Raw genomic sequence first — 43,053 nt, 5'->3', positions numbered from 1 at the left:
GATGTCACCGAGAGAGTACCGAGCTCTTAAAGTGGCGAGTTAAACTGTCCGTTTTAGTGGGGGCAACTACAGGTTTATACTCTTTTCTCGTTGAAGTTGCGGGGTTGTTTGGGTATGTAGCCAAATAACCTCAAGATGCAGGATTCAGCGCGCATGAAGTAGCATAGTGTTATCTATCGGGATAAACGTATCGCAAGCCTCTATCAGTGCTTGTGCGGTTAAGCCCGGCACGCCGTACACATCGACCCGGGTGCCAAAGCGCTGCTGAACGCGGCGCACCAAAGGTTCAAAGTCACCATCGCCAGACAACAAAATAATCTGTGACACACCGTTTGCTGCGGCCTCGTAAACATCCAATGCGATGCCCACATCCCAATCCCCTTTAGCACTGCCATCAGCCCGCTGAATAAAGGGCTTTAGCTGCACCTCAAACCCAATGCCACGTAAAATATGGTGGAATTGACGCTGCTTTGGATCATTTGACGCAATCGCATACGCGTTCGCTTGTGCAATCGTCTGTGACGCGCATGCCAGATACCAAAATTGGTTATAATCAAAATGTGCGCGATATTTCTCACGAGTGGTGTAATAGATGTTTTGCACATCAGCGAAGACAGCCGTTGTTGCCATGATCCTTTCTCTTCATTGACAGAAAAGCCGCAGTATATACCGATCTCCCCTGCCATTCTCGCCGAACCACGCATCTTGACCATAAGCTGGCTATCTGATGAAGTTTGTTCGCGCCAACCAACACGCCTACAGCGTTTAACTAGCAAAGATACACACACTATTTTTATTTGGGATAATGCACCGTAAACCGCTATGATGCCGCCCACAATGGCTCTTGTGAGGACTTACCATGATTCAAACTCAACACCGTGCAGATAGCGTCATTGTGCTCGATTTCGAGACGACAGGGCTCTCGCCAAATATGGGCGACCGTGCAATTGAAATTGGCGCCGTCAAGCTAACCAATGGCGAAGTGGTAGCCACATATCAACAGCTCATGAACCCCGGTTTTCGCATCAGTGGTTTTATTGAAAGCTACACTGGGATCACCAACCAGATGCTTGCGCACGCGCCAAGTAATGATGAAGTGATGGCTGATTTTGCCCATTTTATTGCCGATACTCCGCTGGTCGCGCACAACGCGTCGTTTGATAAGCGTTTTCTCGATGCCGAATTTGAGCGCATTGGCGTCAATTATCCGCAAAACTTTGCATGTTCTCTCTTAGTTGCGCGTCGCCTGATCCAAGAGGCGCCGTCACACAAACTGGGTGAGTTAGTGCGGTATAAAAACATTGAGCACGACGGCACGTTTCACCGCGCATTGGCCGACTCGCAGATGACAGCCAAACTATGGTTATTACTGGTTGAAGACTTACGGGCTAAAGGGATTGCTCAACCTAACTTTCACTTGATGCAAACCATCGGGAAAACCAGCAAACACGCCGTGGACAAATTACTTCGTCAGCATCACGCCACCATTTAGACAAACCTGCGGGTGAACCGCAAATAATCGGTAAGGATATCAGTGACATTTCACGCCTCATTGCGCTAGGATCAAGGTCTGACTTGCGATGAGGTGTTGTCATGTTTCAGCGTTTTGAACGATTTACCAACCCATTCCCCGAAAGGCCTACAGATCAGCCCCCCCGCGGCTTATACGCCTTTTGCCGTTATTACACTCGAGGATTTGAAAAACCTCTGCTACTAATGGCGTTCCTTTCGACCATTGTGGCGATTGTTGAGGTTTCTCTATTTGGCGTGATGGGCCAACTCGTGGACTGGCTATCAAGTAGCGATCCGCGTACCTTTTTGACCGACAATCAAAATGAGCTGCTCTTATACGGCGGCTTACTCTTGGTCGTGATGCCCATTTTGGTGGTGGTCTATTCACTTCTTATTCATCAAACGCTGTTGGGCAATTACCCAATGTCGATCCGTTGGCTGGCGCACCGCTACTTATTGAATCAGAGTTTGCACTTCTACCAAGACGATTTTGCTGGTCGTGTGGCCACAAAAGTGATGCAAACCGCGCTCGCGGTACGTGAGTCGGTAATGAAGGCGATGGACGTATTTGTCTACGTTTCGGTCTATTTCACGAGTATGATTGTGATGCTTGCGGCTGCAGATTGGCGACTGATGATGCCGATGTTAGTTTGGCTCATGTGCTACATCGCGATTCAAATTTATTTTGTCCCACGACTTAAACAGATCGCAACCGAACAGGCCGATGCGCGCTCAACAATGACTGGGCGCATTGTCGATAGCTACACCAACATTCAGACGGTCAAACTGTTCTCTCACAGCCAGCGCGAAATTACTTATGCAAAAGAAGGTATGGAAGGCTTTCTCGACACCGTTTATCGCCAAATGCGTTTAGTCACTGGCTTTAATATCGCGGTCGAAATTACCAACTACCTCTTGGTTTTTACCATTGGCGCATTATCGATTTATCTGTGGCTATGCAGTGCCATCAGTGTCGGAGCCATCGCCATCGCAGTGAGTCTCGCTCTACGAATCAGCGGCATGTCCAAATGGATCATGTGGGAAGTGGGCGCGCTGTTTGAAAACATGGGTACCGTCGTCGATGGCATGGAAACACTGTCAAAACCGATTACGATTCAAGATAAACCGAACGCTCCCGATCTGAAAATTCATCAAGGTGGCATCGTGTTCGACAATGTTTCGTTTCACTACGGTGAGAACAAAGGGGTAATCAATCATCTTAATCTCAGCATTAAACCAGGAGAAAAAGTGGGTTTGGTGGGGCGCTCGGGCGCGGGGAAATCAACCTTGGTTAACCTGTTACTGAGATTTCATGACGTAGAAGCGGGAAGAATTTTCATTGACGGTCAAGCCATTGATGATGTCACCCAAGACTCGCTACGCGCGCAAATTGGCATGGTGACTCAAGATACATCGCTGCTGCACCGCTCCATTCGTGACAATATTCTTTATGGTAATCCCGACGCCACCGAGGCCGATCTGCTGCGCGCAACCCGCCAAGCTCACGCCCATGAGTTTATTGAAACGCTGACCGATCCCTTTGGTAACATCGGTTACGACGCTCAGGTGGGCGAGCGCGGAGTGAAGCTCTCTGGCGGGCAACGTCAACGTATCGCGATTTCACGCGTGTTACTCAAAGATGCACCGCTATTGGTGCTTGATGAAGCCACTTCAGCGCTGGACTCAGAAGTTGAAGCCGCGATTCAAGAGAGCCTGGATGAATTAATGCAAGGGAAAACGGTGATCGCGATTGCTCATCGTCTTTCAACCATAGCAGCAATGGACCGTCTGATTGTGCTGGATAAAGGCGTTATCGTCGAGCAAGGCTCTCATCAAGAACTTTTGGCAAACAACGGCATTTATGCTCAACTGTGGGCCCATCAAACAGGTGGCTTTCTTGCCGACGAATAGTTTTATTGCTATCTCTCGCGGCGCAACCTACGTAACATAATACATTTATACCCAAACAACTTGGAGATGCAGGTAGGCGGCAAACGAACAAAGCCTCTGAGCACTTTGTGAACATAGACAAACTATGTGATGAGGTTTGCGAGAGCCAGCCCCTTAATTTTTTAAAGAAAAGCACTTCAGCTTCAAGTAGGACGGAGATACCCCATCGAGGCTTTCGCTTAACCACCGTCAGCCTCGATTGGGTCGATATGAACAACACATAAAATGAACAAAAGCTTACTAACAAACACAATCGCGCTTGCTGCGCTTGGCGCTGGCCATCTCATCGACAATTCTGTGGTGCAAAATGCAGGATTATTCGCTTTTTCTGGTGCCGTAACCAACTGGCTTGCCATTCACATGTTATTTGAAAAAGTGCCGGGACTTTACGGCTCTGGCGTGATCCCAGCACGATTTGAACAATTTAAGCTCGCCATTAAGACACTAATGATGGAGCAATTTTTTACCGTTGAAAATATTGATAAATTTTTGAACAAAGAGTTCCATGGCGGAAACATGCTCAACCTTGAGCCGATTATCGAACAAGTGGATTTCAACCCCAGTTTTGATTCATTAGTTGAAGTCATTGAAGCGTCGCAATTTGGTGCCATGCTTGCCATGTTTGGTGGCCGCGAAGCGTTAGAGCCGCTAAAACAACCTTTCGTGGAAAAAATGCAATCAGCTCTTATCGAAATGAGTCAAAACGATGACGTTAAAGAGGCGTTGAAAGGTCAGTTAGAATCTCCCACCATGATGGCGGAAATCAGCCAAAATATCGAAAACATCATCGATCAACGGCTCAATGAACTCACCCCTAAAATGGTCAAAGAGATGGTTCAGCGCATGATAAAAGAGCATTTGGGCTGGCTTGTTGTCTGGGGCGGCGTTTTCGGCGGTGTTATCGGCATTGCTGCCGCACTGCTTAGTTAATAACAAACACCATTGATTACGATAACCAAACAACTTGAAGATGCAGGTAGGCGACCAACGAGCAAAGCCTCTGAGCATAGGTAGACTATGTGATGAGGTTTGTGAGTGCCCGTCAACACAGCTGCAACTTCAAGTAGGACGGGTATAAAACCGTTAATCGACCCGTCCCAGTTGATGTTGCCACCTAATGGCATTTTCGAGTGAGACGGGGCTGAGTTCGTGAAGGCAACGCGATTTAACCGATATTTCGCGCAATCATAAACACTTCGTCAGCAGAATAAAGATCGCTTATCGTCGCTGCTATTTCCGCACCTAAAGCATCACGGTAAAGCTGCTGGGCAAAGTTATCGACGCGAGTATTCACTATCACATGTTTTAAGCTTGCCTCACGCTTAGCAAGCTGCACTTTAATCAAAGGCAAAGAGGCGGTAATGAGCTGCCTCGCGACGCCTTGTCGCTGATATTCTTGAGCAACCGCCAACTGCTCCAGTTCAAGCACCACCTCTTGGCGAAAACCGCTTCTCTGACTCCAAACAATAAACCCCATAAGCGCATTCTCACGCTCTGCCACGTAAATTAGGTGGTGTGGAAACCCATTAAATAAACACTCAATCCACTCTTGTGAGTGCCCCTGCCGTACAAACGCTTGTGCGTGAATTTGTGCTACCTTGGTCAAATCCGCTGCCGCCATCAATCGAATATTCACGCCCTTTCCTCAATTCAAACTCAGTGTTGATAATATTATTGTTAAGGTATTTTATACCCAAATAACTTGGCGTTGAAGGTAGGAGGCAAACAACGCTTCTATACCCAAACAACTTGAAGATGCAGGTGGCGACCAACGAGCAAAGCCTCTGAGCATAGGTAGACTATGTGATGAGGTTTGTGAGAGCTAACCAACAGCCCTGCAGCTTCCAGTGGAATGGGGATAGCACAACCTTAATATTAAATGCAAAATCACGCCACATCAGTGAAATCATGAACTTGAATGCGATTTGCGCAAATTCATCGACTTGTCTACGTTTATAGATAATTCAACTCAGCGTATCATCACCAAAGGAGTGGTATGTTACTTGAGCATTATCTTAAAACGCGCCATTACACGGAAGCTTTGTGTGCGCCATTAAGCACCGAAGATTACGTCCCACAGGCCGAAGCGTTCACCAGCCCACCAAAATGGCATCTTGCACACACAACCTGGTTTTTTGAGTGCTTTGTTCTCAAACCTTACGCCAAGGGATATTGTGAATTTGACCCGACGTTTGATTTTCTGTTTAACAGTTACTATCGCGCCCTTGGTGAGCGAGCTATCCGTGCGCAGCGCGGCATCATCACGCGCCCAACCGTCGCTGAAGTGTACCGATATCGTCAGCATGTTGACCGCGCGATAATTCAGCTTTTAAATGACACACCCTCGATTGAAAGCGCGTTAGAGGATCTTATTACACTTGGCATTCATCATGAGCAGCAGCACCAAGAGCTGTTACTCTCCGATCTCAAATACACCTTTTCGTTAAACCCCACACACCCTGTTTATCACGATGGCGCAGTCCAAGTGGCGGATACAAACTCATGCTCTGGTTGGCTTTCCATTGCTGAAGGGCTGTATGAGATTGGCCATAACGACGCGTCCTTTTGTTATGACAACGAGCTTGGGCACCACAAAGTCTGGCTAGCCCCTTTTTCCATCGCAAAAGATCTGGTCACTAACGGTGAATACATCGCTTTTATTGAAGATGGGGGTTATGAACACTTTCAATATTGGCTTGATGACGGCTGGAGTTGGGTCGAGCAAAATCACATCCGCTCGCCACTGTATTGGCAAAAAATCAACCATCAATGGCACTACTACACCCTTGCGGGACTCAAGCCATTAGATCCTAACGCAATTTTAACCCACATTTCATTTTATGAGGCCAGTGCTTTTGCCCATTGGAAAGGGCTGCGTCTGCCAACCGAATTTGAATGGGAGGTCGCTTCGCAACAGCTCGATTGGGGAAAGCGTTGGGAGTGGACATCGTCGGCGTATTTACCCTACCCCGGCTTTCGCATCAGTGCCGGAGCTGTTGGTGAGTATAACGGCAAATTTATGATCAATCAGATGGTACTTCGCGGGGCCTCAGTTGCAACCTCTGACGGACACCAACGCTACACGTATCGCAACTTCTTTCATCCACATTTTCAGTGGCAATTCACCGGAATCCGTTTGGTAAAAGAGAATGAATAAGAATTTTATTGATGATGTCGACAGTGGTCTTAGCCAACTGAATAAAAAGTTACCGTCAAAATATTTCTATGACGAGAAAGGCGACGCGCTGTTTGTTGAGATCATGGGCCTTGAAGAGTATTACCTTACGCGATCAGAAATGGCGATTTTTGATACTCAAATCGAGGAAATTATTGCGGGGTTTCAACTCGACAAAACACGCTATTTTGATCTGATTGAACTGGGCGCTGGCGATGGCAGTAAAACTCAAAAACTGCTGAGCGCTCTATCGCAAAACGGCTACCACTATGATTACGTGCCTATCGATATCTCACGCAATGCGTTAACACAACTTGAACAGTCGCTTCAGCAAAAGATGCCTCAGGTCAATGTTAAACCGCAGCACGGTGATTACTTCGAAATCCTTGAAACACTGAAATATGATCATCGGCCTAAAGTGTTGCTCTTTTTAGGTTCCAATTTAGGCAACATGTCAGACGAACTGGCCACAGAGTTCATTCATAGCTTGGGCGTTAACCTCAATTTGGGCGACAAAATTTTACTCGGCGTTGATATCATCAAACCCGCCAGTGTGGTACTTCCTGCGTACAACGACGCTCAAGGCGTCACACGGGCATTTAATCTGAACCTACTGCATCGCATTAATACGGAATTGGGCGCCAATTTTGACCTGTCGTGTTTTGAACACACGCCTGAATACTCTGAAGACGAAGGCATTGCCAAAAGTTATCTCACCAGTCTCGTTTCGCAAACGGTGTCGATTAAAGCCATTGGCAAAGATTACCACTTTGAATCAGGTGAAAAAATTCACACTGAAATCTCAAGAAAATACGACGATAAGATTTTAAGCCATATTCTAAAAACCACCCGCTTTTCAATAACGGATAAATTTACTGACAGTAAGGGCTATTTTTGTGATTACATTTTGACACGATTGAACGATGCTAATCCGTGACCTCGTGATTATACCCAAACCACTTGAAGATGCAGGTAGGCAACAAGCGAGCAAAGGCGCTGCAACTTCAAGTGGGGCAGGTATATTACACTTTAAACTGTCGCATTAACGCCTGCTGAGTGGTTGAGTGACGGTCTATATCTTGCACCATCCGCTCTGCATCAGTGGCTTGGTCCAGTATTGAACTGCTTAATTCTCGAATATTTGTAACGTTCTGGTTCACTTCTGAAGAGACCGATTGTTGTTCTTGAGCCGCTTTAACAATCTGCATATTCATATCAGTGATTGAGGCGATAGACTCAAATACTTTACTTAAGGACGCCACGGCTTGCTGCACATGATTGGCCGTTGAATCGGCCAAATTAGAGCTTTGTCCTATCGCGCTAACCACATCTTGTGTGCCTTTCTCTAGCTGCTGAATAACCTGTTGGATCTCTTCGATAGAGTCGTGAGTACGACTGGCTAGCTTTCTCACTTCATCCGCAACCACCGCAAAACCACGACCCTGTTCACCCGCGCGAGCTGCTTCTATGGCCGCATTTAATGCCAGTAAATTAGTTTGCTCAGAAATGCCTTCAATAACGCCAAGGATTTCGGTGATATTACTGTTGTTCTTAGCTAACTCTTCCACAACAGGGACGGTGGATTTCATCTGTTGAACCAGCATGATCATTTCTGCCGCAGACGTCTCTATCACTTCCTGCCCTTGAGACGCTGACTGATTGGCCTGTTCAGCAGCTTGCACCGCGATTTGCGCATTTTGTACGACCAATGCCGCGGTTTGCGTCATCTCTTCTGACGCGGTTGATACCATATCCACTTCTCGAAATTGAGCTTCACTGCTTTTTCTTGTCGTCATCGCATTGGTATTCGATTTCGCAGCGGTAGACGCAATCTGCGCGGTATTCTCTACGACCTGTGTAATCGTCTGCTGTAACTTGGATAAAAAGGCATTAAACTGTTGAGCTAATTGACCTATTTCATCTTCAGAGCGCACTTCTAAGCGCTGGGTCAAATCACCTTCACCCGAAGCAATATCTTCAAGTCGGCGAACCACTAATCGAATCGGTTTAACAATGCGGGCAGACATCAATGCGATGATCAACAATCCTGCTATGACAAAAACGCTACCTGTCATCACTTCGACAATCGCGCCTTGGCGCAACTGGTTAGTAATGACATTATCAAGAGCAATGGCATCATCTAATACTGCCTGTCTTGGCATATCGAAAAATATACCCCAAGTCTGATCGGCAATAATCACCGGGCTAAAGACACTTAACCATTTCCCATCAACACTCCACTTTGCTTGCGCTTGTTCACTCACAATTAAATCACTGATTGTAGCGCGGCTCAGCACTGGACTGACAAAGCGTTCGCCCGCGGCAACGTTAATATCATCAGAGGCAATCACGGTCTCATTACGGCTGATAATATTGACGTGTCCTCGACCATTAAATAAATTGGCATCAGACTCAGCAACGGTAAAACTTAAATCGGTCAGACGTAAATCTAGCCCTAGAAAACCAATAACGGTTTCATCATTCACAATTGGCAGTGTTAATGATGACATCAACTGCGGCTTACCATCGACAGAATAAAGTTTTGGCGTGCTAACACATGCCTCGCCCTGAGTAATAGGGCAAATAAATTTTTCTGCGTTAGCGGTATCTTCAAGTTCCGCTCTCGATAAAATAAACTGTTCGATAGCATTACTGTCATGACTGACACGCCAATAGGTTGCAAACTGACCCACATCATTCGATCCAACATAATCTGCACCAATATAATTACCATCTTCACTATCAAGTGCATTAGGTTGAAACACCAAATACGCACCTTGTATTGATGGAAAATCAGACACCGTTTTATATATCATTTGATCAAGAGCCGCTCGCAATTCCTCACTGGAGCCAAAGTTGTCTTCGGTATTCTTTTTTTGGAACAATGAATTAGCAATAAGCATCTCAGCGCGATAGATGGCTTCGTCAAAATAATCTTTAACATCGCGCGCATTCATTTCTGCGCGCGTCTCAAGCAGCTGTTGCGACTTTTCTGTGACCGACTGTGTGCTGAGTTGTCTAATGGAATTTTGATTGCTGATGGCGTTGTATAGTGAAAAGCCAATTAACGCCAATGAAGTAAAAACAAGACAGCATCCTGCCAATACCGTGATCTTCCATTGCACGGAAAGTGTTCGCATATTACATCCCTTTAGCAAACATTCTAGAATTCAGTTTTTCTCAACGGGTTATACCCCACACATATACCCAAACAACTTGGAGATCCAGATAGGTGACAAGCGAGCTAAGGCGCTGCAACTTCAAGTGGGACGTGTGTCGGTATAAATAAACACATTGATAGGGATTATTAATAGCACCTTTATCTTTTCATCTCAACAAGATAGTGACCATCGTCACAGTACACTCAAACCACTTAAAGATGCGGGTAGGCAGCAAAACGATAAACGACACCGATGCGCCTCACCGCATCGGCTGTGAAAAGTCCAAGTTAAGGTTGGTGGAAGAGTCGTGATTTACTGAAGGCTCGCTTTGGTTGAATTCCACAGTAACCGATTCACTGTCATCAACATTTGAGACATTCAGATTAACATTTTCGGTGGGTGCTTGAGGCTCATTCACAAGGCCACTTTCAACATGCTGTTCATCCAAGGTTGGCGCCGCACTTTCTGCAACTTTAGCTGCCGAATTTTCCTCTTGGTTGGGAAAATAATGAGGTCGTTTATACAGCTTATTGAGCGCTTTAATAATGGCGTGGCGATTGACTGACCCAAGTTCCAGTTTCTTTTGAATCGGCTTAGCTATCGCTTGCAGCCCGACCACCACATCCACGCCAATCGCACTGGCGGCAGCATCGCGTGCCTGGCGTGCTTGATTAAAGCCAAAATGGGCGGCCATAAACAACCAGATATAAGCCAACGCATCACCCGCTTTACCGCACCCACGCCACGCTTCGCCGGCGTAGTACATGCCTTCAGGATGGCCTTGTTCAGCGGCGCGTTCATACCAATAACAAGCTTTAAGCTGTGAACTGCGAGTGCCGATACCATTCAAATAGCAGTGGCCCAACTCAATTTGAGCCGCAGCACTGTTATGTTTTGCCGCTCGAGTAAACCAACGAAAGGCTTCTTTGTTATTACTGTTGAGGTTCTCATGAGAATTTGACCAGCGTCCCATGTAATGCATTGCCTCAAGGTTCCCCTCATTGGCGGTTTTTTCCACCAGCTTAGTGCCTTTTTCTGCATCCCGTTCAACGCCACGTCCCTGAATCAACGCCTGGCCGACTTCAAAGCGAGCGTCGTTGTCACCATTGCACGCCGCAATCGCCGCGCGCCAAAAGTTAGCTTGCTCCCTAAGCACCTTGTCCTCGCCCATTTTTTCCATAATGCGCAAAATGCCGTACATCGCGGTCACATTATCCAATAATGCGGCTTGTTTATACCAATGCAGTGCTTCGCGCGGGCTGCTTCGCTCAGCTTCTTTGGCTAAATAGAGTAATGTAGGGATATCGCCAGATTCGGCTTTCAGTAAACGCTCTTGCCGCTCTTGTTCACGCGCGCGAGCAACGGCACTGCGATAAGCCGCATCACGGGCTTTTTTTTCATTTTCTAACCGCTGTTTGCGCAATGATAAAGAGACCATCCAGATCAATACCATTAGCAGCGCCAAGCTTGTGGCGCCAATCGCCAACACTGTCATTGTCATAATGTGTTTTATTTCCGTTTTAACTTATGGCTGCGGTTATTAACCTCAAGGTGCGCAGCGTAACGAACAAGCTCTGAGTTCGACGTTTTGTCGCCACTTTAGTACAAAATATCTTGCGCGATTCATCACGAAACTGCCAGTTGAAGTTGAATCAATATCTCAATTGGTGAGCTTGATTCCTTTATTGCGCTCAACTTATCACCACTGCGTGACGCATTAGGCAATTTTTTCACCGGTTGTGCGCGACCAATCTTCAATTTCAAGCGGTTGGTCACGCCTCATGACTTGACCGCGTGGCGCCAAAGGCTTTTACTTAAAGCTCATGGACATATACCTAAGTAACTTCAAAGTAGAAGCGTTAAAGCGCTTATCGATACGCTGAATTCAAGAGACACAATGCAATGAAAGGGTGAATCGATACCCAAATAGATTGGCGTTTTCACGTAGGCAAAAGAGAAGGCTATCGAGCAAAGCGCTTCTCGAATTGTATTGAGGTTTCATGATCCTAAGGTTACTTAGGTATATCATGCCAACGAATAATGATAAATGAACACAGTAATTTCCAGCCCTTACCCACTTGGGGCAACACTAGATGAACGTGGGTGTAATTTTTCGGTACATGCCCCGGATGCGCGCGATGTTTGCCTTGCGCTATTTAATGATAAAAATGAATTTAAAACATTCAAGCTAGACAATTTTTATGGTGGCATTCGCCACACCTACGTTGAGGGAGTCCAAGAAGGCCAACGTTACGGTTATATTGCTTACACGGATAAAGGTCCAATACTGTTATCAGACCCTTATGCCAAAGCTCTTGATGGCCCACTCACCTACACGCCACCATTTCAATTCGAAACTAGTTTCTTAATGGCCAAAAGTGTGGTTCGCAGCGGCGAGTTTGATTGGCAAGGGGTTAAAAAACCCAATATTCCGCGTGAAGAAACTGTCCTATTTGAAACCCACGTTAAAGGGGTCACTCAACGCCATCCTGAACTCAATGAAGCGGAGCAAGGGCGTTATTTGGGTCTGGTGAGCCCTGCTATGCTTAATTTTTACCGTGAGCAGCACATCACCACAGTTCAATTATTACCTGTTGCAGCTTGTATGCATGAGCCTCATCTGCTCAATATGGGTAAAGTTAATTATTGGGGCTATAACCCTTACCTCTTTATGGCACCCGATCCTCGTTATGCGGATGTTGATGCGGTCAATGAGTTAAAAACCGCCGTACGAGAGCTGCACCGTCACGGCATCGAAGTCATTTTAGACGTGGTCTATAACCACACGGCAGAAGGGGGTGAAGGTAGCACCGTCTTTAACCTCAAAGGGCTCGATGGCCGCTACTACATCAAGCACAGTGGCCACTTTGCCAACTATACCGGTTGCGGAAATACCGTCGACTTGCGTTACCAACCGGCACTTAACTTGGTGATGGATACGCTGCGCTACTGGGTCACTGAGTACCAAATTGATGGATTTCGCTTTGACTTGGCCGCAACGTTGGGCCGTGAAGGTGAAAATTTCAATCCTGGAGCGGCTTTTTTCAAAGCCCTAGCGCAAGATCCGATCCTAAAAACCATCAAGCTGATTGCTGAACCTTGGGACATCGGTCCGAATGGCTATCAAGTGGGGAATTTTCCCTTTGGTTGGAACGAGTGTAACGACAAACTGCGCGATATTTCTCGCAGCTTTTGGCGCGGTGATACCGGCTATTTGAAAGAGTTTGCCACTCGTCTGATGGGTTCTCGCGACATCTACAGCGCCGCCTACTGGCCGTTTAAGATGACGGTTAACTACATCACCTACCACGACGGCTTTACCTTGCAAGACTTGGTGTCGTACAAGCAAAAACACAACGACGCGAATGGTGAAAACAATCGCGATGGGCATGGTGATAACCGTTCAGCCAATTACGGCGTGGAAGGGGACACGGCTGATTTTCTTATTCGCGCCACGCGAGAGAAGCAAAAGCGCAATTTTATCAGCACACTGCTCTTTTCATTTGGGATTCCGCACATCCTGACCGCCGATCTTTTATCTCACTCGCAGCAGGGTAATAACAATGCCTACTGCCAAGATAATGACTTGAGCTGGCTCGATTGGACACCTTCTGTGGAGCGTGATGGCTTTCGTCGCTGGGTGGCCGATATGGTGCGCCATCGCCAACGCTATATGGTGCCTTTTATTCGTGCCTTTTCCGGCCGTTGTCGTCATCGCAACCGTATTCATTGGCGCAAAGCCAGTGGCGCGATGATGGAGCATCACGATTGGAACCAACAAATGGCGTTGCAGTTGCAAATCGGCATCGGCAAGCAAGGGGGGCAGGAGCTGCTCTACCTGATTAACCCAACCGATTTGCCCGTGTCGTTTCACTTGCCCAACAAGCAAAAACAGTCTTGGAAAGTGTTATGTAATACCAACTTACGCATGATTCGTCATGACCAATGGAAGACACGCGAAATGTCACTGTCACCCATGTCGATGGCTATTTTGCACTGTGAGCATGAGCCTGAACTGACTGCAAGCCACGACGCAGAGAGCCAAACCGCGTGAAGGTATCGGCCAAGTAAGTTGAGGGAAATATCAACGCTAGGGATGTTTTTAGTACCAAAGCAGCCTATTTAAAATGGGATTGATAAATCATATAGCAACCGTATTCAAAAAATGAATGCGGTTATTTCCCTTCTAATTGACTAACATGAAAATTAACGAGCAATTTAAATCGTATTTTACTGTCAAAATTATATCTTAGAGACAAAAAAGCCCTCCACTACAGAGGGCTTGGTCTTAGTTTCTAAAGGTTAGTTAGAAAGTGTATTGAACACCTGCACCGCCCGACACTTCGCTGTAAGAACCAGTGGTAACGTTAAGAGTCATCGATGCCGATAATTGATCGCTGAATGCATGCGCCGCACCTACTGCAACTGCGCTTGATGAACCAGCATAACCAATGCCAACGCCCACTGCAGTCTCACCTTCTGATGATAGGAAAGGACGTGCGTTATTTACCGCGTGGACACCCGCCATAACTCCATCGATTTTCTCATCCAAGCGCGCAACTTCGCCAAATAAATTATCGATGTCTTGTGCATTTTGAGCGATTGCACTGTCTTGACCTGCATCATACAGCTCTTGCTCAGTGAAGTATTCTTGCGCCGTTTCACCGTTATAAGTCGCTTTAAGCTCTGCCACTTTTTCTTGCAGTTCGTCAGTCACGTTCTTACCGTCTTCACGGGCGGTTTCTTTGGCTTCTTCAAGTGCTTCACGCGCTTTTTCGCCTTTTTCGCCATCAAACGGGTTTTCGCCGTCATGAATTGGCATTTCTGGCTCAAGAGTGCGGCGCTCTTCAATGTTTTTCGCAATCTCTTCAGCCTTGTCTTTCAATTCGGCTTTCTTGTCTTCCGCCCAATCAGGCGCACCAATTGGAGTTGGGAAGTCTTCGATTGGCGCTTCTGGATCGCCGTAATCAGGCACACAAGCGTCTGCTGAGGCATCATCACATGGTTGTGCCGGAAGTTCTGGAGTTGGGTCAACTGGAACTAAATCAGGATTGTTAGCCAGTACGTGATTGCGCACAGTATCACGTGCTTCAACTGCCATTTCTTCCATCTGTTCGATGCTGTACGCTTGACCAGTTGCAGTATCAATTACTTTAACTGTTCCATCTGCTGATTCTTGAAGAACCAAACGATCTTCACCATTCACACCTTCACCAGCAAGTTCATTGATAAGACCTAGCTTTTGTTCGTTGGTAAGATTGTATTCAGCACCATTTTTGTATGCATATTCCGCAATCGCTTCATAGTTATCACGAACCGTTTTGTAACCGTTTTGATCCATTGCATGTTTAACAATGGCGATTTCGTTTTCATTCAAGCCGGACAGGTCACGACGTAGTTCACGAGTATCGTGGCGATCTTCCATTCGCTCGGCAACATCATCACGAGATATCGGATTGGTTGGGCGCATTTCTTGGCGCTGTGTTTGACGTTTACTTGCACGTTCAGCAGATACCGCAGCAAGTTCTTTCTTCGCTTTACCTAATGCAATTTCATTGATATTGCCGTCAGCATCGCGAAGTAGCACTTTGTTATCGCCATTGATAAGGGTAAGTGAGCCATCTTCCGCCAGCACCATCGAAATGTCAGTGCCTTCTAGCTGCGTATTGAATCGAGCAACAATATCTGAGCCGCTGTTTGGTTTAGATACGATTGGGTCGATGCCGAAGCCAGGGTCGATAGGTTCGATGATAATATCTTCAACAGGTGGCAAATCACCGTCATTAATTGGTGGGATACCGACATCGCCATTGTTTTCTTCGATGTAGTCGCGAATAAATGATTCGTCATTTTCGACGCGCTCGATGAAACGCTCAATGATGCGATCGCGTTGGAACTCGCCAGTATTGCCAATAACAATCTGCTTTCCACTGTCAAGTGTAATCACTGCGCCTTTATTTTCGCCCGTTTCGTCGCTTCCAAGAACGAAATTGATTGTCTTTGTTTCACCATTGCGATTGAACGTATATGAGCCTTTAGCTAGGGATTGACCATTTTCATCAGTGATTAAACCACCCTGAGCACCTTCGCCATGTTCAAAGTCAGAATACTTACCAAGAACCAGCTTACCGCCATTTTCCAAATCACCGTTGATAGTGCAAACCGTTTCACCTGCTTTAATTTCATTACAGATTGGTTGAACCACGTCTGCCGCATTAGCACCAAAAGAAGTAGCTGCTACTACAGCCATTGCTAAGATAGTCTTCTTCATTTCTATAACCTTTAGATTGAGATCTATGCGCTCAGTGAAAGCGCGCTTCTTTGTGTAACTCATTTAAGTACGAGGACGCATTATAATAATACGTACGAGCATATCAATGGCCATTTTTGACCTCATAATTAGAAACAAACCTCAATTAACAAAGGATTAACCAAGATAACGTACTAGAACCCATTATGTAATCGATTTCTTATTTTTATCAAAATTTAAGCGAGTGTGCGTGTGGATTGAGATAAGGAATTAGAGGCAATAAAAAAGCCTCGTAATCGAGGCTTTTTATGTTTTACAAAGATGTTAAATTTATTTAGGCCAATAATTGCGATACACGTCACAGATTGCAATCACTTGAATGACTTCCTATACACGGTTGTTCCGATAACTTCGCATGTGATGGGGCTTTCCTTATTTTGTTACGATAAGCACCGCAACACTAAGTGGAGCAAGTCTCAAACGTTATGCCACCACAACCGTTTGCGGCGCATCAGCGACGAGATTTGATGAACTGCGTACGTTATCTGCCGATGCTTGTCCGAACCTTAATGCTTGTTCAAGCGATTGACCGTTTAACCTCGCCGCAAGGTAAGCAGCATTAAAGGCCTCTGCCATACCAAGCTCATTACCATGTTCATCGATGCCAAGTGTCTCACTCGACGCCGGAGAAGTATCACTCTGCCCTGCCAGACACGCCCAACTTTGAGCGCCATCCATCAGCGCGACTTCCGTGACGCCCTGATTCAAAACACGTGTCATTACTGCTTGCGACGATGGGTCACCAAACAGGCGTGCATTATCTTCAAACGTCATCAAAGCGATGTCGGTCAGTGCGAGCATTCGCTGGTACGCCTTTTGCGCGCTGCTGGTGCACGGCCATAAATCATCATGGTAGTGAGATGCAAAACAGATAGTGCAACCCGCGCGGCGCAATTGCGCAATCAGTGCCAGCAGCCTATCAAGGTTATCACTGGTTTGGATCCCCAAAGTCACGCCCGTAAGATAAACAAGCGAATAATCTTTTAAAATGTCAAAAATCTGCTCATCTTCGAGATGATCAAACCAAAAACGCGCGGCGGAATTGTCACGCCAATAGCTGCAATAACGCGCGCCATTGGCATCAGATTCAATGAGATAAAGCCCTGCGTGTTTATCCTCAATACGCAGCGTGTGGCTCATATCAACGCCTTGTAGAGCGCACTGTTCCACTATGTGACTGCTTTTTTCTTCTGTGCCAAACGCACTAAAAAAGCTGATTTCCATCGAAGAGAAATTCGGCATTTGGCCCAAATGTGCCAAAGCGATCGCCGTGTTGATCGCATCGCCACCATAACCTATTTTCAGGCCATGTGCCGCGCCTTGCACTTCCACCAAACCTTCGCCTAACACAGCGATTCTTTTCATTTGTTATCTCCGCGACATACTGATCTTGCGAAAATATAATCCAATCTGACAAGCGGCGTTATAGGCGAAAAATAAAGATTGATGATTTGTGATCGCAACCGTTTTTCTGCTTGGTTAGCAACGCGGTTTTTCACAACGCACAAACAAAAAATTAGGATTGTGGCTAAGGCGTGCATACACCTGCGCATCCAGCGTTTGTGCCTGTGGGTCGATCACCCCTTCGTTCATTCCTGAGATCACTAATCCTTGCGAGGTTGCAGCGCTCATCAGCTCAGTCAGTGAACGCCGAAAAAATCGCACCGTCACCGGAGTGCCGATGGTATTCCACTGCTCTTCAACGCACTCACGAGCAAAATAATTACCGCTCGTCGAGCACTCAAAATCAGCAAAAGGATGATGGGTGGAAAAAACCAAATAACCGCCTGGTTTAAGCACCCGCTGCACATCGGCAAAAAACGGCGTCAAATCCTCCACATAGTGAAGCACTAAGGGGCAGATCATCACATCAATGCTGTCATCGGCTTCACAAGGAAAACCAACACTTAAATCCTGCACATAGGCAGTCACTTGCGCATCCAATGATTCTTTTACTAGGGCGATCATCTCGTGCGAGGCATCCAAGCAGGTCACCGAGGCCGCGCCTCGCTCAAGCAGCCACTGGGCATAAACCCCAGAGCCGCAGCCCAAATCAAGAACGCGTTTTCCCTTAACATCTCCCAATAGAGCTTGTGTCGAAGGACGCTCAAGAAGCGCATTATAAATATTATTTTTTACCACTTCGCCATATTGGCGCGCATGCTCGGTATACATCAATGACATAAAGAAAGTGCCTTTTAACAAGCTGTGTTTAAAACCATACTCAGCCTCAACATATCGTGATGCTGAATGCCGTTTTCCAAAATTGGCTCGGGATAATGGCGGGTAAAATGATCTTTCCAAATCGCATCCACGCGAAAACCCAATCGCTGATAATAGGTCAACTGATGACCAAACGTTCCAGTGCCAAGCTCGACGCGTTGCACTCCGTAATGCGGCAATTGATCAAGTACATAGCGCAGTAGTGTTGTGCCTATGCCTTGCTGCTGCCATTGCGGCCACACTGAAACATTGAGGATCTCCGCAACCCCCTTGTGGCTTTGTGATACTGGCTTGAGATCAGTGCCATTCAACGTAACAACACAGGCGGCGACGATCTGCTGCTGAGCCCAAGCGGCAAAACAGACACTCTCTTTGAGATAAGCCAAAACCGTCTGTTCATTCGGATCCGCTTCCAATAGCAGTGCCATCGGCAGTTGGGCAGAATCAATGACATCACAATGGATCGTCTCTAAGGCATTGTTTACATTCGACTGAGGCGTTGTCATGAAAGTCTTCGTTCAATAAAACACGTGGCGAGTTTAACCCCATAATGACGGCAGTAACATCGGCAAATTAGCAAAAGAGTGAGAAAGTGCTAGAATCGCACGTTTCCTTTGAAAAAGACGAGAATTGCAATGTCATTTGCCACCCTTGGCCTCAACGACGCCCTTTTGCAAGCGCTAAACGCGCGTGGTTATTCAGCGCCGACCAACATTCAACGCCAAGCCATTCCGGTGATTTTACAAGGCCGCGATTTGCTTGCTGCGGCGCAAACAGGGACAGGCAAAACTGCCAGCTTCGTTCTTCCGATGCTTGAGCGGTTAGCACAAGGTGAAACCGTGCGTAAAAAGCGCATGCGTGGACTGATTTTGGTGCCAACACGAGAGTTAGCTTTGCAAGTACACCAAATGATTGGTGAATACGGCGCCCACACTCATCTGCGCTCAATGGCAATGTTTGGCGGCGTTGATGATAAGGCGCAAAAACAGCAATTGATCGAAGGCGTTGACATTGTTGTTGCCACGCCGGGCCGCCTACTGGATTTATACGCCCAGCGCGCACTTCATTTTGATGAAGTCAGCATGTTGGTGCTCGATGAAGCCGACCGCATGCTTGACTTAGGTTTTATTGAAACCATTAACCAAATTTTGGCTAAACTGCCGGAAAATATTCAGCATCTACTCTTTTCGGCGACACTTTCACCACGAGTACGAGATTTGGCGAAATCGGCCATTCATGATCCTGAAGAAATCACGATTGCAGCAAAAGAGGCCTCAAAAGCCAATATTCATCAATGGCTTATCCCTGTCGACAAAGATATGAAATCATCATTGCTCAGCCATTTGATTCAAACCGAAGGCTGGAAGCAAACGCTGATTTTCATTGAAACAAAACATGGCGCGGCTAAGTTGGTTGCTCAGCTTGAAAAACGCGGTATTCGTGCCGAAGCCTTTCACAGTGGTCGTAGCCAAGCGGTGCGTGAACAAGTTTTAGCGGATTTCAAAGCCGGTCGTGTTGACTTTTTGGTTGCAACTGGCGTTGGCGCGCGAGGCATTGATATTCATGAACTGCCACGTGTTGTGAATTACGATTTGCCTTATCCTGCGGATGAATATGTCCATCGCATTGGCCGTACAGGCCGCGCCGACGCGCAAGGTGAGGCCGTGTCGTTTTTATCCAAAGACAATTTCAAAAACTTATGCATGATTGAAAGCCGTTTGGGTCACCTGATTGAGCGACGTGATATTGAAGGCTTTGAGCCGAAAAAGCCCATTCCAATCTCCATTCTCAATTATGTGCCTAAAGCCAAACGCGACGGCAATCCTGCCTCGTCAGCGCAAGGTGATCACGCAGATAAAAACAATGCGGCGTCACGACGGACGCGTAACCCGCATCATCGTAAATCTCGCGCCAAACCGAAAGCACCACGCAACAACGGTCAGTAATACAAACCATCACCACCGCGCCTAGGGCGGTGGTGATGGGATGACAACAAAAGAGCACATGTAATCAAAATTTAGATAAAAAGTTAGAAACCCTATATGGGATAAGGGCTTACTTAGTGAAGATGATGTGAAGCGAGTATAACCAGCACGTCTGCCCAGCTTCGATCTGGCCCTTTCCTTGTTTCGACAGATTTAACACATAAATATCGAAGGCTTAATTTGTCATATTTTTCTAATCTAACTATAAGACCACGTGTCTAGGCGTCACGCCCATCAAACCCCACTGCACAATTTACTTATAAAGAGGCTTCGGGCTTGTTCAACACTCGGGATTTAACGTTGGCTGCGCAACGCTTAATCCTTATTTGTTATGCGAATTATTCCAGCGTCCAGTAATCTTTGGGAACATAGACTCCAAACAAAATCATACGACCGTCAAATTGCTTAAGCATCTGAGTATTAATTTGGATCGGAATTACATCAAAACCCAAACTAGACGTTAATTCGAGATACACTGCTCCAGGGTTGAATTTTTTGCCGTCATTAGCGCTAATATGGAATACAACAAACGAATCATTTAAGTCATACAATGAACGAAATGCAGTACGGGCATTGGCTCCATATTCATATTTTAGAGTATTTACGATATCAAAAGCTAACTGGCTTTTCTCATGGTTTTCTGTGTAAAAATTGAAAGTGTGAATATTTGCTTCTATTTCATCTTTTACAATTATCGTTCCATTTTGATCTGCATGTGCTGTATAGATAGAAATTGTGTCTTCAGGTGTCAATAACTCTAAGTCATAAGCATGGATAGGTCGCGCTCTTTCTACAATCTTATCAAGGTCTATTTGCTTTTTGTAAGAGCTACCTAATCTAGAGCTAATTTTGATTGCTGATGTAAGCCTAAGATCACTAAGGTCATTCGGATAGCTCATACCCAAGTACTTAACCCTCACCTCACCCCAAAAAATATTACTACCCACTCGCGAGAGCCTATCAATGGAATTTGACTTATCCAAGTCTTGTTTATAGAGCTTATAGCCAGCAAAAATTGCACAAAACAACGCTGCAACTAATATGAACCGCCTTTTGGTGGCATTACTTTCACCAAGTGATAGATATGCAAAAAAACCAGCTAGAAAGACAATTATTATTTCTAAAACTATGATATGAACCTCCTATTGGTATAACGCCTGCCATAATGTAGTGGCACACTGAACCCGCAAAGTGCACTGATCTCCATACCAAAAACGCCGAGTGTAACGCATCTCCTTAATGACTTTGTTATGCGTGTCCTGATTTGTACGCCTGTTTTAATGCGATAAACTGACCAGCAAAATCTTCAGCTAACTCTCTGCTGTTAGTAATAGTAATACTTTCGTTATTATATTGAGCATTTTTCGTCCAGTTGTAAGAGCCATGAACAACCTTTTTTAAATCAATGACACAAAACTTATTGTGCATGATTTTTTTACCCCAAGAGCTAGAGGGAGAAACCTTATAATACTCAATACCTTTAGCCGCGAAGTCTAAGCCATACCTGCTAGTCGTAATGTCATCATTAACGATCACTTGAATATTTAGACCATCCAGATGTTTTTGCAGTAAAGCATTACCTATTTCCTTATCGGTAAACCACGCCATTGCTACCCATATAGAAAATTTTGCTTTAGATATGCTTTCTAGTATTCGCTGACGTATTTCTTGAAAATAGGCTTCAATGTCAACGGTTGAGTCTTCAATACTAGCGCCTGATACGATAAAGACACCTAGAGAGTTTTGCTCCAATGCATATCCATCGTGTTTAATAATTTCGTTAATACCTTCAGCTAATTCCACATAGTTTTCGGCACGCCTGCTATCAACTAACCCCTCAACCATAAGCTTCATTTGGTTAGTTCCATTAAGGGACTTGGTAGTTTTCAGGGCATAATCTTTTCGGCTTGCCGATTCAGGTAAGCCTCCGTTTTGGAAAGAATAAACATCCCGAACACCAAATAGATTGAAGAACTTTACAAGATCAGGACCTGACATATAGGGAGCCTCTGAATCATCGCCTGTGATATAAGCTTTTAACGCTTCAAGTGAAAAATCTGATAACTTCATACTCTACAAACATCCAAGAAAAACGCATAACGCCGCAATAAGCGGCGAGTAATGCCTGGCTAAAATTAGCGAAGGATGAGCGCGAGCTAAGCTTTACGCGTCCGCCTTGATTGCTTTGTTATACACGCCTTCATCATTACCGTAATGTCTCCATTCTTGAGATAAGATCTGAGTATCACGATGCTTTGCCAATTCGTCATTTAAATCGGGGCGATACTTTACACCAACAACGTCAGCCAAATGCTCTAGAGCATCTGATGAGATTTTTGTAATTTGCTCTGCAGATATTACTGCTGTGCCGTCACGCATTTTAGAAAGTGGTTTTAATACGTTCAAGCTTTGGGAAAGCGAAGAGCTTATATTTATCACTTCGCGTTTTGTCCGAAAGGTATTATCGGCTCTGCTTCCAATCCGCAAAAAAAGATTTTGTGTAAATTGAGGTAATGGATCAGTAGGTTCTGACAAAGATAGGAGGCCTGCCATTTCGTCAATGTCAAATTCTCTAGCACCACCTTGCCATACCCAAATGGCATGATCTAATTCATGCATTATTTCCCAAGCTATCGCCTTTGCGCTTTCTTTATTTTTTCTCCGTTCAAATAAAAAATCGACTACTGCAACTGTTAAAACAATTCCTACTATTTCTGTTCCCAAATTTAATAGAAAATCATCAGAAGTAGAGCCATTTGATAGCGAAATCCCTATTGCAATACCTGCAAATAACAGGAAACAACCTGCAATCAATAAACGCATGTTAGATTTTTCTCCTTAGTGCATAACAGTGTATTAAACAGCATTCTGTCTATCACGCAGAGTGCTTGCCTCACTTTTCCTCCTACTATACTCCCGAAATCGCTTTTTAATCAATCAGTTGAATAACTTCAAGTGCGCAATTTTGAGTGCTTTCTTCTGGCAAAAGCGAGCATTGCGCTTAACGCTGCGCTCGACTATCTCACACCTACCGAAATTTACTTTTATATTCATAGAGATAGGGAAGTTTAACTGAGGTAACCGAGCATTATTTTGCATGGTTATACCAAATCTCGTTCGCATTTTTGACGCTATCTACAAGCGAAAAAGAAGGTTCTGACCAAAAGCGAGTTAGTTGAACTCAGCAAATAACAAGGCCAAAAATTCAGGACGAATTTTTAGGTTTGCGGCGTAGGGAACGCCTCAAACCGTGCCAAACCACACCAAAGAATAGAAGCGCTTTTCTGGTTACTCACTTTCGGTCAACAAGAACCAAGACAAAGAGTAGCTGGCTCGCTTGCACTAAACTCAAACTGGGTACAAACCTTTAAGCGAGACAAACCGCAGACTCAGCCAAATATGGGGATGAGAATGGCCAAAAATCACGACCATTTTTAACGTTTGTGGCGTAAGAACATCTCAAACCGAGCCAACCATCTACCTGTCCTAATTGAACCCGCAGCGTTGTTGGCTGGCGCTCTCAAGCTTCCCTCTTAAAACAATCATCCCTCGATAACGCAGACGCAACAACTTTTAGGGTCTGCTGGAAGTAAAAAAGCCTCGCAACCCAAAGGCGGCGAGGCTTTTTTTATTTCGCGCAAATCACATTGCGCGTCGTGATAAAACTTAAAGTGTTACCAACATATCATCAAGAGCAAGACGTGCTTTTGGCAAACCGTGGTTATAGTCTTCACCCTCTTTGTGATAACCAATGGCAAGGGCCACTTCACACACATGACCATCCAGTTCCGCTTTAAACGCTTCACCGATGAGTGCTGAATCAACACCTTCCATCGCGGTAGAATCAATACCAAGACGAGCCAAAGTGTGCAGCAGGTTGCCCAGCGCAATGTACACCTGAGCTTTGGTCCAGTTACCATTAAAACCGGTTTCGTCTGTGTTCGCTTGTGCAAACGCGTACGCGCCCATGAACATGTCGTACATATCGGCTGGCAAATGGCCTGAGCTCACTTCTGCATCGACGCGTTTAGCAAATTTTTCTTTAGTAAATTTCGGATCGTACGCCAACAAAATGGTGTGCGACGCCGCTTTTGCGTGTGGCTGGTTAAACTGATGCATGTTGGCAAAGGTGTCGTGAAAACGCTGTTTCGCTTCATCACTTTCAAGCACAATAAATTTCCATGGCTGAGAGTTGATTGAAGACGCAGACAGGCGGATCGCTTCTTTGATAATTGCCATGTCATCTTGTGAGATGCGCTTGGTAGCATCGTATTGTTTTGCAGTGTAACGCTTGTTGAGATCAGCAATAATTGGATGAGTCACAGTACGGTCCTCTTTATACAATTCAAATCGCTCAGCACATTCTATGCGCAAATAAAAACGGCGATGGTGAAAACGGCGATGGTAAACACAGAGTGACAAAACGCACCTCTGCCTGAAAACGACGCCATTATATCGAGCAAACTCAAATTGATAATGCGCGCTGTATCAAATTCACTTTCAAAATTTTTTTGATAATCGGCCATCACCACTGATCCCCCCGCACAACCACTTAAATCGCTATACGGCCACTCAATGATTCTGGCAATGCCAAGCCTCACCCATTTCGATAATCTGCAGTGAAACAACCGGGCGTCATAAGCCAGATGGCTGCCACACCCAAAATAAGAAACCAAACCAAAGAAGGACGATGACTATGTTGTGGTTTTTAACCTGTCTTGCCGCACTCATCGGCGGCTATTTTATCTACGGGACGTTTGTCGAAAAAGTCTTTGGCATTCGCAGTGAGCGCCAAACCCCGGCATTTACTAAAAACGACGGGGTTGATTACGTGCCAATGTCGACCCCCAAAGTGTATCTCGTTCAACTGCTCAATATTGCCGGCGTTGGCCCGATTTTCGGTCCCATTATGGGCGCACTGTATGGCCCTGCGGCTATGTTGTGGATTGTGATTGGCTGTATTTTTGCAGGCGCAGTACACGATTATTTCTCGGGTATGCTTTCGATTCGTAACGACGGCGCTTCTGTGCCAACGATGACTGGGCGTTATCTTGGCAATGGCGCCAAACATTTTATGAACATTTTCGCCATTGTCCTATTGCTGCTTGTTGGTGTCGTGTTTGTTTCTGCCCCTGCTGGCATGATCACCAATCTAATTAACGATCAAACCAGTTTGACGGTGAGCATGACATCCATGGTTGTGCTGATTTTTGGCTACTACATCTTAGCAACCATAGTGCCTGTGGATAAAATCATTGGTCGTTTTTACCCGCTATTTGGCGCGCTACTGATTTTCATGTCAGTTGGCCTTATCACAGCAGTCGCACTGTCTGATCAGCACACAGTATTAGGTGGCTTTACCCCAAGCGATATGTTTAGCAACCTTAATCCAAATGATATGCCATTGTGGCCAGCGCTGTTTATCACCATCGCTTGTGGCGCGATTTCCGGCTTCCATGCGACCCAATCTCCCCTCATGGCGCGCTGCATGCAAAATGAGCGCAATGGCCGTTTCGTTTTCTACGGAGCCATGATTGGCGAAGGGATCATTGCACTCATCTGGTGCGCGCTTGCCCTTTCATTCTTCGGCTCATTAGAGTCACTAAGCGAAGCAATAAACAATGGCGGCCCTGGCAATGTGGTTTACAGCGCGTCATTTGGCCTGCTCGGCGTCTTTGGTGGTGTCCTTGCGTTTTTGGGTGTGGTCATTTTGCCCATCACCTCAGGCGATACCGCGTTTCGTTCTAGCCGCCTAATTTTGGCCGAATACTTCAACATGGAACAAAAAACCCTACGCAACCGCCTGTTAATGGCTCTACCGCTGTTTGTCGTTGGTGGCGTATTAACTCAAGTGGATTTTGGTATCATTTGGCGTTACTTCGGCTTTGCTAACCAAGCGACCGCGGTGATGATGCTTTGGACCGCGTCTGCATACCTGTTGCGCCACAACAAGCTGCATTGGATCACCACAGTACCTGCACTCTTTATGACAACAGTGTGCGTCAGTTTCATTCTCAATAGCAGCACCCTCGGGTTTGGTCTACCAATGACCTTATCAACGAGCGCAGGCATTCTATTTGCCGTACTCGCTGCCACTTATGTCATTAAGACATCAAAAGGCAAAGGCGAAACCGACCTCGCCGATGAAGAAAAGCCTAGTGGCATCTCAAAAACGGCATAACGTTCTAAAATAAAAACGATTTTACAATTATTCTACCTTCACCAAGCCCGCCTTTTGCGGGCTTTTTAGGATCGCCACGTAAGGCAAGCCAGAGGAAAGAAAATGGAATTATTGGTATCGCTATTACAGCAGATGTGCGTGTATCTGGTGCTCGCCTACCTACTGAGCAAAACCCCTATTGTACTGCCCTTACTGAGTGTCTCCGCTCATTTAAGTCATCGCTTAATTTGTTACCTGCTCTTTTCTGCGTTTTGTGTGCTAGGGACCTATCTCGGCTTACACATCGACGATGCCATTGCCAATACGCGCGCCATAGGCGCTGTGATGGGAGGGCTGTTTGGTGGTCCGGTAGTAGGGTTTGCCGTGGGCTTCACAGGAGGATTACATCGCTATTTCATGGGCGGGTTTACTGATTTAGCCTGTGCGGTTTCTACCACTGCGGAAGGCGTTATCGGCGGCGTTTTGCATGTGTATCTGCTCGCACGTCACCGCAGAGCGACCCTATTTAATCCAGCCGTCGTTTTTGCGGTCACATTTTTAGCCGAGCTTGTGCAGATGGGCTTATTACTGCTTATCGCGCGCCCTTTCGATCAAGCCTTTGCGCTGGTCTCGACTATCGCGACACCAATGATTTTAGCCAACTCTTGTGGCGCGGCACTGTTTGTTAGCATTTTGTCGGATCGCAAAACCATAGTGGAAAAATATTCTGCGACGTTCTCACGTCGAGCGCTCAACATTGCCGACCGCTCTGTGGGCATTTTAAGCTCAGGGCTCACCGCGCAAAACGCTGAAAAAATCGCGCGCATCATCTACGAAGAAACCCATGTTGGCGCCGTTGCCATCACAGACCAAAAGAAAATTCTCGCCTTTGTTGGCATTGGTGATGATCACCACCAGCCAAATACGCCGATTTCTTCAAGGAGCACTCAAGAGGCGCTACGAGACAATCGTATTATTTATCTAGATGGTACAGAACACCCGTATCAATGTTCACTATCACCCCACTGCAAGTTAGGCTCAGCATTGATCATTCCACTGCTCGCCGGAAAGCAAGTGGTCGGCACCATCAAACTGTACGAGCCCAAACGCAAACTGTTTTCTCGGGTCAATATGTCGATTGCAGAAGGCATTGCCCAGCTGCTCTCGAGCCAGATTCTCTATGGCACTTACCTTGAGCAGCGTGAGCTGCTGACTCAGGCTGAAATCAAGCTGCTGCAAGCGCAAATCAACCCCCACTTTCTCTTTAATGCCCTTAATACCATCAGCGCCATCACGCGCAAAGAGCCTGAAAAAGCACGCGAGTTGATTCAAAATTTATCGCATTTTTTCCGCAGCAATCTCAAACAAAACATTCACTCCGTTCCCCTGCGCGAAGAGTTAGGCCATGTAGCGGCCTATTTGAGCATCGAGCAAGCTCGATTCAGCGACCGCCTATCGGTCAGCGTTACGATTGATGAAGCGCTGCTTGAGATCAAAGTGCCCAGTTTTACCTTGCAGCCACTGGTCGAAAATGCCATCAAGCATGGCATTGCTCAAATGTTCGATGGCGGCGAGCTGAAAATTTACAGCCAAGAAAACGAGCAAGGGGTTGAAATTGTGGTTGAAGACAACGCCGGGCGCTTTTCCTTGCCGCAAGAGAATCACAATGGCTTAGGCCTCGATATTGTGAATAAACGCTTAATTCACCATTTTGGCCGTGACTCAGCGCTAAAAATCCATTGTGAGCCCAACCATGTTACCCAAATGCGCTTTATCATACCCAAACAAACCACCACTTCAGTGGTCACCGAAACCCACCCCTTACCTCACACTGCCACGCAAGCGGTGTCGCCAATGGAAGGAAACTATGCTGCGCGCTCTCGTTATTGATGATGAATTATTTGCTCGAGATGAACTGGCGACCTTGCTGGTTGAATCGGGTTTAGTTGATGTGATTGATCAAGCCAATAATGCCATCTGCGGGCTTAAAAAAATTCATGAATTGCGTCCAGATGTCATCTTTGTCGACATTGAAATGCCGCAAATCAGCGGCATCGACTTGTTGGCGATGCTTGACCCACAAACCATGCCTCAAGTGGTGTTTGTGACCGCCTTTGATCATTACGCCATTCAAGCGTTTGAAGATAATGCGTTTGATTATCTGCTTAAGCCTGTTGCCCCTTGCCGGCTACACAAAACTCTCACGCGGCTTGAGCAAACTCTCGCGCTCAAACATCGAGTGACTGATTTTAGCGCTATAACACCGAGCACCATTCATCACATTCCCTGCATGGGGCACAACCGTATTGTGGTGATCCCGATGGCCAAGGTTGAATGTGTTTACAGTGATATCAGTGGGGTACATGTTCTGGCACAAGGTCAAAAAGGCAGCACGCCGATGACGCTTAAAGTGCTTGAAGAAAAGACGGAGTTGGTTCGCTGCCACAGGCAATATTTGGTTGCGATTAACGCGATTGAAGAGATCAAATTATTTGATAATGGGGTGGCGGAAATCACCACCCGTTCAAAACACCAAGTACCTGTAAGTCGCCGTTATCTCAAGCGGCTTAAAGAGTTACTTGGCGTGCACTGTTAACCAACAAATTTACTAATGAACCCAGCAATATTGCTGTAACTTGCAAAGGTCATTACAAGCACAATCGCAATACCGATTGCGGTGAGCGCCATAGGGTGCTGATAATCGCCAACAATATCTTTACGGCGTGTTGCCGCAAGCACCATGGCGAGCACCACTGGCAAAATAATGCTATTGACTAAGCCTGCAAGCATTAACAAGAAGATTGGCATATTCATGGTGACGGTGCCAAGGCTGGTGACCATAATAAACCCAACACACCATGCCTTTTCACGACGAGCAACAGCAGGAAATAGCGTTTTAATCAAAGAAATCGCCATGTAGGAGTTGCCAACCACCGAGGTAATTGAGGCGACAAATAGTACAAGACCAAAAATAAAGTAACCCACTGTGCCCGCACCTTGACGGAATGCATCCGCAGCGGGGTTCGCACTGTCTAGCACTGCGCCTGTTGAAATCACACCAAGCACTGCAAAAAACAGCAAAATACGAATAATCACCGCAATCGAAATACCCGCCCATGCCGCTTGTTTGATCGAAGGAATGTTCTCTTTACCTTGCAAACCAATATCCACCAAACGCTGAGCGCCAGTGTAGTAGCCACCAACCGCGCCGCCAACAATGGTCAGAGTCGGTAGCAATAGCGTAGAAAAATCGCTCGGCATTACCGCCGCAGTCAGAGTTTCTCCCATTGGCGGCAGTGATGTCATCGCCACGTAAGCGATCAGCACAATCATAAACAGGCCAAGGTAACGCGCCATCTGATCCATACGCTTTGAGGCGTTATGAACCACAAATAACAAGCAGCCCACCACGCCCGTAAACAGGGCGCCCCACGTGGTATCAACCCCAGTCAACACATTAAGCCCAAGTGCCGCGCCACTAACATTACCAAAGTTAAACGCCACCGCCCCAAGAGCGAGTAAAATCCCGACAAGATAACCCATACCCGGCGCGACTTTATTCGCGATATCTTGAATGCGCAAACCCGACACACCCACAATGCGCCAAAGGTTCATCACAATACCAAAGGTGATAAACATGGAGGCGAAAACAGGGAATGCCATATCCATTTGATACAAATTGGTAAAGACCGCGGTTTGAGTCAAAAATCCTGGGCCAACAGAGGTGGTCGCCATCAAAAATGCGACGCTGAAAATTGCTTTACGCTGCCAAGAGCTGGCGGATGAATATGAAGTGCTGGTTTGCGTGGTCATGCCAAATTCCTAAATATGGGTCTCTCTCTTTTAGAAAAAAAGAAAGACAACTGACGGGGATCAGTTGAACTCGGCAATCCACAAACGGGGATAAAAATGCGAACTCGCTCGCAAGTAATCGTTTGCTCGGCGCGGATATTAGTGACTCCGCATCATTCTGTCAATCAAGAAATCATAAAAAAGGCCACTTTAATGTGGCCTTTATAAATTTGTTAGCTGAAGGTTAGTAATAATACTTCTGTTAAAAAACCGATGTTAATTTTGAGCTTCAATCGGTCTAATCACGCGACAGGGGTTGCCTGCGGCAACGACATTGGCTGGAATGTCTTTCGTTACCACACTGCCCGCACCAATCACACTGTTATCGCCAATATTGACGCCAGGGCAGATAATTACGCCACCGCCAATCCAAACGTTATTTCCGACCGTAATGGTTTTACCAAATTCCACCCCGTTGATGCGCGGCTCCACTTCAACCGGGTGTCCTGCGGTATAAATTTGCACATTCGGCGCTAGCAAAACGTTATCGCCAAAATGCACTTCGGCGACATCTAAAATCACACAGTTAAAATTGGCGTAAAAGTTTTTACCCACCTTAATATTATCACCGTAATCACAGCGAAATGGCGGCTCAAGATAGGCACCTTGGTTGTTTGGGATCAGCGCGTCAATCGCCTCACGCCACTGCGGCGTATTCGGAATGCTATTATTCAGCGCCATTAGACTATGGCGGCAATCCACGCGAGCTTGAAACAGCGCCTCATCCCAAGCCAAATAAGGCTCACCTGCCAACATTTTTTCTCTTTCGCTTTTCACTCGTGACTCCTCAAGGTACAAATTAAATCGCATGTCCACATCATTTGAGAAGTGCAGCTTAAACCGAAATTCGCTATTTTCTGCTGCATTTAATCAATCTTTAGGTTAAAAAATAGCTAATTTTGATCTCTGTTCTCAAATTATACCGAAATCACTTGATAACAACGGAATCCGCAACGGAGCATTATACAAAAAGTAAGGAATAAAAATGACTAACTCGGAATTTAATTGGGGGATTATTGCCCCTGGACGAATTGCTCATAATTTTGCCAAAGCACTAACCGTCGTACCCAACGCTCGTTTATATGCCGTTGCAAGTTCCAATCGCGAACGCGCGCAAGCCTTTTCTCAAACCTACGCATGCAATCGGATTTATGACAATTATCAAGCGCTGATAGATGACCCTAACGTCGATGCCATTTACATAGCAAATCCTCACCGCTTTCATTTTGAATGGGCAATGCGTTGCTTATTAGCGAACAAGCCTGTGTTATGCGAAAAGCCACTTACCGTCACGGCCAAACAAACGCAAACATTAATCGAACTGGCTAAACAACAAAACACGTTTTTGATGGAGGCGGTATGGACGCGCTTTTTGCCAGCTTGGCGACAAGTCTCCACTTGGCTCAGTGAAAAACGGATTGGGGAATTGAACGTCTTACGCTCTTCATTTTCATTTAAAGCCACGCGTGACGATAATGACCGACTATTCAATAAAGACCTTGCCGGCGGCGCGCTGCTCGATGTTGGCATATACAACCTCACCATGTCACAATTTGCACTTCAGCGTGAACCTGAGACCATTTTAGCCAATGGCCTTATTGGTAAAACAGGTGTCGATGAACGCACCAGTGTTATTCTTAATTATAACGGTATAAGCAGTGAATTTACCTGCGGACTCAATTGCACACTAGAGAATCAATTCATACTATACGGCGACAAAGGAAGCATTACGATTCCGACCCCATTTTGGGCTGCGACTCAAGCAATATTGCGGGTTGATGGGGAACCAGAATGCATGATTGAGCTTCCTTTTCGAGCAACCGGTTTTGAATACCAAATTGAAGAGGTGATGCATTGTATTGCCAGAGGAGAGCTGCAAAGTAACATCATGCCTTGGCAAGACAGTCTCAATACAATGAAAACGATGGACGCCATTCGCGCTCAGATTGGATTAGATTACCCATTCGTGTAGTCAATAATGCGAGACAAAAAAAGCCAAAATGATTCCATTTTGGCTTGTTATTGAGGGGAACATCAAACCGCGCTATCCGCGAACTAGGCGACCTTGCACCCATACACGTTGAATATTTTCACGGCTGGCAAGTGCAATTACTTTTTCTAAAATATCGCGCGGTGAGTCCATGTCACTATAAACGCGCAAATTACCAAAATCACGGCTCGGCTCAATGACCAAGGCATCAAAATGGTAACCCGGAGCAAACACACCGACTTTGCTATCTAAGACTTGCCCACCGCCAGCGGTGGCCATCCAAAACGCTTCGACATAACTCACGCGGCTGTTGGCTTCACCACGCAGCGCCGCATCAATACGACCATTGACACCATCTTCACGCACGCGAGAATGACTGACCGCATCAAAGGCCGCGCGAAAGATAGACGGCACTGGCGCGCCAGCAATATCGCTACCCAAACCAATTTGAACACCCGCATCCAGCAGCTCTCGAGTTTGCATCGCCGCGTTGGCAAAATACATATTTGAGAGCGGACAGTGGCCAATTCCAGCTTGATAGTCTTTGATCATCGCCACATCGTTCTCGGTAAGGAAAATCGAGTGCGCAAGCACACTTTTGCGGTTGAGTAAGCCATGTTCAGCATAGATCTCAATGTCGGTTTTCCCAAACTGACTCTGAGCGTAATCGCGTGCCCAATCACTTTCTGAACAGTGTGTTTGCATATGCAAATCGTATTTTTGCACTAAATCGCCCAAACCGCGCAGCATTTGTGGCGTGCAGCTTGGCACAAACCGTGGCGTAATCACCGGGCTCACCAAACCGATGTCATTCCCTGGCAGAGCAAACACGTTATGAACAAATTGTTCGGTCTCCGCCAAAGCCTGCGCCACGCTCGACTCACGATAGAAATCCGGGCATTGCTCGGCGTTATCCATGTTCACTTTGCCAACAAACCCGCGCTGACCTTGAGTTAAACAGTGTTGCGCTAATAATTCACTCGACTCGCGATGGATAGAAGCAAAATAGACCGCACTGGTGGTGCCGTTCGCCAATAAGGTGCTAACAACATCGGCATAAATGTCATCGGCAAACGCGTTATCTCGATAACGATTCTCCAATGGGAAGGTGTAGTTTTGTAACCACTCATAAAGTGGCAAATCCAAACCTTTTCCTGCCTGTGGCCATTGCGGCGCATGACAATGTAAATCGACCAATCCTGGCAACAAATAATGGCCTTTTTCGACAGTGCGCAGTTTATTTTGCGCGGCAATTGCCGCCAACCAATCGCCATAGTGCGGCTGATTTTTGTCTACTGTGGCCGCAATATCCCCATTACGGTCAACTAAAATGAGCCAATCCGAATGGAATTCAAACGACCCTTTGGTTGGGGCGTGAAAGGTATCGGCTAAAATCGCAAAATCAATCGTATCTAGCGTCAGCTCAGTCATAACACTTTCGGTGTTCATCGTCTGGATTTCTTTGTTCATTAGTGCGACTCACTCTGCGCAGGCTCACTGGCGTTAACGTTAGCCACGTCTTCATTGGGCAGCACAAAATTCAAAATAACGGCAGCAAGTGCGCCAATCGCAATCCCCGAGTTGACCAAATAACCGACCATTTCAGGCAGGGCGTAGACCAATTCGCGCGGCATTAAAACAGCGCCAAGTGCCAACATAATTGGCAATCCAACCACTAACATGTTGCGCTCATTAAGTTGAATGTGCTGGATCACGCGAAAGCCGTTCATTGCAATCACCACGCAAATCACCGCAAAAATACCAGCAATAACGGCGTGTGGCACAGATGCAATCAAACTGGTTAATTTAGGCACCAAGCCGAGTACCAACAAAATCGCGCCGCCTGCGATAATGGCGCGGCGAGAAGCGACGCCCGTTACGGCGATGATCCCAGCGTTCGTCGAATAACCAGTTACAGGGCTACCGCCCAAAAGCGCACAGACAAAATGGCCAGCGGCTTCACCTGTTGCACCGCGATTTAAACGCTCATCCTCCAGCGCCACGCCGGTCACCGCGCTCACTGCGCACCATGTCCCTGTCGTTTCAACCAAAACAATCAAAGCAACAAACGCCAACGTCACGATCGCCAGCGGATCAAACACCAATTCGCCAAAAGGCAGTAGTGTTGGTAGCTGGAACCATGACGCGTTAGCCACCGATGAAAAATCACTCATGCCGTAGAAAGTTGCCACCGCGGTACCGATAGCAATCGCACCAAGTACCGAGGTCAAACGTAACCAATGAAGTGTTTTAACAAAGCAGCCGAGTAAAATGAAGCTGCACAGCGAGACCATACTGACAAGCGCGATCACCATGTTTTGTTGCGGCGCGTCCGTGTGATAAATGCCGTTGAACGCCACAGGCAACAGTGAAATGCCAACCACGATGATGACAGTACCGCCAACAATAGGTGGTACAAATTTACGCACAATTTTGCTAAACAAATTAAGCGGTTTACCCAATAGCGCCACCATAATGGCAACGGGGATCAACGCACCATAGACCGCGCCCATGCCCAGTGTTTTGCCAATCGCAGCAATCGCACCAATTGGAATATAAGATGGCCCCTGCATAACGGGTAATTTCAACAAATTTCCCGCTTGAATCATGGTGGCGAGCCCGGCAACAACAAACGTCATTTGAATCAGCGACGATGTATCTGCAACGGAAAGCGACAGTAGCCCTGCCAAAATGATAGGTACAATATACAAATCCATCGCCAGCACATGCTGAGCGCCAAGAGATAAAGATTTCGATACCGAGATCTTTTCATCAATATTCGGAAATTGAGCGGAAGTTTGTGAACTGTTTTTCATTATCGTTAACAACCAAATAACAACAAATGGGAAGTTGAGTAGCTGGAGACGATGGCAAACCCATAGCAGGGTTTTGCGTCACTCACCAGAAATTGTCGCGAATAATACTCAAAAAACAGAGAAAAGCAAACGTTTGCGCGGATGATATGGCTACTGATAGAGTATTATGCTACCAGTGGCATTTAAATGGTTCTCGTAACAAATTGGTTAGCGAGCCTAAAAAACCGATGATTCGACTAAAAAATAATATCCGTAACCAACGATAAAGGCTGGAATAGCGGAATAAAATGTGGCGACCAGCGCCGCTTTCGGCGCCATTGCAATGGCAGGAAAAAGCGCGTCACCATCATTGGAAATGGCGTTAGCCAATTGAGCTGACATAGGCACCGCGCCAGAAAGGTACAAACTGGTGACCAAAATTTGCGGCCCACAGCCAGGCAGCAAGCCAACCATCAATCCCATCTGCGGCATATAGACGCCCCAATTGCCAAGCCACGAGCCTAAATCAGCACCAGAAAAATACGTCACAAGCTCAAAGCCCATAAATGCCACCACAACCCATGCACTCACAAAATTGGTGTCTTGGGCCGCTTTTTGTAATGGATGAGACGCACGCAATTTATTGTCTTCAGACACCGCCGACTCATAGTCATTAATATCTTTGGTCATTGCCCAAAGCAGCATGCTCAGCACCATAAAGATGGCACCCAGCCATTCAATCCCCATTTCCGGCAACGAAAAGGCTGCATTGAGATCAACCTGAAATGACCCAAGTAGAGCAACAAATGTTGCTGGAATCAGCAGCCATTTCCAGAATGCCCCTTGAAGGTTGAGCGCCTTTTTCTCCACTGAGTTCGACGCTACCGCGCTCAACTTTTCATGTGCTGACGTCCATCGTGTCATTTGCGGGCGCAAAAAATCATCGCGATGCAACGCGTTCACCAGCCAACCGGTCAAACACCCGACCACGACGCCGAGCACAATGACGCCCAGACCGACCTCAGGCTTTGCCGCCAACAGCAAGAATGCCGCGTCCCCCATCGTCGCCGTGAGGACAGCCACAACAGCGCCAAACCCGACACGACCACTGACAAATTGCGTCGTGACAATTATCGCCCCGCCACACCCTGGCAAGGCCCCAAGCAACGCAGCAAAGAGCACCTGATAATGGCGGGAGTTATCATAGAGCGCGACCAAACGATGCTTTCGCCCCATCCAAAGTGACGCATAGTGATAAATTGCCAGTGTGAAAGCGACGTAGCAAGACACCGCCCAAAATGCATCAGAGAGTGTATTGACGGTCATTTCGCGAGTTCTTTCGGTAACAATAAAGGCGATGAGCACCACAGGTAACAATAACCGCTTGTAAGCCAAATGAAATTGACTTAATCCCAGCCAACGAGGTAGCGAAAAGGAAAGGCTCGAACTCATAACTCAGTCTCAATACGAATAATTCTCATTAAGAATATATGCAAATGAGAATTATTTGCAAATTATTTTCTTGAGCTTACTGAATCGAACTCAGCCTAAAAGGCTTAGGTGATAAAGATCGAAGCGGTGAGTGGTTGAATGAGTGATTGAGCGAAGATCATGACCGCAACGTTGAATGAGACACGTTAGGTGAATAGAGAAGGATGCCGCTAGGCAAAAAGCAAACGAATGTTTTAAGCATAGCGCGCAATGTGACAAGGTTTATACCCAAGTAACCTCAAGATGCCTCACACAGCAATAAGCCACAACCTTGGCTCAGTCGACTTTTCTACCTGCAATAACCTTGAAACCTGGCTGCTGCCGTAAACCGTCGTATCGAGCGCATAGGCAGCATGGTGAGTATTATCAACATATTTAAAGTGTTCGCATTCGGCCGGTGTAATACTGCCCCACAATGCCGTTAGCAAGTGCACTTCAGTTTGCATCGCTTGGCGCAAAGCACAAACGCGCGCCATATCTTGATGCCATTTGTGCCATATTGACGCGCGATCTCCCTTCGTGTAATGCAAATAATGGCATTCGAAATAACGAGGGCGGCAAGGCTTTAACGGATAATTAAGCTGTATATCCGCTTTAGATGCGAGCCGCTTTTCACACTCCCTCACCTGATTGGATTTCACATCATAGCGAAAGTATTGCTGTTGCTGTTGCTGTTGCTGTTGCTGTTGATAAGGTAAGTGGTAGCCGACAAGTTCACAATCCAACACCTGAGCCAACTCCGGCCCCAATTCCATCGCAAGCCAAGGGCGTGCCACCGCACGACTACTGGGATCGCTTAATCGACGGATCATTGGCGTAAAATCATAGGTTTTTGCTAAATTCAGTAGCAACGATTGTGGGGTCATACCAAATCCTTTTCACTGCCGTTCATTATGATATAGGTTCACTATGCGCCTGAGGCACAAAGGGGGTGATGTTCAACCAATCGCGGTGCGCTTGCTGCTTTTCATCCAATAGATCAATTAACTCTGCACGATAAGCGATGCCTAAAACCACACATTGAATTTGCTGAGCGCGCGGTAGATAGTGCAATTGGTCCATCAAGCATTGCCAAAGTAGCGGCTCTGACTCCCCGAGAACCAACGCCGTCTGCAGCCGCTGAGCACTGGCATACATTGGCTTATTCGCACTTTCATGAGCTAAAAGAGACGCTTGATTCGATGACCATGCCAAATTTTTGCCCCACAAATAGCAATCGACCGCAGCAACCATAAGCCAGTAGGACGCATGTTGATCACCATGCAGCAGCGCCACCACATCGTACAGTGCGGAGCAAAATTGCGTTATATCCGAAGGGTACTCCTCGCCACAGCTCAGCGAACGCTGAATGATCTCATTGAGTCGTTTAAGTGCTCGGCGAAATACCACTTCTTCGCAATCTAGGGTGGCACGGTTTTCTGCGACGGTTTCTAAAATGTCTCTAGACGAAACGTCATTCGATTCGGGTTTGTTACCGAAAGTATTCGTGCGCCCAAGCTCTCGCCCACGCAAGTTAAGTACACCACCTTTCAACCAATCAACATGATGCAACGGATTGATCGGCCGACGCTGACGCCATTGTGGCTCACCTCTACCCTCTTCTTGCCATCGATTCGCAATGAAAGGGCGTTTATCGTCCCCCCATCCTTCTCCCTCAGAGGGAATTAGGTTGCGAATATCAAGCGGCTCAAGCCCCTTTTTCGGTGGCACATTGTGGCAAAAATAGGCCATGTGATAGCCTATTTTCTGAGCGAGCTTAGGCTCAGCTCCGGCCATCAAAGCGGCACTAAAGGCCGCGTAATAATAAGATTCAGAATGCATAAGCCCTCGCTCAATCCACTGCGACTTATTCTGACGCAGTTAATGCTTTCATCGAGCCATTGTACGGCGCTAGTGACTCGACAAATCGATTGATGACTTGCTCTGCAACGGCGTCGCTGACTGGCTTTTCGCTGATGTAACTGTCCACTTCGGTGCGAATATGACCGCCACTGAGCGCGTCTCGCTCTCGCTGATGAACAATCGCGTTAATCGCGCAAGCAAAGGCAAAACTGTCTGTTTTACTGTAAATTCGATGCTGACTGCCAACATTGCCCGTCTTGGGATAGCGTGGCGCTGCGTAAGACACCATATACGGCTGCGTCGAAGGATCGTTACCAATCAACTCTTCACATGAAAACAGCACAAAATCGGTTGAACGAAACTGTTCCATCACATTGTTTGCTAAAGGTAAATCAGCTTCGATGGCCAGATTATAGTCACAAAACATCACATCCACACCAGCCAGCAAACTTGCCATCATGGTATCAAACGCGCTTTGAACCTCGGTGGGTAACTCATTCTCTTGAGGTATCGAATGAAACGGTTTCGATTGCACTGTATAGGCGGAACGCCAACGCGCTAATAGCTCTTTACCAGTTTCTTCGTCTCGATGCTTATACGCCACTTTGTAGCCGCTATCAAAAAAATCCTCCGTTTCAGGCTGATCAGTTAAAAACGCATAAATACGTCCATCTGAGGCCTCGCCGATGCGAAAAAGCAGTTGTTGCATGTTTATCTCCTATTGGTCATTTGCGCTCAATGTCCAATAAGAATAACGTGGTGAATCAACAGAAACTTGGGGCAGAATGGGACGATCTCCGGCAAACTCACGAAGATCGTTTTGTGGCCATAAGACTAGAGCGGATCCCAGATAGGGTCCGTAAATGGGGTTGAGGACGACTATTTTTCAATCGATTGGCATGCGCAGGCAACACCATATTATCCTCGGCCAAATTATCAGAAATATCACATACCTTTGGTAACACCAAAGCCGATTCAGGCGCTGCAATCGGCGTCGCCTGTGGTGTCATCACTGGCTTCAAAAAGGGACGAAATGGACACTCCGGTATTGAACTCGGCTCATCAACAAAAGCGTTTTCAGGCATGCTGGTGAGAGTTTGCATCATATCATTGAGGTACGCTCGGTGAGGGTTAAACGCCTCAGGAAACTTAGCAACCTGCGGCGCAACCGAGCTTGACTCAGGGATGGTCGGCTCGCACGGCTCAAGATTGGTGTCTGGCACTATTTTCTGCGTCTTTGTGATTGCAGCAGGGGCCGCACGCGCTACTACAGAGGCCTCATGCATTATCGCCTCTGAGTGTTGTTTCGCGAAGGTGCGGCGAGAACGGCGAACCGATACCCTGCGATAGCCAAAGGGCAGCCAAATTTTGCGTTTGATTCGTAGAGTCATCGATTCATTCCATAATTCAACGCCAGGCCCGGTTTCAAAATAAGACGGCCCGCGAGCGCTTGAATGTCGCGAGATTAAGGCAGTACGGCTTTCTCAACGAGACTAAACACCTGATTCACCACCTGCTGAACCTGCGCTTTGGCCGCAATTTGCCAACTTAGGAGCTCAATTTCCGCAATCTGCTTTTCTCGCTCCAGTTCCATCATCAAGGTTTGTTTATCAATCTCACCTGAGGTATAAGCCGCCAGCAAGGCATCAATATCATGGCTTTGCTTTTCAAACGTGCTCGCAAGCGCGCCACTTATTAGAGCTTTCATCGACGTGGCTTCAAGTTGCTCGCTCACTTGGTCAATCGCTTGTGCCAGTGGTAAATTGGCGGCGAGATTTGGATAGGTCGTCATAGCTCTACTCCTGTGCGTTTTTCTTTGCATTTTCCCCAGCAATAAGCGCATCAAATAGGCGCTGATATTGCTTAATCCGGCGTTCCACAACAAAATCTGACAACCGATTTTGCTGTTGATGTTGCTGCTTATCTTGCGCCCAAAGCTGCGCGAGTATCGTCACCTGTTGTACCGTTTCCTGATTGTTAGCGCGTCGCTGCTGTTGCCGTAGCAAGGCGCGAATTTCAACATCAATATCGAAATAGCGATCACGGAAATCCGCATATCCACGGCGCGCTACTGGCGTGTATTTCAGCGTTTGGTAAAAACGGTCGATTTTTGTTTCAAGCTTGTACATATGATCGACGCTGCGCGCATCGTAACTTGCCACCCATTGCACACTGCATCCTATTAGCAAAAGGAGGCACCATATTCCCAAGCCCCACTTTATCTGTTTCTTCATCTGTCTCATTACCATGATTACTCCCTGTTATACCCAAACAACTTGCTCTTTGCGCTTCTGATACCACAAGCCTCAACAAAGCAGCCCTAGTGTACGCCGACATTGTTGGCAAGCACTGCGCGTAACGAACGGAGTTTTGGGCCTATTTAACCGCGTTATGCCGCGGCACTTTTTAGATACTGGCATGAGCATCGACCAAGTCATGCGCAACTCGCACTGCGAGCAACATTCAACACCAAGGAAAGTGACATGAAAAAAGCACTTATCACCGCACGAAAGGGGCTCAAGCCAGGCAAACTCAAGCCAAAACTCACCCCAGAGCAATTACAACAAAAAGCCAAAATGATCGACACCTTATCTAAGGTTATCGACGATATTGAGCCAATGTCAGCATTGAGCAAAGAGAGTCAAAAACTACTGATGGTGTTGGCCAAAACATTCATTCAGCAAGCGCCACAGAAAATTAACGAGGCAAACGCGCATTTGTTGGCGGTGTCCGGCGCACCTGATCAATCAGACGATCAAGCAACGTAAATAAGACTTCAATGCTGTACCCTGATAAAAACGCCAGCGCCATCGGAGACAGCGCGAGCTCGCCAAGCTCGGGTTTCATCAGCCAGCCGGTAATCATTCCCGCCAAGCAACCCAAGGTAATGCGCAGCCGATACCCCACTTCACGGCTTGCAGTGTATGTGAGCGATCGCACCTGATTAAGTAAGCTACGCAGTACGAAGATGAGCGCGCCGAGCAACCCGTACATTAAAGGCAATAAGGAGTTTTGCACCGTTTGTAACACGGTTTTTGCTGCAATAAACTCCTTTGAAAATTGCACCGGATCAACAGAAGATGAGGCTTCAGCTAACCGCAGTGATGACGCTGGCTCAGGCGTTGTCTCGCCGCTTGACATTACAGCGCTGATCAGTTCAACGATATTGCCGCGAATGCCTTGTAGCTGCCAAATATCGTTCCATTGCACAAGGAGCTGAAAATGAGCGTGATGCTCAGCCGACCACACATGAGGGGATGGCATGTCGGTGAAAGCGGTGGTAATCGCATGACCAAACAGAGAGAACATCTGAAGCCCGAGCAGCCCTAATAATGTGAGTACGGTATAACGGCGATACCAGGTGATCACATTGTTCGCAGAGCCTGAAGGCAAGATTGCGACTGTCTCATGACAAAACCGTCGCCCAACGATACGGCGGTTTTTTTTTGCGCTCGCAACAGGATGCTGAGACAACGTCGCCTCTTGCATTACCGAGGCGTGAGTTGGCCGAACGGCCATTAAGCTTTCTAACGTGACTGGATAAATTTGTCGCGCCAGTTGGTCGTAACATTGCAATAAATGGGCAGTGTCTTCCGCACGCCACTGCTCGGAATGAAGCCGAGAGGCCGCGCGGTAAATGCCAGAGGCTAATCTTGGCTCAACAGAAAGCTCGCCATGCCGGGCAATGTATTCCAACATCTGCTGCGCCTCAACAACCAAGGTGTTTAAATGGCGCTGAGTCAGCATGGCGGCGGTATCTGATGTCATTCGTCTCGTGGCCCGGCTCACTTACCCATAGTGATAAGTGGACACTTCATTATCTTGATAATCGATGAGCTTTGCCGACCCCGATTGGTTGTGCCAAATCGCCTTAGCACTCTCGAAGCTGAACTCGTTATATTGACAATTCGATTTGCTGGTAAACACTTTAACCCGTTCCCCTGCCGACATTTTTGTGTTTTGTGGGAAAACAAAACACGCCGAGTTACGCAGTGACTCAATCCGCCAACCGGCAATAGCCGCATCAGCCTCACTCAGGTTGGTCAGTTCAACGTACTCATCGCCTTCACCACGTCCATTTTCACCATCAAAATGGATATGGCTAATGATAATCGCTGGATGGGCTTTTTTACCATAAGCCAGGCGAGACACAACTGTGCCATCACTATGGTACAAGGTGCCAACATCCCCTCGATTATTCCAAATCGGCCGAGAGGAGCCAAAGTTCACCTCGCCAGCTCCGGTATAAACGTTGAGCGATGCGAATGGCGCTAAAACAGTCCCTTCAGCAAACGTAACCCGTTGCTCAGGCGCTCCGGCGCAAAGTTGCCAACCACTGATATCAACCATTAGACTTCCTCGATTATGCAGCCTTGCGTATTCATTCATTGGATCGTCTGCAACTTGATGGTTAATCTCGCTTATTTCCACTTGATGACGCATCTGGATCTGGTTGAGTGCTTGCCAATAAGAATCCATCTCCGGCTCTGACATAAACGGTTTTGCCGCTAAAATTTCCAGTAAGTTAACCAGTGAATTTTGTGTCGTTTCGATGACATTTGGCATAGTAATCTCCTTATTTTTCTATCGATGCCCAAACCACGTGA

The 43,053-nt window shown here is 46.7% G+C and carries 36 protein-coding genes and 1 pseudogene; 12 read left to right on the top strand and 25 right to left on the bottom strand.

Features of this window, described 5'->3' with window-relative positions:
* Nucleotides 1-144 precede the first annotated feature (144 nt).
* Complete coding sequence (locus tag HGP28_RS03675) at nt 145-630, bottom strand: LabA-like NYN domain-containing protein (RefSeq protein WP_168835077.1); 486 nt, start codon at nt 628-630, stop codon at nt 145-147.
* Nucleotides 631-859: 229 nt separating this feature from the next.
* On the opposite strand from HGP28_RS03675, the gene HGP28_RS03670 reads away from it, so the two are divergent.
* From HGP28_RS03670 to HGP28_RS03660, 3 genes are all read left to right on the top strand, one after another.
* The gene (locus HGP28_RS03670; protein WP_168835076.1) at nt 860-1,492 is read left to right on the top strand and encodes a 3'-5' exonuclease; all 633 of its coding nucleotides are present in this window, start codon (nt 860-862) and stop codon (nt 1,490-1,492) included.
* A gap of 101 nt (nt 1,493-1,593) precedes the next feature.
* The gene (locus HGP28_RS03665) at nt 1,594-3,423 is read left to right on the top strand and encodes an ABC transporter ATP-binding protein (protein ID WP_168835075.1); all 1,830 of its coding nucleotides are present in this window, start codon (nt 1,594-1,596) and stop codon (nt 3,421-3,423) included.
* A gap of 264 nt (nt 3,424-3,687) precedes the next feature.
* On the top strand, nt 3,688-4,392 hold the full coding sequence (locus tag HGP28_RS03660; RefSeq protein WP_168835074.1) for a DUF445 domain-containing protein: 705 nt from the start codon (nt 3,688-3,690) through the stop codon (nt 4,390-4,392).
* Nucleotides 4,393-4,627: 235 nt separating this feature from the next.
* Here the strand turns inward: HGP28_RS03660 and HGP28_RS03655 are convergent, their stop codons facing one another.
* Entirely contained in the window at nt 4,628-5,083 is a 456-nt protein-coding gene (locus HGP28_RS03655; protein WP_211091879.1) for a GNAT family N-acetyltransferase, read from the bottom strand.
* A gap of 375 nt (nt 5,084-5,458) precedes the next feature.
* Between HGP28_RS03655 and egtB the strand changes: the two genes are divergently transcribed.
* Nucleotides 5,459-6,619, top strand: coding sequence for an ergothioneine biosynthesis protein EgtB (gene egtB / locus HGP28_RS03650; RefSeq protein ID WP_168835072.1), 1,161 nt, complete (start codon nt 5,459-5,461; stop codon nt 6,617-6,619).
* Nucleotides 6,612-7,574 carry an L-histidine N(alpha)-methyltransferase gene (locus HGP28_RS03645; RefSeq protein WP_168835071.1) on the top strand — a complete coding sequence of 321 codons (963 nt, stop codon included), beginning with the start codon at nt 6,612-6,614 and terminating at the stop codon, nt 7,572-7,574. The genes egtB and HGP28_RS03645 overlap by 8 nt, the downstream gene beginning before the upstream one ends.
* 85 nt (nt 7,575-7,659) lie before the next feature.
* Here the strand turns inward: HGP28_RS03645 and HGP28_RS03640 are convergent, their stop codons facing one another.
* On the bottom strand, nt 7,660-9,777 hold the full coding sequence (locus HGP28_RS03640; RefSeq protein WP_168835070.1) for a methyl-accepting chemotaxis protein: 2,118 nt from the start codon (nt 9,775-9,777) through the stop codon (nt 7,660-7,662).
* 280 nt (nt 9,778-10,057) lie between these two features.
* Entirely contained in the window at nt 10,058-11,299 is a 1,242-nt protein-coding gene (locus tag HGP28_RS03635) for a tetratricopeptide repeat protein (protein WP_246225526.1), read from the bottom strand.
* Between the two features lie 546 nt (nt 11,300-11,845).
* Between HGP28_RS03635 and glgX the strand changes: the two genes are divergently transcribed.
* Nucleotides 11,846-13,852 carry a glycogen debranching protein GlgX gene (gene glgX, locus HGP28_RS03630; protein WP_168835069.1) on the top strand — a complete coding sequence of 669 codons (2,007 nt, stop codon included), beginning with the start codon at nt 11,846-11,848 and terminating at the stop codon, nt 13,850-13,852.
* A 252-nt stretch (nt 13,853-14,104) separates the two neighbouring features.
* On the opposite strand, the gene HGP28_RS19165 is transcribed toward glgX, so the two are convergent.
* From HGP28_RS19165 to HGP28_RS03610, 4 genes are all read right to left on the bottom strand, one after another.
* A complete protein-coding gene (locus HGP28_RS19165) occupies nt 14,105-16,069 on the bottom strand; it encodes a YadA C-terminal domain-containing protein (RefSeq protein WP_246225522.1) in 1,965 nt (654 codons plus the stop codon).
* A gap of 462 nt (nt 16,070-16,531) precedes the next feature.
* On the bottom strand, nt 16,532-17,473 hold the full coding sequence (locus HGP28_RS03620) for a sugar kinase (protein ID WP_168835068.1): 942 nt from the start codon (nt 17,471-17,473) through the stop codon (nt 16,532-16,534).
* Nucleotides 17,474-17,587: 114 nt separating this feature from the next.
* Nucleotides 17,588-18,292, bottom strand: a complete 705-nt coding sequence (locus HGP28_RS03615) for a class I SAM-dependent methyltransferase (RefSeq protein WP_168835067.1) — start codon at nt 18,290-18,292, stop codon at nt 17,588-17,590.
* A gap of 14 nt (nt 18,293-18,306) precedes the next feature.
* Complete coding sequence (locus HGP28_RS03610) at nt 18,307-18,837, bottom strand: GNAT family N-acetyltransferase (protein ID WP_168835066.1); 531 nt, start codon at nt 18,835-18,837, stop codon at nt 18,307-18,309.
* A 129-nt stretch (nt 18,838-18,966) separates the two neighbouring features.
* On the opposite strand from HGP28_RS03610, the gene HGP28_RS03605 reads away from it, so the two are divergent.
* Nucleotides 18,967-20,277 (top strand): DEAD/DEAH box helicase, encoded by a 1,311-nt coding sequence (locus HGP28_RS03605; RefSeq protein WP_168835065.1) that lies wholly within the window; start codon nt 18,967-18,969, stop codon nt 20,275-20,277.
* 377 nt (nt 20,278-20,654) lie between these two features.
* Here HGP28_RS03605 and HGP28_RS03600 read toward each other — a convergent pair whose 3' ends face one another.
* The 4 genes from HGP28_RS03600 to HGP28_RS03585 all read right to left on the bottom strand — a co-directional run bounded on the left by HGP28_RS03600 (nt 20,655) and on the right by HGP28_RS03585 (nt 24,639).
* Nucleotides 20,655-21,263, bottom strand: a complete 609-nt coding sequence (locus HGP28_RS03600; protein ID WP_168835064.1) for a hypothetical protein — start codon at nt 21,261-21,263, stop codon at nt 20,655-20,657.
* A 301-nt stretch (nt 21,264-21,564) separates the two neighbouring features.
* Nucleotides 21,565-22,386, bottom strand: coding sequence for a phospholipase D-like domain-containing protein (locus tag HGP28_RS03595; protein WP_168835063.1), 822 nt, complete (start codon nt 22,384-22,386; stop codon nt 21,565-21,567).
* Between the two features lie 93 nt (nt 22,387-22,479).
* Nucleotides 22,480-23,139 (bottom strand): hypothetical protein, encoded by a 660-nt coding sequence (locus HGP28_RS03590; RefSeq protein ID WP_168835062.1) that lies wholly within the window; start codon nt 23,137-23,139, stop codon nt 22,480-22,482.
* Between the two features lie 843 nt (nt 23,140-23,982).
* The gene (locus HGP28_RS03585; RefSeq protein ID WP_168835061.1) at nt 23,983-24,639 is read right to left on the bottom strand and encodes a nitroreductase family protein; all 657 of its coding nucleotides are present in this window, start codon (nt 24,637-24,639) and stop codon (nt 23,983-23,985) included.
* A 373-nt stretch (nt 24,640-25,012) separates the two neighbouring features.
* Here HGP28_RS03585 and HGP28_RS03580 point away from each other — a divergent pair, with 373 nt between their 5' ends.
* The 3 genes and pseudogenes from HGP28_RS03580 (at nt 25,013) to btsR (ending at nt 29,072) form a co-directional block, all read left to right on the top strand.
* The gene (locus HGP28_RS03580; RefSeq protein WP_168835060.1) at nt 25,013-26,497 is read left to right on the top strand and encodes a carbon starvation CstA family protein; all 1,485 of its coding nucleotides are present in this window, start codon (nt 25,013-25,015) and stop codon (nt 26,495-26,497) included.
* A 102-nt stretch (nt 26,498-26,599) separates the two neighbouring features.
* Nucleotides 26,600-28,258: pseudogene (locus tag HGP28_RS03575) on the top strand (LytS/YhcK type 5TM receptor domain-containing protein); the annotation flags it as partial.
* An 85-nt stretch (nt 28,259-28,343) separates the two neighbouring features.
* On the top strand, nt 28,344-29,072 hold the full coding sequence (gene btsR, locus HGP28_RS03570; RefSeq protein ID WP_168835058.1) for a two-component system response regulator BtsR: 729 nt from the start codon (nt 28,344-28,346) through the stop codon (nt 29,070-29,072).
* On the opposite strand, the gene HGP28_RS03565 is transcribed toward btsR, so the two are convergent.
* Together HGP28_RS03565 and HGP28_RS03560 are read right to left on the bottom strand one after the other, a co-directional pair.
* Nucleotides 29,069-30,289: an NRAMP family divalent metal transporter gene (locus tag HGP28_RS03565; protein WP_168835057.1), complete on the bottom strand. Its 1,221-nt coding sequence runs from the start codon at nt 30,287-30,289 to the stop codon at nt 29,069-29,071. The two genes, btsR and HGP28_RS03565, sit on opposite strands and share 4 nt — an antisense overlap.
* Before the next feature lie 255 nt (nt 30,290-30,544).
* Complete coding sequence (locus tag HGP28_RS03560) at nt 30,545-31,105, bottom strand: maltose acetyltransferase domain-containing protein (protein WP_168835056.1); 561 nt, start codon at nt 31,103-31,105, stop codon at nt 30,545-30,547.
* 208 nt (nt 31,106-31,313) lie between these two features.
* Here HGP28_RS03560 and HGP28_RS03555 point away from each other — a divergent pair, with 208 nt between their 5' ends.
* A complete protein-coding gene (locus HGP28_RS03555; protein ID WP_168835055.1) occupies nt 31,314-32,300 on the top strand; it encodes a Gfo/Idh/MocA family protein in 987 nt (328 codons plus the stop codon).
* 72 nt (nt 32,301-32,372) lie between these two features.
* Here HGP28_RS03555 and guaD read toward each other — a convergent pair whose 3' ends face one another.
* The 9 genes from guaD to HGP28_RS03510 all read right to left on the bottom strand — a co-directional run bounded on the left by guaD (nt 32,373) and on the right by HGP28_RS03510 (nt 40,617).
* Nucleotides 32,373-33,749: a guanine deaminase gene (gene guaD / locus HGP28_RS03550; protein ID WP_168835104.1), complete on the bottom strand. Its 1,377-nt coding sequence runs from the start codon at nt 33,747-33,749 to the stop codon at nt 32,373-32,375.
* 38 nt (nt 33,750-33,787) lie between these two features.
* Nucleotides 33,788-35,134, bottom strand: coding sequence for a solute carrier family 23 protein (locus HGP28_RS03545; RefSeq protein ID WP_168835054.1), 1,347 nt, complete (start codon nt 35,132-35,134; stop codon nt 33,788-33,790).
* Nucleotides 35,135-35,350: 216 nt separating this feature from the next.
* Complete coding sequence (locus tag HGP28_RS03540; protein WP_168835053.1) at nt 35,351-36,565, bottom strand: putative manganese transporter; 1,215 nt, start codon at nt 36,563-36,565, stop codon at nt 35,351-35,353.
* Nucleotides 36,566-36,852: 287 nt separating this feature from the next.
* Nucleotides 36,853-37,470 carry a hypothetical protein gene (locus tag HGP28_RS03535; protein ID WP_168835052.1) on the bottom strand — a complete coding sequence of 206 codons (618 nt, stop codon included), beginning with the start codon at nt 37,468-37,470 and terminating at the stop codon, nt 36,853-36,855.
* 25 nt (nt 37,471-37,495) lie between these two features.
* On the bottom strand, nt 37,496-38,425 hold the full coding sequence (locus HGP28_RS03530) for a hypothetical protein (RefSeq protein WP_168835051.1): 930 nt from the start codon (nt 38,423-38,425) through the stop codon (nt 37,496-37,498).
* A 25-nt stretch (nt 38,426-38,450) separates the two neighbouring features.
* Nucleotides 38,451-39,155, bottom strand: coding sequence for a hypothetical protein (locus HGP28_RS03525; protein ID WP_168835050.1), 705 nt, complete (start codon nt 39,153-39,155; stop codon nt 38,451-38,453).
* A gap of 97 nt (nt 39,156-39,252) precedes the next feature.
* A complete protein-coding gene (locus tag HGP28_RS03520; RefSeq protein ID WP_168835049.1) occupies nt 39,253-39,837 on the bottom strand; it encodes a hypothetical protein in 585 nt (194 codons plus the stop codon).
* A gap of 74 nt (nt 39,838-39,911) precedes the next feature.
* The gene (locus HGP28_RS03515) at nt 39,912-40,238 is read right to left on the bottom strand and encodes a hypothetical protein (RefSeq protein ID WP_168835048.1); all 327 of its coding nucleotides are present in this window, start codon (nt 40,236-40,238) and stop codon (nt 39,912-39,914) included.
* Nucleotides 40,239-40,242: 4 nt separating this feature from the next.
* Complete coding sequence (locus HGP28_RS03510; protein ID WP_168835047.1) at nt 40,243-40,617, bottom strand: hypothetical protein; 375 nt, start codon at nt 40,615-40,617, stop codon at nt 40,243-40,245.
* A 312-nt stretch (nt 40,618-40,929) separates the two neighbouring features.
* On the opposite strand from HGP28_RS03510, the gene HGP28_RS03505 reads away from it, so the two are divergent.
* Nucleotides 40,930-41,214, top strand: coding sequence for a hypothetical protein (locus HGP28_RS03505; RefSeq protein WP_168835046.1), 285 nt, complete (start codon nt 40,930-40,932; stop codon nt 41,212-41,214).
* Here HGP28_RS03505 and HGP28_RS03500 read toward each other — a convergent pair.
* Both HGP28_RS03500 and HGP28_RS03495 read right to left on the bottom strand, forming a co-directional pair.
* Complete coding sequence (locus tag HGP28_RS03500; RefSeq protein WP_168835045.1) at nt 41,144-42,214, bottom strand: hypothetical protein; 1,071 nt, start codon at nt 42,212-42,214, stop codon at nt 41,144-41,146. The two genes, HGP28_RS03505 and HGP28_RS03500, sit on opposite strands and share 71 nt — an antisense overlap.
* 21 nt (nt 42,215-42,235) lie before the next feature.
* Nucleotides 42,236-43,012 (bottom strand): lamin tail domain-containing protein, encoded by a 777-nt coding sequence (locus HGP28_RS03495; RefSeq protein ID WP_168835044.1) that lies wholly within the window; start codon nt 43,010-43,012, stop codon nt 42,236-42,238.
* Nucleotides 43,013-43,053 lie beyond the last annotated feature (41 nt).

This window comes from Vibrio agarilyticus (assembly GCF_012641465.1).
Taxonomy (GTDB): domain Bacteria; phylum Pseudomonadota; class Gammaproteobacteria; order Enterobacterales; family Vibrionaceae; genus Vibrio; species Vibrio agarilyticus.
The sequence above is the reverse complement of the archived record's forward strand: the minus strand, read 5'-3'. Positions and strand labels throughout refer to the sequence as shown.

Bases quoted from the DNA above. Each gene is read 5' to 3' on its own strand.
- HGP28_RS03655 (WP_211091879.1), bottom strand. From the start codon at position 5,083: ATGGCGGCAGCGGATTTGACCAAGGTAGCACAAATTCACGCACAAGCG.
- HGP28_RS03620 (WP_168835068.1), bottom strand. From the start codon at position 17,473: ATGAAAAGAATCGCTGTGTTAGGCGAAGGTTTGGTGGAAGTGCAAGGC.
- HGP28_RS03645 (WP_168835071.1), top strand. From the start codon at position 6,612: ATGAATAAGAATTTTATTGATGATGTCGACAGTGGTCTTAGCCAACTG.
- HGP28_RS19165 (WP_246225522.1), bottom strand. From the start codon at position 16,069: ATGAAGAAGACTATCTTAGCAATGGCTGTAGTAGCAGCTACTTCTTTT.
- HGP28_RS03675 (WP_168835077.1), bottom strand. From the start codon at position 630: ATGGCAACAACGGCTGTCTTCGCTGATGTGCAAAACATCTATTACACC.
- egtB (WP_168835072.1), top strand. From the start codon at position 5,459: ATGTTACTTGAGCATTATCTTAAAACGCGCCATTACACGGAAGCTTTG.
- HGP28_RS03555 (WP_168835055.1), top strand. From the start codon at position 31,314: ATGACTAACTCGGAATTTAATTGGGGGATTATTGCCCCTGGACGAATT.
- HGP28_RS03540 (WP_168835053.1), bottom strand. From the start codon at position 36,565: ATGAGTTCGAGCCTTTCCTTTTCGCTACCTCGTTGGCTGGGATTAAGT.
- HGP28_RS03545 (WP_168835054.1), bottom strand. From the start codon at position 35,134: ATGAAAAACAGTTCACAAACTTCCGCTCAATTTCCGAATATTGATGAA.
- HGP28_RS03640 (WP_168835070.1), bottom strand. From the start codon at position 9,777: ATGCGAACACTTTCCGTGCAATGGAAGATCACGGTATTGGCAGGATGC.
- HGP28_RS03525 (WP_168835050.1), bottom strand. From the start codon at position 39,155: ATGCAACAACTGCTTTTTCGCATCGGCGAGGCCTCAGATGGACGTATT.
- HGP28_RS03635 (WP_246225526.1), bottom strand. From the start codon at position 11,299: ATGACAATGACAGTGTTGGCGATTGGCGCCACAAGCTTGGCGCTGCTA.
- HGP28_RS03495 (WP_168835044.1), bottom strand. From the start codon at position 43,012: ATGCCAAATGTCATCGAAACGACACAAAATTCACTGGTTAACTTACTG.
- guaD (WP_168835104.1), bottom strand. From the start codon at position 33,749: ATGACTGAGCTGACGCTAGATACGATTGATTTTGCGATTTTAGCCGAT.
- HGP28_RS03590 (WP_168835062.1), bottom strand. From the start codon at position 23,139: ATGCGTTTATTGATTGCAGGTTGTTTCCTGTTATTTGCAGGTATTGCA.
- HGP28_RS03665 (WP_168835075.1), top strand. From the start codon at position 1,594: ATGTTTCAGCGTTTTGAACGATTTACCAACCCATTCCCCGAAAGGCCT.
- HGP28_RS03535 (WP_168835052.1), bottom strand. From the start codon at position 37,470: ATGACCCCACAATCGTTGCTACTGAATTTAGCAAAAACCTATGATTTT.
- HGP28_RS03520 (WP_168835049.1), bottom strand. From the start codon at position 39,837: ATGACTCTACGAATCAAACGCAAAATTTGGCTGCCCTTTGGCTATCGC.
- HGP28_RS03580 (WP_168835060.1), top strand. From the start codon at position 25,013: ATGTTGTGGTTTTTAACCTGTCTTGCCGCACTCATCGGCGGCTATTTT.
- HGP28_RS03605 (WP_168835065.1), top strand. From the start codon at position 18,967: ATGTCATTTGCCACCCTTGGCCTCAACGACGCCCTTTTGCAAGCGCTA.
- HGP28_RS03500 (WP_168835045.1), bottom strand. From the start codon at position 42,214: ATGACATCAGATACCGCCGCCATGCTGACTCAGCGCCATTTAAACACC.
- HGP28_RS03515 (WP_168835048.1), bottom strand. From the start codon at position 40,238: ATGACGACCTATCCAAATCTCGCCGCCAATTTACCACTGGCACAAGCG.
- HGP28_RS03595 (WP_168835063.1), bottom strand. From the start codon at position 22,386: ATGAAGTTATCAGATTTTTCACTTGAAGCGTTAAAAGCTTATATCACA.
- glgX (WP_168835069.1), top strand. From the start codon at position 11,846: ATGAACACAGTAATTTCCAGCCCTTACCCACTTGGGGCAACACTAGAT.
- HGP28_RS03670 (WP_168835076.1), top strand. From the start codon at position 860: ATGATTCAAACTCAACACCGTGCAGATAGCGTCATTGTGCTCGATTTC.
- HGP28_RS03565 (WP_168835057.1), bottom strand. From the start codon at position 30,289: ATGACCACGCAAACCAGCACTTCATATTCATCCGCCAGCTCTTGGCAG.
- btsR (WP_168835058.1), top strand. From the start codon at position 28,344: ATGCTGCGCGCTCTCGTTATTGATGATGAATTATTTGCTCGAGATGAA.
- HGP28_RS03530 (WP_168835051.1), bottom strand. From the start codon at position 38,425: ATGCATTCTGAATCTTATTATTACGCGGCCTTTAGTGCCGCTTTGATG.
- HGP28_RS03615 (WP_168835067.1), bottom strand. From the start codon at position 18,292: ATGTCATTGATGTATACCGAGCATGCGCGCCAATATGGCGAAGTGGTA.
- HGP28_RS03505 (WP_168835046.1), top strand. From the start codon at position 40,930: ATGAAAAAAGCACTTATCACCGCACGAAAGGGGCTCAAGCCAGGCAAA.
- HGP28_RS03660 (WP_168835074.1), top strand. From the start codon at position 3,688: ATGAACAAAAGCTTACTAACAAACACAATCGCGCTTGCTGCGCTTGGC.
- HGP28_RS03610 (WP_168835066.1), bottom strand. From the start codon at position 18,837: ATGACAACGCCTCAGTCGAATGTAAACAATGCCTTAGAGACGATCCAT.